Source organism: Pedobacter paludis (assembly GCF_003173575.1).
Taxonomy (GTDB): Bacteria; Bacteroidota; Bacteroidia; order Sphingobacteriales; family Sphingobacteriaceae; genus Pedobacter; species Pedobacter paludis.
This window is the reverse complement of record NZ_QGNY01000002.1, coordinates 288,358-346,028: the sequence shown is the minus strand read 5'-3', so window position 1 is coordinate 346,028 and position 57,671 is coordinate 288,358. Positions and strand designations below refer to the sequence as shown.

At 38.2% G+C, this 57,671-nt stretch carries 52 protein-coding genes (1 of these 52 running past the window's edge); 30 read left to right on the top strand and 22 right to left on the bottom strand.

Annotated features, from left to right (window positions below; all coding sequences use genetic code 11):
• From DF947_RS06035 to DF947_RS06025, 3 genes are all read left to right on the top strand, one after another.
• A protein-coding gene (locus DF947_RS06035; protein ID WP_109928803.1) for an error-prone DNA polymerase crosses the window boundary here: on the top strand, positions 1 to 1,046 show its 3' end. It extends 2,185 nt beyond the left edge of the window; the window shows 1,046 of its 3,231 coding nt (coding positions 2,186-3,231); its start codon lies beyond the left edge, outside the window; it ends in the stop codon at positions 1,044 to 1,046.
• Between the two features lie 104 nt (positions 1,047 to 1,150).
• The gene (locus tag DF947_RS06030; RefSeq protein WP_146202877.1) at positions 1,151 to 2,269 is read left to right on the top strand and encodes a hypothetical protein; all 1,119 of its coding nucleotides are present in this window, start codon (positions 1,151 to 1,153) and stop codon (positions 2,267 to 2,269) included.
• Positions 2,270 to 2,271: 2 nt separating this feature from the next.
• Positions 2,272 to 4,191, top strand: coding sequence for a hypothetical protein (locus DF947_RS06025; protein ID WP_109928801.1), 1,920 nt, complete (start codon positions 2,272 to 2,274; stop codon positions 4,189 to 4,191).
• 202 nt (positions 4,192 to 4,393) lie between these two features.
• Here DF947_RS06025 and DF947_RS06020 read toward each other — a convergent pair whose 3' ends face one another.
• Positions 4,394 to 5,227 (bottom strand): DUF6602 domain-containing protein, encoded by an 834-nt coding sequence (locus tag DF947_RS06020; RefSeq protein ID WP_109928800.1) that lies wholly within the window; start codon positions 5,225 to 5,227, stop codon positions 4,394 to 4,396.
• Between the two features lie 194 nt (positions 5,228 to 5,421).
• On the opposite strand from DF947_RS06020, the gene DF947_RS06015 reads away from it, so the two are divergent.
• From DF947_RS06015 to DF947_RS06005, 3 genes are all read left to right on the top strand, one after another.
• A complete protein-coding gene (locus DF947_RS06015; protein ID WP_109928799.1) occupies positions 5,422 to 6,012 on the top strand; it encodes a hypothetical protein in 591 nt (196 codons plus the stop codon).
• Positions 6,013 to 6,170: 158 nt separating this feature from the next.
• Positions 6,171 to 12,413, top strand: a complete 6,243-nt coding sequence (locus DF947_RS06010) for an ATP-binding protein (RefSeq protein WP_109928798.1) — start codon at positions 6,171 to 6,173, stop codon at positions 12,411 to 12,413.
• A gap of 64 nt (positions 12,414 to 12,477) precedes the next feature.
• Positions 12,478 to 13,122, top strand: a complete 645-nt coding sequence (locus DF947_RS06005) for a hypothetical protein (RefSeq protein WP_146202876.1) — start codon at positions 12,478 to 12,480, stop codon at positions 13,120 to 13,122.
• Positions 13,123 to 13,276: 154 nt separating this feature from the next.
• On the opposite strand, the gene DF947_RS06000 is transcribed toward DF947_RS06005, so the two are convergent.
• The 4 genes from DF947_RS06000 to DF947_RS05985 form a co-directional block, all read right to left on the bottom strand.
• Positions 13,277 to 14,197 carry a DUF4238 domain-containing protein gene (locus DF947_RS06000; protein WP_109928796.1) on the bottom strand — a complete coding sequence of 307 codons (921 nt, stop codon included), beginning with the start codon at positions 14,195 to 14,197 and terminating at the stop codon, positions 13,277 to 13,279.
• A 115-nt stretch (positions 14,198 to 14,312) separates the two neighbouring features.
• Positions 14,313 to 15,080 carry a hypothetical protein gene (locus DF947_RS05995; RefSeq protein WP_109928795.1) on the bottom strand — a complete coding sequence of 256 codons (768 nt, stop codon included), beginning with the start codon at positions 15,078 to 15,080 and terminating at the stop codon, positions 14,313 to 14,315.
• Entirely contained in the window at positions 15,074 to 16,048 is a 975-nt protein-coding gene (locus DF947_RS05990; protein WP_109928794.1) for a MarR family transcriptional regulator, read from the bottom strand. Before DF947_RS05990 ends, DF947_RS05995 begins: the two co-directional genes overlap by 7 nt.
• A gap of 166 nt (positions 16,049 to 16,214) precedes the next feature.
• Complete coding sequence (locus DF947_RS05985) at positions 16,215 to 16,640, bottom strand: hypothetical protein (protein WP_109928793.1); 426 nt, start codon at positions 16,638 to 16,640, stop codon at positions 16,215 to 16,217.
• A gap of 134 nt (positions 16,641 to 16,774) precedes the next feature.
• Here DF947_RS05985 and DF947_RS05980 point away from each other — a divergent pair, with 134 nt between their 5' ends.
• From DF947_RS05980 to DF947_RS05960, 5 genes are all read left to right on the top strand, one after another.
• A complete protein-coding gene (locus DF947_RS05980) occupies positions 16,775 to 17,371 on the top strand; it encodes a UPF0758 domain-containing protein (protein ID WP_109928792.1) in 597 nt (198 codons plus the stop codon).
• A 13-nt stretch (positions 17,372 to 17,384) separates the two neighbouring features.
• Complete coding sequence (locus DF947_RS05975; RefSeq protein ID WP_109928791.1) at positions 17,385 to 17,909, top strand: ADP-ribosyltransferase-containing protein; 525 nt, start codon at positions 17,385 to 17,387, stop codon at positions 17,907 to 17,909.
• Positions 17,910 to 18,652: 743 nt separating this feature from the next.
• A complete protein-coding gene (locus DF947_RS05970; protein WP_109928790.1) occupies positions 18,653 to 18,952 on the top strand; it encodes a hypothetical protein in 300 nt (99 codons plus the stop codon).
• Between the two features lie 157 nt (positions 18,953 to 19,109).
• Entirely contained in the window at positions 19,110 to 19,853 is a 744-nt protein-coding gene (locus DF947_RS05965; RefSeq protein ID WP_109928789.1) for a zinc ribbon domain-containing protein, read from the top strand.
• A 166-nt stretch (positions 19,854 to 20,019) separates the two neighbouring features.
• Positions 20,020 to 21,507 carry a YfgM family protein gene (locus DF947_RS05960; protein WP_109928788.1) on the top strand — a complete coding sequence of 496 codons (1,488 nt, stop codon included), beginning with the start codon at positions 20,020 to 20,022 and terminating at the stop codon, positions 21,505 to 21,507.
• On the opposite strand, the gene DF947_RS05955 is transcribed toward DF947_RS05960, so the two are convergent.
• From DF947_RS05955 to rsfS, 4 genes are all read right to left on the bottom strand, one after another.
• The gene (locus DF947_RS05955; protein WP_109928787.1) at positions 21,504 to 22,580 is read right to left on the bottom strand and encodes a 3-oxoacyl-ACP synthase III family protein; all 1,077 of its coding nucleotides are present in this window, start codon (positions 22,578 to 22,580) and stop codon (positions 21,504 to 21,506) included. The genes DF947_RS05960 and DF947_RS05955 overlap by 4 nt on opposite strands.
• Before the next feature lie 71 nt (positions 22,581 to 22,651).
• Entirely contained in the window at positions 22,652 to 23,296 is a 645-nt protein-coding gene (locus tag DF947_RS05950) for a LutC/YkgG family protein (RefSeq protein WP_109928786.1), read from the bottom strand.
• A gap of 88 nt (positions 23,297 to 23,384) precedes the next feature.
• Positions 23,385 to 25,484 carry an ATP-dependent zinc metalloprotease FtsH gene (gene ftsH / locus DF947_RS05945; RefSeq protein ID WP_109928785.1) on the bottom strand — a complete coding sequence of 700 codons (2,100 nt, stop codon included), beginning with the start codon at positions 25,482 to 25,484 and terminating at the stop codon, positions 23,385 to 23,387.
• Between the two features lie 27 nt (positions 25,485 to 25,511).
• Positions 25,512 to 25,886, bottom strand: a complete 375-nt coding sequence (gene rsfS, locus DF947_RS05940; RefSeq protein ID WP_109928784.1) for a ribosome silencing factor — start codon at positions 25,884 to 25,886, stop codon at positions 25,512 to 25,514.
• A gap of 44 nt (positions 25,887 to 25,930) precedes the next feature.
• On the opposite strand from rsfS, the gene DF947_RS05935 reads away from it, so the two are divergent.
• The 4 genes from DF947_RS05935 to pfkA all read left to right on the top strand — a co-directional run bounded on the left by DF947_RS05935 (position 25,931) and on the right by pfkA (position 29,981).
• Positions 25,931 to 26,716, top strand: a complete 786-nt coding sequence (locus tag DF947_RS05935; protein ID WP_109928783.1) for a biotin--[acetyl-CoA-carboxylase] ligase — start codon at positions 25,931 to 25,933, stop codon at positions 26,714 to 26,716.
• Complete coding sequence (locus DF947_RS05930; protein WP_109928782.1) at positions 26,713 to 27,162, top strand: protein-disulfide reductase DsbD N-terminal domain-containing protein; 450 nt, start codon at positions 26,713 to 26,715, stop codon at positions 27,160 to 27,162. The genes DF947_RS05935 and DF947_RS05930 overlap by 4 nt, the downstream gene beginning before the upstream one ends.
• 148 nt (positions 27,163 to 27,310) lie before the next feature.
• Positions 27,311 to 29,005: a protein-disulfide reductase DsbD family protein gene (locus tag DF947_RS05925; RefSeq protein ID WP_109928781.1), complete on the top strand. Its 1,695-nt coding sequence runs from the start codon at positions 27,311 to 27,313 to the stop codon at positions 29,003 to 29,005.
• Positions 28,998 to 29,981: a 6-phosphofructokinase gene (gene pfkA, locus DF947_RS05920; protein ID WP_109928780.1), complete on the top strand. Its 984-nt coding sequence runs from the start codon at positions 28,998 to 29,000 to the stop codon at positions 29,979 to 29,981. Before DF947_RS05925 ends, pfkA begins: the two co-directional genes overlap by 8 nt.
• A 53-nt stretch (positions 29,982 to 30,034) precedes the next feature.
• On the opposite strand, the gene DF947_RS05915 is transcribed toward pfkA, so the two are convergent.
• Entirely contained in the window at positions 30,035 to 30,361 is a 327-nt protein-coding gene (locus DF947_RS05915; RefSeq protein WP_109928779.1) for a heavy metal-binding domain-containing protein, read from the bottom strand.
• Positions 30,362 to 30,628: 267 nt separating this feature from the next.
• Between DF947_RS05915 and DF947_RS05910 the strand changes: the two genes are divergently transcribed.
• A complete protein-coding gene (locus DF947_RS05910; RefSeq protein WP_109928778.1) occupies positions 30,629 to 33,682 on the top strand; it encodes a VIT domain-containing protein in 3,054 nt (1,017 codons plus the stop codon).
• A gap of 336 nt (positions 33,683 to 34,018) precedes the next feature.
• Here DF947_RS05910 and DF947_RS05905 read toward each other — a convergent pair whose 3' ends face one another.
• Positions 34,019 to 34,540, bottom strand: coding sequence for a 5' nucleotidase, NT5C type (locus DF947_RS05905; RefSeq protein WP_167398000.1), 522 nt, complete (start codon positions 34,538 to 34,540; stop codon positions 34,019 to 34,021).
• Positions 34,541 to 34,684: 144 nt separating this feature from the next.
• On the opposite strand from DF947_RS05905, the gene DF947_RS05900 reads away from it, so the two are divergent.
• From DF947_RS05900 to DF947_RS05870, 7 genes are all read left to right on the top strand, one after another.
• The gene (locus DF947_RS05900; protein ID WP_109928777.1) at positions 34,685 to 35,257 is read left to right on the top strand and encodes a 30S ribosomal protein S16; all 573 of its coding nucleotides are present in this window, start codon (positions 34,685 to 34,687) and stop codon (positions 35,255 to 35,257) included.
• 145 nt (positions 35,258 to 35,402) lie between these two features.
• On the top strand, positions 35,403 to 35,927 hold the full coding sequence (gene rimM / locus DF947_RS05895) for a ribosome maturation factor RimM (protein WP_109928776.1): 525 nt from the start codon (positions 35,403 to 35,405) through the stop codon (positions 35,925 to 35,927).
• A 56-nt stretch (positions 35,928 to 35,983) separates the two neighbouring features.
• Positions 35,984 to 36,418: a hypothetical protein gene (locus DF947_RS05890; protein ID WP_109928775.1), complete on the top strand. Its 435-nt coding sequence runs from the start codon at positions 35,984 to 35,986 to the stop codon at positions 36,416 to 36,418.
• Positions 36,419 to 36,452: 34 nt separating this feature from the next.
• Entirely contained in the window at positions 36,453 to 36,920 is a 468-nt protein-coding gene (locus DF947_RS05885) for a DUF4488 domain-containing protein (RefSeq protein WP_109928774.1), read from the top strand.
• A 76-nt stretch (positions 36,921 to 36,996) separates the two neighbouring features.
• Complete coding sequence (gene trmD, locus DF947_RS05880; RefSeq protein ID WP_109928773.1) at positions 36,997 to 37,671, top strand: tRNA (guanosine(37)-N1)-methyltransferase TrmD; 675 nt, start codon at positions 36,997 to 36,999, stop codon at positions 37,669 to 37,671.
• Positions 37,672 to 37,809: 138 nt separating this feature from the next.
• A complete protein-coding gene (gene rplS / locus DF947_RS05875) occupies positions 37,810 to 38,157 on the top strand; it encodes a 50S ribosomal protein L19 (protein WP_039474107.1) in 348 nt (115 codons plus the stop codon).
• Positions 38,158 to 38,226: 69 nt separating this feature from the next.
• Entirely contained in the window at positions 38,227 to 39,396 is a 1,170-nt protein-coding gene (locus DF947_RS05870; RefSeq protein WP_109928772.1) for a mechanosensitive ion channel family protein, read from the top strand.
• 331 nt (positions 39,397 to 39,727) lie between these two features.
• Here DF947_RS05870 and DF947_RS05865 read toward each other — a convergent pair whose 3' ends face one another.
• The 3 genes from DF947_RS05865 to DF947_RS05855 form a co-directional block, all read right to left on the bottom strand.
• Positions 39,728 to 40,387, bottom strand: coding sequence for a phosphatidylserine decarboxylase family protein (locus DF947_RS05865; protein ID WP_109928771.1), 660 nt, complete (start codon positions 40,385 to 40,387; stop codon positions 39,728 to 39,730).
• Between the two features lie 55 nt (positions 40,388 to 40,442).
• Positions 40,443 to 40,985: a hypoxanthine phosphoribosyltransferase gene (gene hpt / locus DF947_RS05860; RefSeq protein ID WP_109928770.1), complete on the bottom strand. Its 543-nt coding sequence runs from the start codon at positions 40,983 to 40,985 to the stop codon at positions 40,443 to 40,445.
• A 112-nt stretch (positions 40,986 to 41,097) separates the two neighbouring features.
• Positions 41,098 to 43,254, bottom strand: a complete 2,157-nt coding sequence (locus DF947_RS05855; protein ID WP_109928769.1) for a transglycosylase domain-containing protein — start codon at positions 43,252 to 43,254, stop codon at positions 41,098 to 41,100.
• A gap of 131 nt (positions 43,255 to 43,385) precedes the next feature.
• Here DF947_RS05855 and DF947_RS05850 point away from each other — a divergent pair, with 131 nt between their 5' ends.
• Genes DF947_RS05850 through DF947_RS05840 form a run of 3 tightly spaced genes read left to right on the top strand, consistent with a single transcriptional unit; the run spans position 43,386 to position 45,433 of the window.
• A complete protein-coding gene (locus tag DF947_RS05850) occupies positions 43,386 to 44,462 on the top strand; it encodes an Mrp/NBP35 family ATP-binding protein (RefSeq protein ID WP_109928768.1) in 1,077 nt (358 codons plus the stop codon).
• 34 nt (positions 44,463 to 44,496) lie between these two features.
• The gene (locus DF947_RS05845) at positions 44,497 to 44,742 is read left to right on the top strand and encodes a NifU family protein (protein WP_109929200.1); all 246 of its coding nucleotides are present in this window, start codon (positions 44,497 to 44,499) and stop codon (positions 44,740 to 44,742) included.
• A gap of 52 nt (positions 44,743 to 44,794) precedes the next feature.
• On the top strand, positions 44,795 to 45,433 hold the full coding sequence (locus DF947_RS05840; protein ID WP_109928767.1) for a peptidase associated/transthyretin-like domain-containing protein: 639 nt from the start codon (positions 44,795 to 44,797) through the stop codon (positions 45,431 to 45,433).
• Positions 45,434 to 45,582: 149 nt separating this feature from the next.
• On the opposite strand, the gene def is transcribed toward DF947_RS05840, so the two are convergent.
• The 4 genes from def to DF947_RS05820 all read right to left on the bottom strand — a co-directional run bounded on the left by def (position 45,583) and on the right by DF947_RS05820 (position 50,237).
• Complete coding sequence (def, locus tag DF947_RS05835; protein ID WP_109928766.1) at positions 45,583 to 46,143, bottom strand: peptide deformylase; 561 nt, start codon at positions 46,141 to 46,143, stop codon at positions 45,583 to 45,585.
• Positions 46,144 to 46,305: 162 nt separating this feature from the next.
• Positions 46,306 to 47,538, bottom strand: coding sequence for a M16 family metallopeptidase (locus DF947_RS05830; RefSeq protein WP_109928765.1), 1,233 nt, complete (start codon positions 47,536 to 47,538; stop codon positions 46,306 to 46,308).
• 26 nt (positions 47,539 to 47,564) lie between these two features.
• Positions 47,565 to 48,062 carry a hypothetical protein gene (locus tag DF947_RS05825; protein ID WP_109928764.1) on the bottom strand — a complete coding sequence of 166 codons (498 nt, stop codon included), beginning with the start codon at positions 48,060 to 48,062 and terminating at the stop codon, positions 47,565 to 47,567.
• Positions 48,063 to 48,086: 24 nt separating this feature from the next.
• A complete protein-coding gene (locus DF947_RS05820) occupies positions 48,087 to 50,237 on the bottom strand; it encodes a S9 family peptidase (protein WP_109928763.1) in 2,151 nt (716 codons plus the stop codon).
• Positions 50,238 to 50,447: 210 nt separating this feature from the next.
• Here DF947_RS05820 and proB point away from each other — a divergent pair, with 210 nt between their 5' ends.
• Both proB and DF947_RS05810 read left to right on the top strand, forming a co-directional pair.
• A complete protein-coding gene (gene proB, locus DF947_RS05815; protein WP_109929199.1) occupies positions 50,448 to 51,527 on the top strand; it encodes a glutamate 5-kinase in 1,080 nt (359 codons plus the stop codon).
• Between the two features lie 117 nt (positions 51,528 to 51,644).
• Complete coding sequence (locus DF947_RS05810; protein ID WP_109928762.1) at positions 51,645 to 52,892, top strand: glutamate-5-semialdehyde dehydrogenase; 1,248 nt, start codon at positions 51,645 to 51,647, stop codon at positions 52,890 to 52,892.
• Positions 52,893 to 52,976: 84 nt separating this feature from the next.
• On the opposite strand, the gene DF947_RS05805 is transcribed toward DF947_RS05810, so the two are convergent.
• Positions 52,977 to 54,359: an MBL fold metallo-hydrolase RNA specificity domain-containing protein gene (locus tag DF947_RS05805; RefSeq protein ID WP_109929198.1), complete on the bottom strand. Its 1,383-nt coding sequence runs from the start codon at positions 54,357 to 54,359 to the stop codon at positions 52,977 to 52,979.
• A gap of 482 nt (positions 54,360 to 54,841) precedes the next feature.
• On the opposite strand from DF947_RS05805, the gene DF947_RS05800 reads away from it, so the two are divergent.
• Complete coding sequence (locus tag DF947_RS05800) at positions 54,842 to 55,093, top strand: hypothetical protein (RefSeq protein ID WP_109928761.1); 252 nt, start codon at positions 54,842 to 54,844, stop codon at positions 55,091 to 55,093.
• A gap of 50 nt (positions 55,094 to 55,143) precedes the next feature.
• Here DF947_RS05800 and DF947_RS05795 read toward each other — a convergent pair whose 3' ends face one another.
• Entirely contained in the window at positions 55,144 to 55,518 is a 375-nt protein-coding gene (locus DF947_RS05795) for a hypothetical protein (protein WP_109928760.1), read from the bottom strand.
• A 367-nt stretch (positions 55,519 to 55,885) separates the two neighbouring features.
• Between DF947_RS05795 and DF947_RS05790 the strand changes: the two genes are divergently transcribed.
• On the top strand, positions 55,886 to 56,131 hold the full coding sequence (locus tag DF947_RS05790) for a redox-active disulfide protein 2 (protein WP_109928759.1): 246 nt from the start codon (positions 55,886 to 55,888) through the stop codon (positions 56,129 to 56,131).
• On the opposite strand, the gene DF947_RS05785 is transcribed toward DF947_RS05790, so the two are convergent.
• Entirely contained in the window at positions 56,132 to 56,791 is a 660-nt protein-coding gene (locus DF947_RS05785; RefSeq protein ID WP_109928758.1) for a SanA/YdcF family protein, read from the bottom strand.
• Positions 56,792 to 57,535, bottom strand: a complete 744-nt coding sequence (locus DF947_RS05780) for a PA3715 family protein (protein ID WP_205940746.1) — start codon at positions 57,533 to 57,535, stop codon at positions 56,792 to 56,794.
• Positions 57,536 to 57,671: the final 136 nt, after the last annotated feature.

Here is a 57,671-nt window from a genome sequence, read left to right as displayed (position 1 = left end):
CAAGTTTTGCGCTTTTGGTCTATGTATCGTGCTGGCTAAAGCACTATTATCCGGATGCTTTCGCTGCCGCGCTACTGAACAGTATGCCAATGGGATTTTACCAGCCCGCGCAGATTGTTATCGATGCACAGAAACATACCGTTGAGGTGCGCGAGGTAGACGTTAACCATTCGCTATGGGACAATAGGCTAGAAGAAAAATCGGGCAAATATTTTGCGCTGCGTTTGGGATTTCGACAGATCAGCGGAATAAGGGCTGATGATATGGAGATTCTGGTTAACGGAAGAGCTGGTGATTATAAAAGTATTACCGCACTTCGCGATGCTGGGGTTTCTATTGTGGCGCTTGAAAGGCTGGCCGATGCGGATGCGTTCAGGTCAATAGGAATGGATCGGCGCAAGGCGCTTTGGGAGGTTTCCGCTCTGCAGGATATGCCCGTGGAATTATTCAAGGGGCAGGCATCGGAAAGTGTACTGGAAACGCAGGTTGAGTTGCCGTTTATGGAGAAGGGCGAACATGTGGTTCAGGATTATGCAACGGTTGGTTTATCGCTAAAAGCACATCCGGTGAGCTTTGTCCGCTCGCAGCTGGATATGCTCAATATCCGGGCATGCCATCACATCAACAACGATTCTACCGATGGACAGATAGTAAAAGTAGCAGGACTGGTATTGGTGCGCCAGCGTCCCGGGACAGCGGGCGGGGTGTGTTTTATTACCATTGAAGATGAAACGGGGTATTCAAATCTTGTGGTTTTTGAACAGTTGTTTGAAACCTACAGAAAGGAAATACTGCACGCTAGGCTGCTTATGGTCGAAGGCCGTTTGCAGCGTGAGGGACAAGTGGTGCACGTAATCGTGAGCAAATGTTTTGATTTTACAAAAATGCTTGGAAAGCTGGTGCAGCGTGAAGTGGATGAATTGCCAGTATTGACTCTAGCGCATGGTGATGAAAAAACGGCACCCTATCCATCACAAAATAAACGCACTCAGGTTCGCGAAGATGTGCCGAAGGAAGCTTTTCATGCAGGCAGAAACTTTAAATAATAACATTGGAGTTTAAATTACATGCTTTGCATATAATATTAATGACTTTCTTATTTTTGATAAATTTATTGCGCTCCATGATAAAGTCTATAACATATTGGTTGATGAATGTATTTTCATCATCATTGACCCTATCTTCAAAAACCTGGCGGCATCTGAAAGAACAAGATGCTTGGGTCTATCAGTTTCGTTCAGCAAAAAGGAAAGAGCTGCTACGCTTGAAGGTGAATAATATAGGATTTGCATTAATCCTTACAATAGTTATGATGTCCGTTGGAATGGGAGTATGTTTTTTATCTAAAGAATTTATAAAAAAATACTTCTGGTTCTTATGTTTTTTCACCTTTACTGAAGAAGGAGCAAAAGAAATTGTGGCGGACATCCTTGCTTCATCCGCAACAATCATAGGGTTGAGTTTCGTGGTTATAGGATTCTCATTCGAGGTCGTTAAAAATGCGACTAATCAGACACTGCGAAATATCTTCAGGGAAACAAGGCTTTATTATGTTTTTGCTATCTCTATTATCAGTATTTTGTTTTTAGTAATAATGACCCTGCTTAAGCATACCGTCACAATATATACGGTCGGTAATTTCGCGATATTTAGTTGTTTGCTCCTGCTGGCTACAACTATTGCCATTGCATACATGTTTGCGAAGGTGATTACTTTTTTCAATCAAGAAAAAATTGCAAAGATAACCAGGGATTATCTGGTAAAGCTGGCTACGTTTACCATGCTTGATGATGAATTCTTACAGTTGACAGAAAGAATTTATGCCCAGGAGATGGAGTCACTTGGATTTACCAGGTACATAAGCTTTATTCCAGGAAATGAAAATCAGGTTGTATTAAAATCCAGTAACAGGGTGCGAGTTGAAATTGTTGATATCTGCCTTCCGTTGATTGCCTTTGCATCTGGAAAAGTTAGCGGTCGTTCATTACCCGGAACAGTTTTATATCAGCCTTTACAACTCAAATCAAATCTAAACCCAAGGCATGGTCTTTTTTACTTTAATGATAACGTTAAAGTGAAATGGTTGGAGGCAAAAATAATCAGCTTAGGCCTTAAGACTAAAAAATCAGGCCAACTCGAAGAAGAGTATATTCAGCAGAAACAGCAGTTACAGGAAAGTTTAATTGCTGCCTCCGAGAAGGGTGATTTAAAACAGGTTCGCGAACGTCTGGATGATATTAGACAGTTATATTCAATTTTACATTCTTAGTTATGCCGAACAACAAAAAAGGGTTTTCAGAGAAAGTACTAAATGACCTAGATAAAACGTTGGTTTCGGCTTTCTTGGTTGCTTATAAAAATAAGCATGAAGGAGTGTGGGTTGAATTGATGGAGTTTCTGAGTATGGAGATGATGCGGGCATTTGCTGATTCCTCAATTCCTTTAGTCCGCCATTTGTCATCGCTGCCAGCGAGATTTTTCCAATGTAGCCTTAGCCAGGAGTATGGTAGCGAACAGATTATAGATCATTTTGGACGAAACTTTGACTATTTCGGTCAATTCCTGGAGGCAAAAGTAGTTTCAGAGGATGGTGACAATGCAGTGTTAAATAGATTGCTATATGAAACTATTGCCGGTTTTTATTATCAGGTATTAAGGGTGAGCAACGATGCTTTACTAGAACCTAGCTTTGAGCATTTCAATAAGCTAGCTCAACCTGGTTTCGACTTTAGATCCGAGGTCCGTAGGGCAAAGTATAACGGTGCAACCTTCGAAGAGCTAGCCGAAGTCCGAGCAAATTCGGAGCTTATTGGCTTTAGGCCGTTATTGCAGCGTAGGTTAGCCCTGAGTATACATTCATGGTCATTATTTCTTTTTTCAATAGATAAAATGGATGCACTTCGTGCAAGAAAGATATTGACCGGGTTTCAAATCAGGTACGCAAATCCACAGGAAGTACTCATTGATGCAGTATATATCCGGAAATATAGCCATGCTGGTTTTCTTGGAATCAAATGGTGGGATTTTATGGAGAGAAAATCCGGAAAATCTTACACCCCACCAGACCCTTACAATTGGATCACGCTTGGATCCACTTATCACCTGTTGAATTCTACGCTTTCTGACTTCGATTTTTCCGAGGTTCCTGAAAATGATGACTATATTTTTTTGCTGGAAAAAGTAAAAGATAATATAGCTTTCTTCGAAAATAACTGGGAAAGATGGTCTGTGATTTTTGGTTCAGGCATTTCTGGTACTAGCGATGTAGACAAAGGCAGGGTTTTAGAAAACTTCCGGTCAAATAGTAGAATGTTACTGAATATTCTTGCACGCTTGAAAAACAGACAGCAATACTTACAGGATAAGGAGGTGGCAGACCAGTTTCTTAGCAGTGATAAAGTTGAAGCTTTTAAAAAGCTGGCTGGCGATGACTGGAAAAGAAACAATAGGATACTTCCTATATTTGATTATTTCGGAAACGTAGTCAAATATGACCATGATAGAAAACTGCCAGCTATTGGAAGCAGTTATCTTCTGCAGGGGTTCAAGATAATGTTTGTCGAAGACAATTATCAGGAAATACATGGTAGCGCGCACATTGGAGGGGAAGTCGCAAGGGGCATTGACGGTCGGTTTATCCAAGAAATACTTCACAATCATATCGAAACATCATACAATACAATAGCTGAAGGACTCAAAGATAGCATCTTTTCTCTGCAGGAGGAAGGATTTGCGCCGAGCTTGATTATTGTACCGCCAGAATTTGCCTATAGAACGGATTTGCTCGCAATAATCGGAATGGGGAAAAATGACCATGGTGGAGTTGCAGATTTTGGTAATTATAATGGCATTCCGGTAACAACGATGTATACCACTTTGCTGTTAGAGGATGTGTATGTACTCGATTTCGCTACCGCCTTAGAACTTGAAATCATCGAAGAAAATGACCGGATAGAGAAAAGGTTACATTTGGAAATCAGGCCACTTTCCTCATCAGAGATCGATGAGATATTTGAAAAGGATGCGCAAGCCTTGAGAAATAGAGAAGGATATGAAGGGCTGACGGATAATGAGATAAAGGTGAAAATAGCTACCTCAGTATATCTTGACATTTGGATCAATGCGAGGTTTAGCACAAAGCAAATCAGGGCAATTCGCAAATTTAATATACGAGAGCTTGGTGCAGAATAACATATTGAAAGTACGAATACGACTAAATTTAGGATAATAGCGACCGTTAAATTTTCGACCTTTTAAAATGTCATTATTGCATTTTGAACTTTTCATGGCTATAAGATTTTAGCCTAAGATTGGAAGTTCAACATTGGTTGTTTCGCAATAGTGAGGGAAGTTGCGTTATTTTCGTAAACGCATAAATCAACATTGAAGATTGTTACCACAAATAGTCAACTGGGTCTGGATAAAATAGTTTACGCATTTTTAGACTATTTGATAATCCTGTCGCGAGTTCTCTAAGCAAGTTGTAATGATCTTGACAGTCATTAACAGTATGATTCATCAAATGATTTTGCCAGATAGGTTGATATGTTTTTTCTTGTTTTAAATTGTTTGCTTTACAGAAGTCAAGAGGCATGTTGTAGCTTAGAGTTTTATTTTGATGAATCAATACAGCTATATTGTGATAGTCACACTTTTCAACATTATTTTCTTGGTAAGACTTTATAGCGTCTTTTACTAAATCATTGAATGTATAATCATCATTAATTCCAGTCACTGAGTCGCAAATTAAAAACACAAATGGGGCGAAATTCTCTTGGCTAAAGCCCGAGTTATGTTTTAAAAAACTTTCAGATGGTCTGAACAATTTTTTTATTGAGGTCAGCTTTACCAAAGCTTCAATAAAATCTTTTTTTGAAAGAGTTGACTTAACCTCTCCAATTGCTGCGACAGATTCTACGGGTAAAAATTGAAAACGATTTCCAAATTCAATTAATGGAGTTTTTATCTTGTCGAAGATAATTAGGTCACACTGTGTGGATGTTTCATTGTAAGAGTTGATGATGAACCCATCCGTAACTTGATAACCGTATGGTGTAATAAAATCTATCAGCTGATGCAATGAACGTTCCTTGTACATTCCATATTCTCCAGCATGAAGCAGCTTATTCGTATTAGCTAAATTCTCATAAAGTGCTTTTGAACGGGCTAATTCGTTAATGAAATTGTCTACTTTAATTTTGAAGATTTCGAAATATCTATTATGCATAGTATTATTAGATGAGATGTCAATTAATGTAAATCTATCGATTATTTTGAAATCATTTCAAGATAAATTCTTGGTTTTTTGTCGCAACTCACGCTTGCATTGCGTTAAGTGGTCATAGAAAGTGTTGGTAATATTTTGATATCAAAACACTAAAATTAAGTAATTTACATTTTCATAATTTAACGCTTGAGGAGATGAAAATTGCAGTTTTGGGGTGGGGATCACTAATATGGGACAAGAGAAATTTGAGTATCGCTGATGGCAAATGGCATGAAAATGGGCCAGCTTTGCCAATCGAGTTTGCTAGAATCTCAAGTGATGGGAGGTTAACATTAGTGATTAAGCCGAATTGGACAGATGTTGTAACACTTTATGCTATATCATTATTTGATGATATAGATCATGCTGTAGAAAACCTGCGCGCTCGTGAAGGAACGGTAGTAGAAAATATTGGATACTACAATTTTTCAAATGGTGAGAAACGAGTCAGAGAAGCCAATGAATCAATTCTACCTAGGCTTCAATCATGGGCAGTCGAAATAGGTATAGACGCTGTTATATGGACAGACCTCTCCCCTAATTTTAGCATACGGCTTAAAATCCCTTTCAATATGGAAAACATTAAAAAATATCTGAACGGAGTGGAAAGTGGGACATTTAAGATAGCAAAGGGATATATCGACAATGCTCCAAAGCAGGTAGATACAAGATTCCGTCGCGATATAGGAGAATTTCTAGAAGAATCAAATAAATCCCGCTTGCCACAAAGTTTATCAAATCGGTAAAAATGTCTTGATTTAGGTATCCACAAAACGATTGTTTACCTTTATTTCAACAAATTTATTACCATGACGCGACTCACTCAACGATATAGGCACGACAAAGCCATACAAATCCCCTGTGGATTTTTGTTTTTTGTTAATTCTCCTAAACATATAAAATTGTGGCAGAAAATTTAGTAGGATATTCAAGGGCCGGCGATGCTTTTCATTACCGTTGGGCGGCAAGGAGATGTTTGGCGATGGTCTATCCCAATGCTGAGCTCCAATATCTTGTGATTGAAGGGTCATCGGATAATGATTTGCTTGGTGAATATTCGATTGACGTCACCGAGTATTACCTGAGGGAAGATGAACAGATAATCGAATATTATCAGTTAAAGCATACGACGGTTCAGAACGATATTCCCTTCCAGCTCAGCGATCTTCAGACAACGTTCGAGGGCTTTTCCTCAAGATTTATCGAGCATTACCGAAGGGATAAGGATAGTGTGAAAAATATAAGGTTTACTATTCTGACCAACCGGAGTTTCGATCCTGTTTTCAAGAAAAACCTTACTGATCCAAGTTTGGAGTTGCCGGTAAAGGGAAAGTTCCGATCCACTCTCCAAAAGTATACCAAGCTTTCCGTAGATGAGTTAAAGCTGTTCTGTAGCCTGATCAATGTGGAGGATAGCCAGGGCGATTACAGTGTCCAAGGAGAAAAGTTAAGGATCGAAATTGCCCAGCTGGTTGCGGGGGCAGTTGATACCACGGAGATTTCTAGCCTTATCGCATTGGTGAGTGATAAGGTACTGCCCAACGCAGATGGCAAAATCATCAAAGAAGAAGTGCTATTGAGGTTTGGGATGAGTTCCGAAAGAGATCTGTACCTTGCCGAGGCACTATGGGAACATGCTGGAAAGACGATATACAGAGAACATCACGACGAGCTGGCGCGGAAAATAATTGGTTCGAAAGCTTCTGTGATCGTTCACGCGGCCGGTGGTGTCGGGAAATCGGTTTTCACCAGACAGTATATAGATAAGTTGCCTGAAGGATCGGTTGGTGTCGCTTTTGATTGCTTTGGTGCCGGAAGATATCGGAACAGAAGTGAGACCAGACATAGTCATAAAGTGGCATTTATGCAGATAGCCAATGAACTTTCCACAAAGGGCCTTTGTGCGCCCCTTTTAATAAGGGGTAATGATACAGAGCGGGAGATTACGGAAAGGTTTCTTTCCCGGCTTGGACAGGCTGTGAAGTCCATAAAAACAGCTTATCCGGATGCGGGTTTAACCATCCTGATAGATGCGGCCGATAATGCCGAAATGGCTGCATTGGAATTTAATCAAGCCTGCTTTGCCCATGAGCTGCTCAGGGAAAAAATCCCAGATGGGTGTAAGCTTGTTATGCTCTGCAGGACCGAGAGGATCCAGCTTTTGCAACCAAAGAATGACATTGTCCAGTTGCCCTTGGAACCTTTTTCGGAAAAGGAGACATTGTCGAATCTTCTGATGTATTTTCCAGATGCAACTCCGGAAGATGCAAAAGAGTTCCATAGACTAACATTTTCCAACCCTAGGGTACAATCCAATGCCATAGGAAATGGCGAGGGTGGCATAAATACAATCTTGGAGAAACTTGGCCCTGGGGGAACTACTGTAGATGATCTTATTTCCCACCAACTTGAGCTGGCCGTTTCGCATGTCAAGGATATGCTATCGCCCGATTATCAATCCCAGATTGAGGCAATCTGTATTGGCCTTGCGAACCTTCCCCCCAACATCCCTTTGGACATACTCGGCAAGGTCGCTGAGGTTACTATAGAAGTGCTTAAAAGCTTCATTGCCGATATAGGCCGGTCTTTATGGCTATCGGATAGCTCGGTCCAGTTTCGTGATGAGCCAACGGAGACATGGTTTAGGATAAGGTTCTCGGCCGATAAAACAAAATTGGAACGCTATATTGTTCTTCTCGAACCCTTGGCAAGCCACTCATCATATACCTCGGAAGTATTGCCACAGCTTTATTTATCTGTTGGCGAATATGATAAGTTGATACGTATAGCCCTCTCGGATGATCTTTTGCCAGAGGACAATCCAATCGATGCCAGAAACATCAGGGTTTATAGGTTGCAGTTCGCCTTTAAGGCGGCGATCAAACTCTCCAATTTTGGCGATGCAGTAAAACTTGCTATGAGAGCTGGAGAAGAAGTCGCAGGAGATCAACGTCAGCTAGGGTTGTTAAAGCAGAACATCGACCTTTTGGCGACGCTTCAGAGCAGAGAAAAAACTCAGGAAATGGCTTTTAGAAGAACGATATCGGGATTCTGGACAGGCTCAGAAAACATCTATGCAGCTTCCCTCCTTTCTACAATCGAAGATTTTAAGGGAGAGGCCCGTGGGTTCTTAAGAGCATCTAGGAATTGGCTTAGCATATATTTTGAGGAGCACCGTGAGACAACGGACAGGTATGAAGAGCCTCCCTTAAGGGATTTGGATATCTTAGAAATAACAACTGCCTTGCTTAATCTTGAAGGGACAAAAGGCTGTTGTGGCTTTTTGTTTTCGCTCAGGCCAAAGGATGCGGTTGCCAGAACGGTAGCGGATCTTACAAGGAGACTCATTGACAGCGGAAAGTTTACAGAAATAGAGGAATTGCTTGCCGAGTTCAAATCTATTCCCCATTACATAGTTGCCATAACTAAAGAGCTGCACGCCATCGGCCGATTCCCAGAAAAGGCTGCCATCGAGGTCTGCCTTGATTTATTGTGCAACCATCGTACGAGGTTAAAGATTAAGCAGAGCCTGTTTGATGATAAAACGCGAAGCGACATCCTTTGTTTTTTAGAGGCCTGTGTTTATGCGGGTCTGGAAGCCAAAAAAATCCAGAGAGTGTTGAGGCATTACCTTCCCTTGAAAGCATCAAGGTTGGTCTATAGTAACCATCATTCCAATGAGCGGGGTGAATTTATGCGAATGCTTTCGTTGCGTCTGTATTCGTTGAATGAAGCCACGTATAATATTGAAGACTATTTTCCCGAAGAACTGCGGAATGGCAAAAAGGAATACGAAAGAGATAGGGATAGACAGGAATTTGCGAAAATCGTACAAGTGTTGCTTCCTTGGTATAACCTGCGACTGAAAGTAATTTCAGCTAAGGGGGTATTACCTGATCTATGGGAGAATTTTATCAGCGAATCTACCGATGCCATGAAGGGCCGGTATAATCCATATGATAGCCTTCCCGATGATCTGTCCGAGGTACAGCTTTCAGCTTTTACAATGTTAATCGATACAGCTCCAGAATATATTGCCAGTTATTACAATGCGCATATTAAAGGAAATAAACGGTTAAATATTAAGCAATGGTTGTTCTGTTGCAGGGCATCATATAGAAATGCGAATTTTGATAATATCAAGAGCGAATTGGAGGAAACGGCATATGGGTTGATCAACGATTCGAAAGAGGATGATGTTGACCAGCTTTCCAGTCGATATGTGTTGCTGGCAAGGGCGGTAGCTATATATTCCCTTGATGATGCCAGCGTCTATTTCAACGATGCGGTCAATATAGTGAGCAAATTTGGCGATGAGCTGATTCAGAGATGGGAGGCAATTGCGGAAATTGCCAGAAAAAGCGCTAGTATATCCCAGCCAATGGATGAGCTCGCCTATAGGTTTATCCGGGTCGCAGAATTGGTCGGCGAACAGCTGCGCGAAAAGCATTGGGATAGGGCGGAAGCATTGCAGATCTGCGCAAGAATGAGTCCGGGAATTGGGATTTCAGCCCTTAGCAGATGGGCTGATCGCGAAGTCGGCAGGTTTGAATGGTTACATTTTGCCTTGTTTGTCGAATTGACGCGATTGAAAAAGATAGCCCCCCTTACCGCCTGGTCACTGTCTCCATTTTGCCAATTGGACCAGCTTAAGTATTTTCTGAAAAAATGTTTGGAGTTGAGTGAAATACAACTAGCTGATAAGCAGTTGATTTTTAGCGATGCGCTGGAGAGAATTCGAAGGGATAACAGCAATCAGGACTATTGGGCAGAGATGAAATCCTTGGCGTCAGCCAATGGCCTGGATTCAAGTAAGCTTGATTCGTTTATCTGCTCGATAGATGCTGAAGTTGAAAAGCAAAAAACGGCAAAGCATGAAAAAGATGTTGAATTTGATCCAAAGCTTCCTTGGCCGGAAATATTTGGTGATGTGATAATCAGTTCTACAGAGCAATTAGAGTTGTGCCATGACAGGTTCACCAAGGCTGCCACGGAACTAAATGTCCATTGCCCAAGATATACCTTTTGGAAGGCAGCAATAGGTACACTAAAAGAACCTGATCTGATAAAGTTTATAGATGCACTACTTGGATCGGATATCGTTGATAACTATGATTTCTCAGAAACTTTCAGCCGTTTTCCAGCGGAATGGACAAGAAAGGTCGGTTTTAGAAATAAATATCGATCAATAATCAATCGTGCGGGAGCAAAATATTTTAGGGAGTTGTGCGACGTCTATGTATATGATGGATTTATCAAATCTCTTCCGAAACATGACGATAACCACAAGTTTATAACTGAGGGTGTATTCAGCGGACTTGCTGGTGGTCAGGAAATCGAAGATGCAGAAATACTGTTCGGTTTTGTCAAACTTTGTGTGCCGCTCGTCAAAGAAGAAGAAGCGCCTGAAATCCTGAGCTATTCGCTGTCAAGATTCGAGCTTCATATGGATTCGGATTTTGGGGATGGAGAATGGCGCGAGGAACTTAGGGTTACAAATGATGTAGATCACAGCATCGCGGGATTCCTATGGTCGGCGTTAGGCGCTCCGAAATCGCAGATAAGGTGGAAAGCGGTTCATAGTGTAACGAAGTTAGCGGACTTTAATGCTGAAACGGTAATAAATCATTTATTTGGTTGGTTAAATCGAGGCGATAGTGGTGCGTTCAATTGTCAGGAATATCCGTTCTACAGATTGCATGCAGTGCAGTATCTTATGGTTTCGCTGGCGAAAGTAGCATTGGCACATCCTAGCCTGCTCCAGAAACATGGCGGGGTGATCGCCGGCTATGCTTTAAATGGCGATCACGCGATTATTCAGCGCGCTGCCTCGGACGCCGCCTTGCATATCGAAAAAGCGATGCCAGGAAGTTTTCCTTCCGATACTATCGAAAAGATTGGAAAAGTGGGATGGTCAGCATTTCCTATCAAAAAGGCCAAATATAATCATCGGGTGAATAGCGTATGGCATGAAAAAAATGAAGTTGAGACAGGGATAGACTTTCATTTTGGATGGGATTTCGACAGATATTGGTTCGAACCTTTGGGTGGAATATTCGCCGTTCCCAGTACACAGATACAGGATCTTGCGGCCAATGTTGTCGTTAAGGAATGGGGAATTACCTCGAGTGGATACAACGAAGATCCTAGGGTCGGGCTATGGAACAGGAATTCTAGGGAGGATAGCACACATCATGATCATGGAAGCTATCCAAGAACAGACAATTTGGATTTCTACCAGTCTTATCATTCGATGATGACAGTTGCCGCCCGGCTTATAGCGCATATGCCTACATATTCTCGAAATGACTGGGGAGATGATAAATGGGAAGATTGGATAGGCCAGCACTATGTGACATTCCCCGATAGTGAGTTGCTGGCGGGGAAAAAAGATTATTTGCCCCATAACCGGCCAAGTTGGATCAAAAGTAGTCCCTTTGACGAGAAGTGGACGAAACAACTGGGAGAAATCGATTTGTTGGAAAATACCAGATGTGAAAGACAGGGAGAAATCTGGCTGAATCTGTTCGGCTGGTGGAATGAGCAAAAAGATTCAGCAAAGGAAACCTATTCTGTCTCATCGGCATTGGTGTCCCCCAAAACTTCGAACGCTCTTTTGAATGCACTTTCCACATGCAAAGACAGCCATGATTTCAAGCTCCCCAAATATGGTGAGGATAGAATGGAGATTGATTTTGCGCCGTTCAAACTCGATGGGTGGATAGCAACGCGGGATGTAGATCTGGGCATTGATAGATTTGACCCCAATGCAGAGGATTTCCCGTTTTCAATCATTGCCCCTGGGGCCAAAATAATAAACAAGTTGGGCATGACGGTTTCTGAAGACGGTAAGCGATTTTTCTCCGATGACAATAAAGTTGCCGCGGTAGTAGAGAGATGGCGTAGCCAAAAACCAGAAAGGGATGAAGAACCGGATCAATCTGGGCAAAGGATCCGCTTCGAATTGGAGTTTCTGAAATCAGTATGCAAAGCGTTTAAAAGAGAGATCATTATCAAGGTTTATGCAGAACGGAGAATCAGCAGGAAATATGATTATGATGACTATAAAAAAGGTAGATTAGAATTATTTAAGATTTTTATTTTTTCGCAAGATGGAAGACTCAGAGATACAAAAGGATATTGTTAAGCTTGGAAAGCTGATTGTGAGAGAACTCAAAATGGAACCTGGTGTCGATACGCTGGGCAGGTGGATGGCACATTATATTTCCGAAAAAATAGCTGCTGCCGGTACCGCAACAGGAACTAAAAAGAAAGCTCTTGAACAGGAATGTTTTGACATCGTTTTGAAATTATGGTCTCACCGCTGGGAGTTGCCATCAAACAGAAGGCCATTCAAAGAATTTGATCAGCTATTCGAGACGATAAAAAAACTTGATCCGGATAATAAGGAATCTTTTTATGTGCCATTTCTTCCCGATAACTTTCGAGACCAGGACTTAAAACCAAAATCAAAAAAGGATGAGTGGTTATCGAGAGCGCTGCAAATTGATAAAAGCGCGAGAATCTGTATGGAATTCGCCTTGCAAAAAGCAGCTGAAAAATCTAAGGGAGCAGAAGCCGAAGCCTATTTAAAATATTCATCAAAACTTGCTCCCGAACATGATAGGGAGATTATTCGATTTCTCCTTGGCAGTAATACAGTAAATTTTTTTGATGAGTATGAGGATGATGATCTCGAGTTAGCAGCCACGGCAACCAATAAAGAGGTTGATAAGGAGAAAAAATTTGAAGATGAAAAAATAAAAAGCAGGATAAAGTATCTGGAAGAGTTTTCTAAGGATGCAAAAAAAGTTATTAAAAGCTTAAAGCAGCAGTTGATTGAGAATCAGAGTTAGAAAGTGAAAAAGTAAAGCTTTCTTAGCATTAAAAACATACTCAAGCTAAATGATATCGTCAAAAATATGTCCTGTAAAACGCAAATATCGAATAGTGTGATGGGATATGATGGTGATCCAGATAGATAAAAATAACGGTAAGAGTTGAATAACGCTATTCAAAATAAGCCGAAATGTCATTTTTATGCTCAGCGAAAACATACGTGTGAGCTTCTCGTGCTACTATTTTATTCAGGTAATCAACTTCATTATCATCTATATGCCTGGCAATGATCCAATTCTCCGCTCTTGCGGTAAAGGAAATCCTTAAAGCCAATGTTGGACTTAAGGGATAGTACAATTCGATCTCATTTGTACTTCCAGTTTCGTCAACCATGTCGGCCAGAAGATTCAGAACGGGTTGGTCGCAGGTTAAAAATCTTATGTCGGTCGAATTTTCCAGAAACGTAAAATTCAGGTCTTTAGAAAAAGAATATATCCTGCATAGAGTTGTTGCCATGACGTGACTGATGACGTTCCAGAATTTATGCTCAGTGCTAGTGAAGCCTTCCAGCACTTGCTTCTTCATCTTTTTAGTCCTAACATATTGAAAGAAGAGGTACAGCATAGTCTCATACAGCGCTTGTTCATCTTCCAGAAAACGATAGTTTTTTGAATCGATAACAGAAAGCAGTAAATTTCCAGAAGCTTCCATTTTGCTATGTACGTCTTCCATGAGGTTCTTCTCCAGTATATCGATTTCCTTTTGCAGTATCGCTTTTGCCTCACTGTTTATCGGGCTATTCTTCAGCTGTTCGTTTAGCTTATAATGACTGGTATACAGGCGAAAAAAATCGAGATTAAGTTCTTTGACCGATGGGTGGCTCATGTGGACTACGAGCTTATATAAAAGCTTTTCTTCTTCCTTATCGAATTCTTCTAATTGATAAAAGTACCTTTCCTGGGCAACGCCCATGAGATTGGATCGGATCAGTTTCTTTTGATCTTTTAGAAATGCCCAAATTTGGTCATCATCGGCCCATGACTTTAGATAATGGCGCCATACATAATGCTGCCTCTTTTTAAGTTCTGACATGAAATAGGTTTAGTTACGGTATGGTGGAGTGTTTTTAAGTAAAATCTCTGGATCTGAAACTTGCCGGCAGTTATGGATGCTTTTTTTCTTTGTGATCAGGTAATATTTCATCCCTCTATATCCCAAATACGCCGGCCAGTTGTCCGGTAATGTCCCTTAAGGTGATGTCCCCAAGTTTTGCCTCCTTTGCAAGACCGGCAACGTTAAAATCTTCCTCTTCCAGAATGGCGATATAATTTGCGATGTCCTCTTTGATGAGGTCCGCACATTCCACCTGATCGGTACTGGCGAGGGTGGCGGCCAGCTTGAGGACATCTTTTTTGTGCTTGTCGATGTCATTGGAACGGATTTCATATCCGTCCCTTTTCCGTTGCAGATTGTTCAGGTAGGCCTTAATCTTCAACACGATCAGTGCCAGTTCATTGGCCACCATAAGACCGTCTGCGATATCACAGTTGCGCAACGTAAATTCATAGTATTCGTCATGCAGGAGCATTGCCGATAAACTGGAAAGCTGCTCATCGGTAGGTATTGGCGTGAGGTGAAAGTCTTCCGGCAAGGTTATACCATCGGGCTTCCTGGAGAAAAGTTCGATGATGGCAGGGAAATCATCGGCTTGGGGCTGGCTGAAGCGGAAAAAATTCTTTTCCGTTTCTTCTATATTGCGGTTAATGTACTCCCCGTCCCTAATCAGTTGCCAGAAGGCCTCCAGAAACTTCTTGTCTATGGCCTCTATTATTATGAGCATGTCAACGTCCTTGGTCGCCCTAAAATCTATCCCCCTGGATTCAAGCCTTACCTCGCAGGCCGTTCCGCCTATAATAATGTAGTTATCGCTATAGTCGGCAAAATATGTCTTTAATCGTTCTAATCCTTTTACCATTGTATGTTATCGATCATTTGTTCTAATGCAATTTTTATTCTTTCATCCTCTTCATTTCTCATGCTGAGGTATAAGGAAAGGGGATCTACGATGTGGGATTTTGAAAATGCGGATGGGCCGTATGCCCATATCTCTACCCGGGATCTGCCGTATTGCCCTAGTTGCAGTGCCTTGCTTTCATCCAGTTGGTCAACCTGATTGCGGGTAATGGCATAGGCCGGCTGGCTTCCTTCAGAAAGCTCAGAGTATTTGGCCAGAGCACTGTCATAGCTAGGTACGGCCAAGGGTTCTCCGTTCAAAGGATAATCCGTGTAGAAAACTTTTTTCACCGGCGAGACCATAAGCTCCTGCACGCTTTCCCAGATTTGTCTTTTTGCCCGTAGAACAAAATGCATCTGTTTTTCTTTGGTACCTTGAATTGTGATAATGTTGTGCTGCTCTAGTTCCTTGGCAATTCTGGATACTGACATAGCGCTGGTGATAAAAAGTTTCGCAACTTCGCCAAGGGGCATGCCCTCTATGGGGCCCACTAGCAGGTGATAGAGTACGGCGCATTGCGCGGGATAGCCGAGTGTAGCCCCTTTAGGTTCAGCCTTGTTGGGGCTGCGCAGATCGCTTAGGTTCACCAAAAGTTCCGGCACATAGAGCTGCTTTCCAGGTTGGCAGAATGCAATCCTGTTTTCTACAAGTCGTTTGCGAAAATACGGCTCAAGATTCTCCAGAACAAAAACTACAGTTCCCCGTAAAATTTCCTTTAATTGTAATTGCTGTTTTTCGAGTTGGGAGGGAGTAAAATCACTCCCTTTTGGCCTAGCGAAAAGCAGTTTTATCTTGTCAAGTTCGGTCTTTTGTATCTCATAACCGCCTTTTAGGTACAGAGGTAACCTTCTCTGCTCTGCCTCTTCTAGCGGTGAGAGTCTTATCGATAGCCCGAAGCTTTCCTGTAAATATCGCTGTATGTTTAACATGATAGCACAATAATAACAAAAAAAAGCATTCTAACAAAATAATTGTTAGAGTGCACGATAATGTTATCGTTGGGCGATTTCTAAGTAGCTGAACTCTCGAACATCTCTTATGTTACCTGTTTGTGTGATTTGAACATACAAATAAATAAAAACCGAAAACCAATATTTATTCTTTTGTGACCTTAGCTAAGCCAGTCAGAAAAAGAGGGGGGACAAAATAAATTTTAACCTTATTGTCGGGAAGCTGATACCAACCATATTCATAGCACATAAAGATTTCAATGCCTTCGTCCAATCTATATATCCCAGTCATGAACTTGAACTCAAAGCCTTCGTCGCTCAGTTGCCAGTTTTTTATGGGTGTAAGGGTTTCGTTATAAAGTCGTTTTAAGATTTGGTAATTACGCATAATAATGCGATTAACCTGGCCGAAATGTTCCGGTTCCTCCCAAATGGCGACCTTTTTCTTTTTCCTCCCCGCAGCATTGCGACATTGATCGGAACAATAGACCTTATCTTTTCTTCCTTCAAATATTCTTGTACATTCCGAATATGCGCATTTGCGCCCGAGTTCATTTTCGAGAATTGGCATAACCAAAAAATAATCTAATTGAATTTCAGCTAATTAACCGATTTAAAAGCGCTTCAATCGGATTGGCTAATATACAACCGACTAATTGATTTTCAATAAGGAGATTTGGGTAATGATTTAAATATAAATAGGTTATGAAGGATAACATCATTGCATCAGAGGCTTTTTCTTCGGGAAGAAAGAGCTTTTTCCTGGATTTCAAGCTTGCCAGGAATAAGAGTAACTATATGCGGATTACCAATCTAGTGAAATACGAAGACGGTAGTACCAAAAAAGCGAGGATATACATTTGGCAGGAGGATTTTGAGCTCTGGATTTCAGCCTTTGCATCCCTGTTTCATTCAGCGGCACACGCTAGCGATAAAGAGGTGACAGTTTTGGATCTGTTTAACCAAGGGAAGCAAAAGAAGGAAAGTGGCATAAAATCGTGGGATCCTGAAAAACGCCCGAGGGAAAAGTTTTTGGAAAGCGGGCCTGGTGAAATGACCCTAGCAGAATTAGTTGCGATGTTGATCGGGTCTGGAACAGCAGATGCCAATGCAATAGAGCTTGGAGAAAAAATTCTGGCTTCTGTAGATAATGACCTCTCAAAACTTTCAGAGCTCAGCCATACGGAACTGGCAAAATTCAAAGGAATGGGATTGGCAAAATCCAGTGCAATACTCTCTGCCCTCGAACTTGGAAAAAGAGCATTTAGTATTAAGGGTTTATTGCGACGAAAATCGGCATAAAACGAGCGGAAAGATGGGGTGGAAATATGAGCCGCCAATAGTTGATCCATATGGAGTTTTCTATCATGGAACAGATGCCCATTTTGAAAGTTTCGAGGATTCTTTCAAAGGCAGTAACACTGGTTGGGGTAACACAGTACATGGTTTTTTCTTTGCCGATAAAAAAGAAAATGCACAGCTTTTCGGAGATACAATCATCACCGCACACTTGGATATTCGGATGCCAATTGACCTGCGGCTACATGGCATCTTTAATAATGAATCTCAGGCTGCGTTAATTTGGGAAATACTCAGTGGACAAAAGCTGGAGAATGCTACAGCGCTTAGTACACTTTATGATGAAATTGGTTTAGGTGAAGTTGGTGAAATGCGTGATTGTCTTAATAGCGAGCGCGGGCATGAAATGATGATTGCTAATGGGTATGATGGCGTGATTTCTAGTTTAGGCGACGACGAAGTTGAGTATGTCGTTTTCAGGGCATCGCAGATTGAAATGATTGCTATCGACAGGAGTTTGTCAAAAGGCCGCTTCAGGTGAGTGACAATCCGAGATATGTTATAGGGAAAGGCAACATAAACTGTAGCAACCTGGATGCTATAAATATGGATATAATAATGTTCTGTGAAAACTAAACTGGATATTTCGGCGAAAGTGGGAAGAACCAGTTTTAGTGAAATGTCCACCAAACTGTCAGCAATCCTTATAAAAATTATCCGATGTTCCTGCAAGTTGAGATATTCAACTCTTTAAAGTTAGTAGGTGTTTGTCCAGTCCAACCAAGCAAAAAACATGACAACTTTTAAATGTTGTCAAATCCCATTCAATTTAAAGCGCAATTTTGAATTGCACAAAGGTTTGTTCTTTGATATAGGCGAAGGATGTAAGGGGGCGCCAACGAGTTCTCGGAGAGAGGAGTAAATGGTGGTCCGAATCTCAGTCTATTAATTTTGATACCTTCGAGAGGCTTGTGTCAGATGTAGGTATACATCTTATCCCTGTGAAGCCCGATTCCAGTATTAAAATTAATGCGGATTTTTCTGATGCGGAATTTAAACTTACAATCTGATGGTTTAAATATTCACCAACTCAAAAGGTCAAGGGGCCAAGTATTCGCAAGATGCTTGATGGCGTGTTGATGTAATAATATATTGTCAAAAAATGCGCGATCTCAAATTCTATATTTCGGGGGATAACGGCAACTTGAAATACATTCTTCCTTCAATAGGCTTAACCGGTGTGTATAATTAACCAGCTAAATAAATTTTAATCAACGATTTCTGATGAATAACATTTGTAGGGAAAGACTTTTGAAGCTTGTTCAGGAGCTAGGAACTCTTATTAAATCCGAAGAAGGTACGATGCAATTTGCTTTTGTCATAAGTGGAGATTTGTCGAAATTATTGGATCATGGCCAACTGGATGGAAATAACAGCGATATTAAGAAGATATTAGAGCTGGTTACCAATATCGATAATATAATAAATCCCGAACCATCCGTCTATCAATCTAAAAAAGAATTGATTATGGCTAGAGCTAAAGCAGATATAAAAAAAGATACTATTACTAATAAGAAAAAATAATCCTTATCTTTGCAAGCTTTAATATAGGAAAGTCAGGCTGTGCCTTGCGGGATTTACCACTAAGAAAGTCCCAAATTTAGTCCCAATATTTAAAGAGAACGACGTAAGTCGTTGATTATTAGAGTTGAAATAACAAACCCATAAATTACTTGTTTTAATGGAACAAACCGTAGAACAAAAGCTAAAAGCTTTATACGAATTACAAAATATCCACACAAAAATTGATAAAATCCGTCAAGTAAGAGGCGAATTACCAATGGAAGTTGCCGATCTTGAAGATGATGTTTTAGGATTAGAAACTAGAATTTCTAAAATCAAGACAGATCTTGATGATCTTGAGGATTCAATCGTAACCCGTAAAAATACGATTAAAGATGCCCAAGCGGCCATCAAAAGATACGATACTCAATTAAAAGAAGTTAAAAACAACCGTGAATACGATGCTTTAACTAAAGAAATTGAGATTCAGGGATTAGACATTCAGGTTTCTGAAAAGAAAATTAAAGAACACGGTTTCGAAATTACCTCTAAAACTGAAATCTTCGAAGCAGCACAAGCTGAATTGGAAGGCAGAAAGAAAGATTTAGAAGTTAAAAGAGCAGAACTAGGTGTTATTACTGCAGAAACTGAAAAAGAAGAACAAGATTTACAAAAGAAAGCAGATAAGGCAGAGCCTCAAATTGAAGAGCGTTTACTGGTTGCTTACAAGCGTTTGCGCAAAAATGCGGTTAACGGATTAGCTGTTGTAACAATCGATCGTGATTCTTGCTCTGGTTGTTTCAATCAAATTCCACCTCAACGTCAGTTGGATATCCGTCAACGTAAAAAAATTATTGTTTGTGAACACTGCGGACGTATTTTGGTTGATGAGGCCTTAACTCACGAAGTAGCAGAAGCTTAATTGTAAGTTTTCAAATTATTTAAAAAAACGTCTCGACAAAATCGGGACGTTTTTTGTTTTAAACAAAACAAGAATGTATTTTTTGCGTTAATTGTAGATATTTGTTTAAATGTAAATTTAGTTTGCCATTTAATCTAGGCAATCTATTAGAAATACAGTTTCTCTAATGATCAAAAGCTTGCGCATAATTTCTGTTGTTGTTCTTTTATCGCTCCCTCTTTCCCTGTTTGCCAATTTTGATTTCAATGCCAATTGCCTAAATGCTTATAAAAGCATCTTCGAGCTTAAACTTGGCAATGCGAAAGCCTATATTGCTACAGAAAAAAAGCTAAGGCCAAACAATTCGATTATTCCTCTGCTCGAGAATTATGTAGACTATTTTACTTTAATCACATCAGATAGTAAAGCTGATTTCGATCGACTCAAGGGAAACAAATCTGCAAGGCTGGATAAAATAAGCGATGACGATGAGAAATCGCCATATTATCTTTATGCCCAAGCAGAAATCAACCTCCAGTGGGCATTAATCCGTGGCCGATATGGAGAATATTTTAATGCCGCTATGGAGATTCGCAAAGCGAATAATCAACTTCAAGAAAACAATAAGAAATTTCCAAACTTTCAATTAAACCTTAAAGGCTTAGGCTTAATTAATGCCGTTTTGGGAAACCTTCCGGATGGAGCATTAAAAAGCACACTGTCTACATTTGGAATAAAGGGCAATTTACAAAGTGGCCTAAATATGTTCGAAAGACTGGCAGATAATCTTCCAAAATCTTCGTATGAGCCATTTTACGAGGAAGTGGTTTTTTACTATGCCTACGTTTTAACAGATGTGGCACACAGCCCTTCGGCCTACGCCAAAACCATAAAATATACGGAACGCATTGCCGATACAAGTTTATTAAAAAGTTATCTGCAAAGCTATGTTTGTATCAAAAATGGCCATAATGACGAAGCCATAAATATTTTGGCCAAAAAGCCCGAAGGAGGTGTTTACCAGCCGTTCCCGTATTTGGATTACTTGGAAGGCATTGCCCATTTGAATAAATTAGATTTAAACGCATCAACTTATTTTAATCGTTTTTTACAGACAAACAAGGGCGTAAATTATATTAAGGATACCAATCTTCATTTAGGATGGATTGCGCTTTTAAAAGGCGATAAATCGGCCTATTCATCTTATGTATCAAAGGCAATTAATAGCGGTTACACTTATAACGAAAAAGATAAACAAGCCCAAAACGAAGCTACTGCTCCAGCGCCTCCAACTGACCTATTAAAGGCCAGGCTTTTATTTGATGGTGGCTACCTTTCTAGAGCGCTACAGGCATTGGATGGGGACAAAGCCAGCGATTACCCTTCAGATAAGGATAAAACCGAATACAATTATCGATTGGGCAGAATTTACGACGATTTAGGAAAAGATGATTTGGCACTAAGTTCTTATCAGGCTACCATAAATCAGGGCAAAAACCTAAAGTACTATTTCGCTGCGAATGCGGCACTACAAATGGGTAAGGTTTACGAAAAGAGAAAAAATAATGCTAAAGCAAAAGAGGCTTTCAATATTGCAATCGCCATGAAAAATCATGAATATGAAAGCAGTATAGAAAGCCAGGCTAAAGCAGGATTAAGAAGACTGGCTAATTAAAACCTGTGCACAAAAGCATTAATGTGCATTCCTGCTCCAACTGAAGCAAAAACCGCAACATCGCCAGGCTTAACGCTATAACCTTCTACCTGTCCTTTTAAAACTAAATCTAATAAGGTTGGAATGGTTGCTACAGAACTGTTTCCCAGCCAGGAAATGGTCATTGGAACTAAGTTTTCTGGAACAGTGTCTTTTCCGTATAATTTGAATAGGCGTTTCATAATGGCGGTATCCATTTTTCCATTTGCCTGATGCACAAAAACAATTTTAACATCATCAACGGTTAAACCCGCTTTATCTATTGCTTTTTTAATTACTTGGGGAACCTGAACAACGGCAAACTCATAGAGCTTACGGCCATTCATCTTTAAATAATAATTTCCGCTGGTTTCTTCTGGGTGAGAGCCCTTGCCCATAACAAGTAAATTGCCATAATTCACAGCATGGGTTTCAGTTTTATGTGCTAAAATTCCTTTCTTTTCCTCGCTTTCTTCCGCTTCGAAAATTACCGCTCCAGCGCCATCAGAAAAAATCATGCTATCACGATCATGCGGGTCAATAATGCGACTTAAAGTTTCGGCACCAATAACCAAAACACGCTTAGCATCGCCACTTTTAATATAATAATCGGCCTGAATTGCACCTTGGACCCAGCCTGGGCAACCAAAAATAACATCGTAAGCCACGCAGTCTGGATTTAAAATGCCAAGCTGTTGCTTAACTTTCGAAGCTAAGGAAGGTAAAATATCTATTCGATTGCTATTTAATAGAATATCGCCAAAATTGTGGCAAAAGATAATGTAATCTAAAGTTTCTTTATCTATACCTGCATTCTCTATAGCTTTTTCAGCGGCCTTTGCACCAATGTGATTACTCAATTGATCAGGGCAGGCATATCGTCTTTCAACAATCTCGGTAATTTCCGAGAACTTGTGAATAATTTCAGCATTCTCCTTTTCCAGGAGATTTCCGTTCTCAAAAAAAGTAGAATTAAGGAATTCATTACCAGAAATAATGTTTTCAGGAATGTAACTCCCGGTTCCGGCAATTACCGTATTTATCGCTTTGCTCATAATTATAATACCGCATACTAAAACGGTATGTAGTATAAAACTATGGTTAATAAATTAGAAAAGGAAATTATTTAAGAAAAATCGTCAATCAGGAAAACAAAAAGTTCTTTAGGACCATGCGCACCAAGTACCAAAGTTTTCTCAATATCGGCTGTACGGCTTGGTCCTGTAATGTTACTAATCATTGTTGGTATCTGCGCTCCGTATTTGTTTTTTAGTAATTGAAAAGCATCTTTCAAATCTAAAACCAGCTGACTTGTGCGGGCTATAACGATGTGATGGTGAGGGAAAATGCTTAATCTTCTACCCGCCGGACTTTGATTTGTAACCATTACGCTTCCGTTCCTGGCAATTAATGCCTCGCATAAAGTTATACCAACTTCGGCCTGTTCAAAATCTTTATCAGTTTGGTAAAAAGGGAATTCGTATTTGGATAAAAAATCCTGAAGTTCTGGTTCCCAGCAATAAATTTTTCTCCATTTAAATTGATCTGCCAGTTGAAGCATGTTTTCGATAAAGTCTATCCCATCCTCACAGAAGATAAAATTACCCGAAACTGCCGTTAATTGTTCCGCAAATAAAATCTCTAGTGGATCTTCATTTTTTTTATACAATGGGCTTTCTTCTAAATTTGGATAAGGATTTTCCCGCTTTTCTAAAAGCGCTTTCCTTATCTTTTTTAGTATCTGTTCTTTCGCGGTCGTATTATCCTTCATTGTCAAAAAAAATGAAACCTTGAATTTTTTAGGTTCAAGGTTTCAAACTTATATATAATTGTCTTTATATGCAATTTAATGCATGGAGTTATTCTTTTTCTGAAGCAGGAAGACCTGAAACTTCTTTTTCGATATCGGTATTTCCTACACCATCATGAATTAAGCCTTCAGCAGCAGGAGTTTGATCTCCAGTACCATTAACAAATTCATCGTAGGTAGTACGTGTATCAAATGGGCGTTTACCCAAAATTTCCTCTAAATCGGCTTGGAACAAGATTTCTTTCTCTAATAATTTCTGAGCAAGTTTTTCTAAACCTTCTTGTTTTTCGATTAACAATTCTTTGGTTTTAATGTACACTTCACCAATCAATTTACGAACCTCAATATCAATTAATTCTGAAGTTTTTTCAGAGTAAGGCTTGTTAAAGTTGTATTCGTTTTGTGGATCGTGAAAAGAAACATTACCAACAGCTTCGTTCATTCCATAAATACTTACCATTGCGTAAGCCAATTTAGTAATACGCTCTAAATCATTTTGTGCGCCAGTAGAGATTCTTCCAAAGGTAATGTCTTCCGCTACCCGGCCACCCATTGTCATACACATCCCATCAGTTAATTGCTCGGTTGTATATAAGAACTGTTCTTTCGGTAAGTATTGAGCATAACCCAAAGCGGCAACACCACGAGGAACAATAGAAACCTTAACTAAAGGGTCTGCATGTTCAAGGAACCAGCCTGCAATGGCGTGACCAGCTTCATGATAAGCTACGATTCGCTTTTCTTCTGGTGAAATGATTTTGTTTTTCTTTTCTAAACCACCAATTACACGGTCAATCGCATCTTGAAAATCTTGCATATCTACCGATTCTTTGTTTTTGCGAGCAGCAATTAAAGCCGCTTCATTACAAACATTGGCAATTTCTGCACCCGCAAAACCAGGCGTTTGAGCTGATAATTTTTTGGCATCAACTTCAGCAGATGTTTTAATCGGTTTTAAGTGAACATTAAAAATATGCTCACGGCCAACTAAATCTGGCTTATCAATAGAAATCTGTCTATCGAAACGACCCGGGCGTAATAATGCCGAATCCAATACATCAGGACGATTGGTTGCAGCAAGAATAATAATTCCAGAGTCCGTTCCGAAGCCATCCATTTCTACCAACAACTGGTTCAGTGTATTTTCACGCTCATCGTTGCCGCCCATTACGCTATTTTTTCCACGAGCACGGCCAATGGCGTCAACCTCATCAATAAAGATGATGCAAGGTGCTTTATCTTTAGCTTGTTTAAACAAATCACGTACGCGAGAAGCACCGACACCAACAAACATCTCTACGAAATCAGATCCTGAAAGAGAGAAAAATGGAACTTGAGCCTCACCAGCAACCGCTTTTGCCAATAATGTTTTACCAGTACCAGGAGAACCTACCAGCAACGCACCTTTAGGAATTTTACCGCCAAGGTTGGTATATTTTTTAGGGTTTTTAAGGAAATCTACAATTTCCATAACCTCTTGTTTTGCTTCTTCTAAACCGGCAACATCATTAAAGGTGATGTTTACTTGACTTTCTTTATCAAATAAAGTTGCTTTAGATTTTCCTATACTGAAAATCTGACCGCCACCGCCAGCACCGCCGCCCATTCTGCGCATCATAAAAATCCAGAAACCGATCAGCAATAATAATGGTAGACCAATATTGATAAGCAAACCCAGGAACGGATTGCTTCTACTTTCCTTCTCTGCCAAAATACGAGGCTGATCTGGGGGCAGGTTTTTTTGTGATTCTGCCAATTGTTTATCTAATCCATCCATTGTTCCGGCATTAAAATAAACTGTTGGTCCAGAAGATACGGCGAAAGAGCTTGTGCTTTTATACTTTTGATATTCTGGTTTTTTTAAACTGCTTTCTTTTATATAAACCTCAACCTTTACCAGGTCTTCGGCTTTATAGGCAACTATTTTCTCAACATCGCCTGTTAAAAGCATCTTACTTTCAAACTCAGGATATTCTACTTTTTTGCCTCCATCGCTAGAGAATAAAAATTGAGCTGCTATAATGGCAACTATGATGGCAGCATAAACCCAAAAAATGTTAAACTTTGATCCCTTTTGTGGTTTTTTAGGGATGTTAGGCAATCTTTTTCCGGGCTTTTTGTTTTCGTTTGTATTTTGATTATCGTTCATTTGTCTTGTTCAAAATGGTTCTAGAGGTTATGCGCTTTGAAAGTTTGTGCTTTCGGCATCGCCCCAAAGTTCTTCTATGCCATAAAAATGGCGCTTTTCGGTTTTAAATATGTGCACAACCACATCAAAATAATCTAAGATAATCCAATCGGCACTCTCAAAACCTTCCTTATGTCTTGGATCTGCCTGAGTAGCTTTATATACTTCTTTTTCTACACTATCGGCAATAGCCTTTACCTGAGTACCTGAGGTGGCACTGCAAATAATAAAATAATCTGCTACCGATGTATGAATGTTTCTAAGATCCAACCGCACTATATCTTCTCCTTTTTTTTCTTGTATGCCTTGTACGGCTAACTCTGAAAGGTATGTAGAAAGGGCTACTATTTTCTTTTTTACCATTAAAATGATTTAATTTTGGAAATACAATAATATAAATTCAACACTTGCAAAATAACACTTTTTCGACACTATTTGTTGGTCAAAATTTAATCAAATTAAAAGAGGTTGATTCTACTAATAACTTTTTAAAGAATTTGGTGTCAAAATCCGAGCCATTACCCGAAGGGACTGTAATTATGGCAGATAATCAGTTCGCAGGTAGAGGACAGCAAGAAAGCGTTTGGCAAACCGAAGCAGGTAAAAATATTAGCACAAGCATTTATTTAAGGCCCAGCTTTTTGCCGTTAAACAAACAGTTTTATTTAAATATTGCCGTTAGTTTGGCTGTTAGCGATGCACTATCTTGTTTTTTGCCCGAAGCAGTACAGGTTAAATGGCCTAACGATATTTATACAAACGGCAAAAAACTCGGCGGAATTTTAATTGAAAACACACTGACAGGTTCTTTTATAAAATCATCGGTTATTGGCATTGGCTTAAATATTAATCAACAAGGATTTAGAGCAGATTTATCCACGAAAGCCACTTCGGTAATTCAAATTTTACAAAAAGAAACTCCTTTGGAGGCCGTTATGGAAAAAATTGTAGTGTTTATGGAGAAATACTACTTAATTTTGAAATCAGGTAATTATGCTATTTTACAAAACGATTACCTAAAGCGGCTATATAAGTTTGATACATTGGCTGATTATCAGCAAAATGGTCAGATTTTTGAAGGTAAGATAACTGGTGTCGAAGAAAGCGGTCGTTTGGTTATGGAAACGGCAGGCGGATTAAGAAGCTTTAACTTTAAAGAAATAGAATTTATACACACACAAAATAACGCATGAAAAAAATCACTTTAGTATTGTCAATGGTTTTATTTACCATTGCAGGGGCATTTGCTCAAATTGAAAAGCCGGTAACCTGGTCTTATGCCGCCAAAAAGGTTAGTAAAACCGAAGCCATACTGTATATTAAAGCTACAATTGAAGATAAGTGGCACATTTATTCTCAAAATATTAAAGATGGCGGGCCAGTTAAAACAACATTTACCTTTTCTCCTTCAAAAGATTTTGGTTTGGTTGGAAAAACGACAGAGCCAAAAGCTGTTGTTAAATATGAAAGCACATTTAAAATGAATGTGAGTTATTTTGAAAACTCGGTAGTTTTCCAACAAAAAATTAAATTAAACAAAGCGACCACCACTGTAAAAGGCAAGGTAGAGTTTATGGTTTGTAACGATAAGCAGTGTCTTCCGCCAGAAGAAGTAGAGTTTAGCGTTCCGGTTAAATAAATTATTAAGAATATATTATGAAACAGTCCCGAATTTTCGGGACTGTTTCTGTTTAAAGTAAAATCTGTCGGGGGTAGAGCTTTAAAGATTAATCCTTTATAAAATTATTCTTAATTTCACGCCTTCAACACACAAACAAAACTCACAAATGAAAAAGGTTCTATTATTAATCTTAATTGCTTCAATGTTTATTGCATTGCCAGCAGTTAAAAGTTACGCTTTTGTAACTCAAGATACTACAGCCACGGCTCCGGATGATATTCAGTTTACAGAGGTAGGCTCTGCACAGGATAGCGCAGCAAACGGCGTAGTAAAAGATTCCGTTAAAAAGGATACCGTTAAGGCCTCCCCTACAGTTAAAACAAACAAAACCGCTGACACGGAAAAGTTAACTTTATGGCAAACGTTTATTAAGGGTCTAATTTTTGGATTTGCAGCTATTTTAATGCCCTGCATTTTCCCAATGTTGCCTTTAACGGTTAGCTTCTTTACCAAAAAGGCAGGAAGCAGAAGTAAAGCAATTGGTCATGCTTTTATATATGGCATTTCTATAATCATAATTTATGTTGCCCTAGGTATGCTCGTAACCATTGCGTTTGGTTCTGATGCATTAAATGCACTTTCAACAAATGGAATATTTAACGCATTTTTCTTTTTAATGTTAATTGTTTTTGGAGCATCTTTTTTAGGGGCTTTTGAAATTACCTTACCTAGCGCTTTTGTAAATAAGATTGATGCAAAATCTGACAAAGGTGGTTTAGTTGGAATCTTTTTCATGGCGTTTAGCCTTGCATTGGTGTCGTTTTCTTGCACCGGGCCACTTATCGGAACATTGTTGGTAGATGCTGCTTCAAAAGGAGATCGTTTAGGTCCAGCCGTTGGTATGTTCGGATTTTCATTTGCATTGGCAATTCCTTTTGCACTTTTTGCATTATTTCCATCATTACTTAAATCATTGCCAAAATCTGGTGGTTGGTTAAACAGCGTAAAGGTTGTTCTTGGATTTATAGAGTTGGCATTTGCATTTAAGTTTTTATCAAATGTAGATTTAGCTTATCACTGGAATTTATTAGACAGAGAAGTTTTTCTAGCCATATGGATTGCAATCTTTGCTTTAATGGGAATGTATTTGCTTGGAAAACTCAAATTTTCTCATGATAGTGACTTGCCTTTCTTATCCGTACCACGAACATTTCTAGCCATATTGGTGTTTGCTTGGGTTATATATCTAATTCCAGGAATGTGGGGTGCTCCTTTAAAATCAATTAGTGCTTTCTTGCCACCAACGGCAACACAAGATTTCGATCTTAATAACCTAACTGCTCCTCAATCTTCGTCAGGTGCAAAAACATCTATTAAAGAGAAAAAATATGCCGAAATTTTTCATCGCCTAACACCTAAGGGATTTGATCCTTATTATGATTTCGAGCAGGCAAAACAAGCATCCAAAGAATTAAAGAAACCTGTTTTGGTTGATTTTACAGGCTGGAATTGTGTGAACTGCAGAAAGATGGAGAATAACGTATGGTCTAACCCTGAGGTTGCTAAAAGATTAAAGGAAGATTTCGTAATGGCTGAGCTAGTGGTGGATGATAAAACAGAATTACCAGAATCTGAGCAATTTGTTTCTACCTTTAGCAAGAAAAAAATAACGACCATTGGAAAAAAATGGAGCGATTTTCAAGCATCAACCTATAATAGCAATTCTCAGCCTCAATATGTAATTATCGATGCTGAGGGAAATGTTTTGGTTCCGCCACAAGGAGCCGATTATAATGCTGAAAATTATATCAAATTTTTAGATAGTGGAAAGGAAGCTTTCAAGAAACAAACAAATGAATAAGATAAAGAATATAGGTGTTTTAACCTCTGGTGGCGATTCACCAGGCATGAATGCCGCAATCAGGGCCGTAGTAAGAGCCTCAATTTATTATGATATTGAAGTAACAGGTTTTCTTCGTGGATATGAAGGCCTGATCAATAACGATTTCATCCCGATGGATCGTAAGTCGGTAGCCAACATTATACAGCGTGGCGGAACCATTTTAAAAACTGCTCGCAGCGAAGCTTTTAGAACTGTTGAGGGCAGAAAAACCGCATATCAAAACCTAAAAGATAAAAATATCGATGCCTTGGTGGTTATCGGTGGCGACGGAACTTTTACCGGGGCAAATATATTCTCTAAAGAATTCGATTTTCCAATCGTTGGCTTACCTGGAACGATAGATAATGACCTTGCCGGAACTGATTTTACCATTGGATACGATTCGGCAATTAATACTGTAATTGATGCAGTAGATAGAATTAGAGATACGGCAGAATCTCATGATAGATTATTTATCGTAGAGGTTATGGGGCGGGATTCAGGCCTTATTGCTTTAAGAAGTGGCATTGGAGTTGGGGCAGAAGCCATTCTTATTCCAGAGGCAAACATGGGTGTAGAAGATGTTTTGCACAAGCTAGAACATAGCCGAAAAGATAAATCATCTAAAATTATTATTGTTGCCGAAGGTGATGATGCAGGAGGCGCTTTTAAAGTAGGCGAGATTTTACAAACCAAATACCCGCATTACGATACTAAAGTTTCGGTTTTGGGGCACATACAGCGAGGCGGAAAACCAACCTGCATGGATCGTGTTTTGGCCAGCCGACTGGGTGTTTCTGCGGTTGAAGGATTAATCAATGGAGAAAGTGGTGTAATGGCAGGTCAAGTTAACCGCGAAATGGTTTTTACCCCCTTCGATCACGCAATTAAGCACATCAATGCAGAACAAGTAAGTTCAACCTGGTTAAAACTAATTGATATCCTTTCGTTTTAAACAAAAAATAATCGGATGAATAAGTTTTTACTTATTCATCCGATTAATATTATCTATAAATCTTCTATAATTACTGCGGTTCCATTAGCGCTAACCATGAGCATGCTTCCGCCGCTGCCAACGGTTTCATAATCCAAGTCTACCCCTACAATTGCATTGGCGCCCAAAGCTGCCGCATATTGTTGCATTTCATTTACAGCGGTATCTTTTCCCTCTCTCAAAACGCGTTCGTAAGAGCTCGATCTTCCACCAACAATATCTGTAATTCCGGCAAATAAATCCTTAAAAATATTTGCACCAATAATAGTTTCGCCCGTCACGAGGCCAATATATTTTACTATTTTTTTGCCTTCTAAAGTAGGCGTTGTGGTTACTAACATAGTTTTAGTTTTTTATAATTAGAACGGTTTTCTTATAAAATGTTACATGTTTTGGCTTCAGCTTTGACAACTTTTCCTAGCGCTTTTGAAATAAAGTTTTTTAAACTTTAAAAAAGGACATTTCTTTCGAGCAGCGTAGTTTATATCATTAAAATCCGCCGATATTTTCAATCCCCAAACAGTTTACCAGCCCAATACTTTATTCAATGAAAAAATAAATTTATGCAATCTTAATCGCTTTTGCATCAGTACATAAAAACCAATGTTATGAAATTTCGCAAAACGCTAACCATCCTTCCCCTATTGTTAAGTGCAATTTTTGTAAAAGCCCAAATGCCTGTACTTAAAGTTCAGCAGGCAAATTCAGACGAACAGAAAAAGGCTGTGAAGCTAAATAAACTGAGCATCGATGTACAAATTACGGGCAACATCGCGACCACCGTAATGACCATGACTTTTTACAACAGCAGCAATAGAATATTGGAGGGCGAACTTACCTTTCCAATGCCAGAGGGCGTGAGCATTAGCCGATATGCTTTAGATATCAATGGGAAAATGCGTGAAGCTGTTCCGGTAGAGAAAGCAAAGGCTACGGAGGTTTTTGAAGATATAGAACACCGTCGCGTTGATCCTGGATTGTTGGAGAAAGTGGAGGGCAATAACTTTAGAACAAGAATTTATCCATTGCCAGCAAACGGAAGCAGAACCATTATTGTTGGCTACGAAGAAGAACTCGGCTTTAACAATGGAAATGCATTGCGCTATCATTTGCCTTTAGATTATAATCAAGCCATAGAGAAATTTTCTTTAAAAGCCACTGTTTTCGAGAGTATTATAAAACCCGAACTTGGCGAACAGCCAGATGGTAGTTTCGATTTAAAAGCCAATGGAAATACTTATGTAGCAGAAATCAATAAAACAAACTACCAGCCTAAAAATGGTTTAACCATCAGCCTGCCAAAACGGAACGATTTACCAGAAGTTCAAATGCAAAAAGCTTCTAATGGATATTATTTTTTGGTTAATGTTTTTCCTAAAACCCAAAGCCGTGCAAGGCAATGGTCTAATCAGATTGGCATAATTTGGGATAGCTCTTTGAGCGGTTTGCAACGCGATACGAAAAAAGAATTGGCTCTTTTAGATTTGATTATCAAACAGAAACAAAACCTAACCATTCAGTTGGGCCTGTTGAACAATGGCTTTAAAAATGCCGGTACTTTTGTAATTTCAAACGGAAACTGGGATTTATTAAAAGAAAAACTGAATAAAATTATTTACGATGGCGGAACGGACTTCAGTGCTGTAAATGCCAAAAACTTTCAGGCAGATGAGTATATATTTTTGAGCGACGGACTTTCTACTTTTGGTCAGAATACAATAGCGCTCAACAAACCTGTCCATTGTATAAATACTTCGCTCAAGGCAGATTATAGCACTTTAAAATACATCAGCCAAAAAACCGGGGGGCAGTTTATTAACCTGAATGCGACCTCTACAAATGATGCATTTAAACAGCTATCGCAGGAAAACTTGCAGTTTTTAGGGATCAAAAACGGAATTGGCATTCGCCAAACCTATCCATCAACAAATGTAAATGTTAATGGCCATTTATCATTGGCAGGTATTTTAAATGGCTTTAATACCGATTTCGTGTTGCAGTTTGGATATGGAAATACGGTTATTATCGAACAGCCAATCCGTTTGAATGCTACAGAACATACATTAACCAGCATTGATGTTAGCAGGGTTTGGGCACAAAAGAAAATTGCAGAAATGGACATTCAGTATGAGGCAAATAAAGACGATATAAGTGTGTTAAGTAAGCAGTTTGGCCTTGTTGCCCGCAACACGAGCTTAATTGTACTTGAAAGTGTTGATGATTATTTGCGTTATGATATTACTCCGCCGGCAGAGTTGCGCCCCGAATATGACGCCATTTTAAAACATCGTAGAACAGAGTTGTTAGAACAGAAAAAAGATTTGCTTAATGCTGCCGTTGATATGACAAAAGATTTAAAAGCATGGTGGAATACGGATTTTTCTTACAAACAACCAATAAAAGGAAAGGAACAATACCCAACACCAGAAAATGTGATTGTTCAGGGTGCTCCTGGTGCAAGTGAATCGAGATATGAACGGTCTGTGCAAGCTTCGCAACGGAGTGTAGATGCGGTAAGAATGCCCCCACCTCCTGTCGAAAACCTTAAGGAATCAGAAAATAAAAATGCTTTGAATGATGTTGTAGTCGTTGGATATGCAAATCAAGACAAAAGAATGTCTACGGGTTCTGTTGCAAATATACGAGGAATAGCTTCAGAGCCTGTTGCCAATGTTGATCAACTTCTTCAAGGAAAAGTAGCTGGAGTTAATATTCAACAAGGAACCATTAGACCAACTGAAATACAGCCTACGATCATTATCCCAGAGTTTAAAAGTGATAAAGAATATATGAAAAACATGGTTGGAAAACCCGATAGTGCTTATGCTGCTTACCTTAAAATGCGTCCAAATTATATTAGTACACCAATGTTTTACTTTGATATTGCCAATTGGTTTTACCAGCAAAAAGATAGTGTAAGGGCGTTAACCATTTTAAGCAATATTGCCGATTTGGATTTGGAAAATGCTGATTTATATAAAACCCTTGCCTACAAATTAAAGCAAACAGGCAACTATAAAGAAGAGGTTTTTGTGTCCCAAAAGATATTGCAATGGCGTCCAATGGATGCTCAAAGTTACCGTGACTATGCATTGGCGCTGGCCGACGCTGGCCAATATCAAAAAGCCCTAAATAATTTATACAAGGTTTTAACTCAAAGCTATAACGCTCAAATTGCCGATAGAGATGAGGGAATCGAAGAAATTATCATTTCGGAGATTAACAACTTAATTGCCAAGCACGGCGATAAGTTAGATGTTAAAGGGATTGATAAACGCTTAATTTACCGTTTGCCAGTTGATGTTCGAGTAGTTTTAAACTGGAATAAAAACGATACCGATATAGATTTATGGCTAACCGACCCAACGGGCGAAAAGGGTTTTTACAGCAATCCAAGAACAGCTATTGGCGGTAGAATTAGTAACGATTTTACATCAGGATACGGCCCTGAACAGTTTATGATTAAAAAAGCGGTTAAAGGAAAGTATAAAATCGAAGTGAATTATTATGGCGATAGTCAAATAAACATCAGCGGCCCAACAACCGTAACTGCCGAAATTTATACACGTTATGCCACAGGAAAAGAGCAAAGAAGAGTAATTGTTTTACCAATGGCTGCGGATAATAAAAACGGAAATCTGGTTGGCGAGTTTAATTTTTAATTAAGATGATTATGACGATTTGAGTTTTGTATAAATGGTTCGTGGAGACACGAACCATGGCTTGCCATTTAGCTTTGACAACTCTTATAGCAATGTGAAAAGAGTTGTCAAAGCTTGAAAATTAAACTCGCAATACATCCCTTGCCTCGGTTCGTGTCTCCACGAACAGAAAGAATCGCATAGTTAAAGGTTCGTGCTTATACAGCTATGGCTAACCCTCAATACATTAAATTTTCGTCATTTCGACCGTAGTGGAGAAATCTTTTAAATTAATATTAAAGTATCTCTATTTTGCCATGCCTGTCGAAATGACGATATATTCACTTTCCAATTGGCTTAAAGCAGCAATCCAGCAATCTCTTCCCAGCTGTTAACCCTTTCGTATTCTGTAATTAGAAGATTGTGTGGTGAAGTATATAAAAGTGGCCGGCCTTTAAAGTTTACAAAGTTTTTTATTCTGTCGTCTATAAGCACATCAACCTCAACAATTTTATTTCCGCAGAACATAATATGTTGCCAATCGATAAAAGGAAAGTGTTCGGCTAACCAATCGTATTTATCTTCTAAAGAATTTCTGAATTCCATAGCTGCAGAAACAATGTAAACATCATATTTTTCCTGCAAAGCTTTAATTACGCGCTGGCTATCTGGAATTACAGCCAAATCGCGAAAGAAGCCTTTTTCATTAATATATTCGAACCATTTCTGGTTAACATCCTGTGGTACTTGTTTAAAAACTTCGTTGCCCGGCTCAATCACCAAATCGAGCGGAACACCAAAATCACGGTTATAAAGGTTAATGAATTTTGGGATTACATCGGCAATCACCTCATCCATATCTATAGCAATTCTTTTCATTTTGTATCTGCAAATATTAAGGCGCAAATATCCTCAAAACAAAGAAATTAAACTATGTTTTTAATTTACAGTATTTTAGTTATCTTTGCAGCCCCGCAGCACGAAGCTCCGGGAACTATGTTGAATACATAAATACAAAAGAAAATGGCAACTAAGATCAGATTGCAAAGATTCGGTAAAAAAGGAAAACCTTTTTTCCACGTTGTGGTAGCAGATTCTCGCTCTCCACGTGATGGTAAATTTATTGAGCGTTTAGGTTCATACAACCCAAACACCAATCCTGCAACCATCGAAATTAACTTCGAAAAAACTTTGGCTTGGGTAAACAGTGGTGCACAACCAACTGATACAGCTCGTGCTATCCTATCTTACAAAGGTGTTTTATACAAAAAACACTTGGAAGGTGGTGTTAAAAAAGGTGCTTTAACTCAAGAACAAGCTGATCAGAAATTCACGGCTTGGTTAGAAGGCAAAGCAGGTAAAATCTCTGGTAAAACAGAAGGTTTAGCTACTTCTAAAGCAGATGCTCGTAAAGCAGCATTAGTGGCAGAGGCTAAGAAAAAAGAAGATAGAGCAGCAGCTATCGCAGCTAAAAATGCACCAGTTGCAGAAGAGGTTGTTGAAGAAGAAGCTACTGAAGAAGCACCAGCTGTTGAGGCTGAAGCAACTGAAGAAGCTCCTGCAGCAGAAGCTACTAAAGAAGAAGGCGCAGAATAATTTAATTTATTGTGTAGCACAGAAAATAGCGTTCCGAATTATTCGGGACGCTATTTCTATTTAATACCGTCATTGCCGAGGCATGAAGCAATCTTAGCTTAGGGATTGCTTCGTGCCTCGCAATGACGACAATATAATTGGGTTTATGAAACACGAAGAAGCATTTTACATAGGTTACGTTACCAAAACAAGAGGTTTAAAGGGCGAAGTTCAGATATTTTTCGAATTTGATGAATATGAAAAACTAAGTTTTGATGTGATATTTGCAGATATGAACGGAAAACTTGTACCCTATTTTGTAGCTTCTGCCAAGTTTCAGGTTAATAAAACAGGATACTTCAATTTTGATGATGTTGATCATATCGATAAGGCGCAGCCGTTATTGAAGAAAAAATTATATTTACCCTTAACACAAATGCCTGAACGAGGTGAAGACGAATTCTTTTATACCGATTTAAAGGGTTTTATGGCTGTAGACGAGGCCTTGGGTGAGTTAGGCGAAATTTTAGAAGTGAACGAATACCCACAGCAATTTGTTGCAACTGTTTTATATAAAGAAACAGAAATTCTATTTCCTTTAAACGAGGACTTTATTGTCGAAATTGATGATGATGGAAAAATTTTAACCTTGGATTTGCCAGAAGGACTGTTGGATATATACCTGTCTTAAATTTGCACTGAAAGAATAAAAATGTTAATTTAGATTTCATCCTAACCAAAATTAACATGCTCAAAAAATTATTCTTCAACACAGCCATACTATTTGCTGTATTATCAATCGTTTCTTGCAAAACCGCACAACAAGCCAATTTAAAAGAAATAAAACCCTTTATAGGAATTTGGAATGTGGTTAACCATCCGGGAAGCAGTATTGTCTTTAAATCAGATGGTAGTTTTTATAATCTTGCAAAAGAGAACGGCACCAAAATCGTTACCCACAGCGGATCTTACAAAATTTTATCCAACAATACTTACGTTCTTGATATTACTTATGCCAGAGCCGATGCTACCTATCAACTTGCTGGCAAACAATATGTAAACTATTTTGCGTTAAGCGAAAACAATCAAAAACTCAAAATGAGCGGTGTTGTTTATGCAAAAAATGGTGGATCAAAATTAGAATGGGCTGATGAATTGGTTAAAGTAAATTCAATCGATTAAATTATTTTTTGGCTTTATTTATCACTGTTTTTATATGGGGAATCGATTTTTCAGAAATATTGCTTTTCTGATTTTTATACTATTTTTTTATCAGGCAAATGCTCAGGATTCAGTTTCAAAAGCTCCTCTTGTTGGCGTTTGGGAATTAACTAACGTTGCCGTTGAGCAAGATGGGGAAGCCGTTAGGCCTCAAAACACCACGCTCAAAGTTTTCGATAGCAATGGCACACTTAGTCAGGTAATCGTGACCGATAAAGGCTCATTTATCCTTCAGAGAGGCAAGTATGAAATTGTAGATAAAACCCATTTTAAAGATATTATTTTAGAAGATAGTAGAAAGAACTCAAACAATTTGGGTAAAAACTATTTGATCGAATACAATTTTACTAATGAAGGAAACAATAAGCTTTTATCCCTAGAAGGTGCTTTGGAAGATGAAAAAGGAGTTAAAACGATGCATTGGAAAGAACTTTGGAGGAAGGTTGACATATTGCCTAATTAAAGGATATTGGGTTGTTCCTTAAAGCATAATAAGAATAACAATTTTCTACTCCAACCTCAATTCTTACCTTTGCCCCATGCGTTTTGATATTATTACCGTTTTACCTGCTTTGCTGGAAAGCCCATTTGCACATTCTATTTTGCAGAGGGCGCAGAAAAAAGGCATTGCCGAAATCGTTGTCCACAATTTAAGAGATTATTCTACCAATAAACAAAAAAGCGTAGATGATTACCAGTATGGAGGCGGGAGCGGTATGGTAATGAGTATTGAGCCATTTGCGGCCTGCATTGAAAAACTTCAGGCAGAACGGGAGTATGATGAAATCATTTTTATGAGTCCGGATGGTGTAACCTTAAATCAAAGTACCGCAAATGAACTTTCGATTAAAAAGAACATCATTATTTTGTGTGGTCATTATAAAGGAATAGATCAGCGCATCCGCGATGTTTTTGTAACGAGAGAGATTTCCGTTGGCGATTATGTTTTGAGTGGCGGAGAACTGCCTGCTGCAATTGTGGTTGATGCTGTGGTTCGGTTAATCCCTGGGGTTCTGAATGATGAAACTTCAGCACTTTCTGATAGTTTTCAGGGCGATTTATTGGATGCGCCTATTTACACTCGGCCTGCAGATTGGCGGGGACATAAAGTTCCGGATGTTTTGTTAAGTGGACACGAGGCTAAAGTGAACGAATGGAGGCACGAACAGGCTTTGGAACGCACTCAGAAACGCCGTCCAGACCTTTTGGAATAGAAGCATTTAGCATAATCGAATGTGGAATTCTAAAAGATTGTGGAAAAAATTAAATTAGACTTTTTTATATCAAAATATTTCCCTAATATTGCAATCCGATTTTCAAGGTAAAGAAAGTCGGTTTAATAGCTTAAAATCATGGATTTAGTAAAATTTGTTGAAGAGCAGGCCATCGCGAAAAAAGATTTTCCTGCGTTCAAGTCTGGCGATACAGTGAGCGTACACTATAAAATTCGCGAAGGTAATAAAGAACGTGTTCAAATTTACCAAGGTGTTGTAATACAACGTAACAGTGCAGGTGCTAACGAAACCTTCACCGTTCGTAAAATGAGCAACGGCGTTGGTGTTGAGCGTATTTTTCCTTTTAATTCTCCAAACATCGAGAAAGTAGAAGTAAATAGCTATGGTAAAGTTCGTAGAGCTAAATTATTCTACTTACGTGCTTTAACTGGTAAAGCTGCTCGTATCAAATCTTTAAGAAAATAATATTCTTTATTATAAGATATAACCTTCACGACTAAATCGTGGAGGTTTTTTTGTTTACATCTTTGCCATATGTTAAATTCTGAATTTTTCGACCAGGTTTTCTGGGGAAACACAGTTAAGGCTTATTTCCTTTTCGGGGGAATACTTTTAGTGGGGCTAATTTTTAGAAGGCTTGTTTCCAAGCTTCTGAGCAAACTTTTATTTACACTTTTTAAAAGTTTTTCCCAGCAATCGCACGATGATACCTTTGTTGGCTTATTGCTAAAGCCGATTGAGGTTTTTATGCTTTTTACCACGCTGTATCTGTCGATAAATCAGTTAACCCACCCCTTAGAGGTTGCTGTATTTCATTACCATAAAATTGTAGGAAAGGTTAAAGAATCCATTCCAGTAACCATTGGCGAATGTATAGATCGTATTTTTCTTTTCTTGATAATCCTTTCCATTTTTTGGATCATTTTACGCATAATCGATTTTATATCGCATGTTTTATTGTTTAAAGCATCGCTAACCGAAAGTAAATCTGACGATCAATTGGTGCCCTTTTTAAAAGAGCTTTTTAAAACGATAGTTGTTTTTATTGGTTTTTTTACACTCTTGGGCTTCGTTTTTGAAGTTAACGTTTTAACATTGATTACAGGTTTAGGCATTGGTGGTATTGCTATTGCGCTCGCGGCCAAAGAAAGCCTCGAAAACTTGTTGGGGTCTTTTACTATTTTCCTGGATAAGCCATTTGTTGTAGGCGACTTGGTAAAGGTTGATGGTGTAGAGGGAACGGTTGAAAAAGTTGGCTTTAGAAGCACATTAATCCGTACAACGGAAAAAACGATGGCTACCATTCCAAATAAGGGAATGATTGATGGTGTTTTGGAAAACATGAGTTTACGAAACTTTAGAAGAGTAAAATTCTCTTTTGGAATTACCTACGAAACCAATGCAGAAACCATTAAAAAAATTGTAGATGAAATTAGAACTTACATTAGAGCCCATGAAGATACAAGCGATGATGGCAATGCGTATTTTGAAGGTTTTGGCGATTCTTCTTTAAATATCGAGGTTATTTATTTTGTTTCGATTACGGCCTACAACGATTACCTATCGATAAAACAGGAAATCAATTTCAAAATTATGGAGATTGTAATGCGAAACAAATCTGATTTTGCTTATCCTACACAAAGATTGATTAGCGATAAAACAACAGCTAGCGATAAAGAAGTAGGGAATGATACAACGGATTAGAAGAACCGATTTTTTGATTTAGAGATTTTCAAAATCAAAGTTCAGAAGTGCATTGATAACCTGAATTTTCCATATTAGTTTGTTTTTTTATGATATTCAGGAGAGCTACGGCGTTTATTTCATGATCTTTCCTGCAAAAAAAAAGAAGCTGAAATAAATCAGCATGACGATGGGGCAAGGCTAGATGTCTATTAATGATTGTTTTCATAAAAAACAATCGAACTCAGATTAATAAGAAATTCTTTTACTCGAAATACCGACCCTCTTCTTAGATGTTCTATGGTGTCTCAGGTGGTGAAAATTAATATAAATTTGCTTCTTGGTTGTAAATCTAGCTTAACTCCGCCAAAGTAGTTATCCCGCCTTTTACAACCTGATTAAGTTCTACATTAACCTTTGTTCCAACCGGAAGAAAAACATCAACTCTAGAGCCGAATTTAATAAAGCCGAACTGTTCTGCTTGCACAACTTGATCGCCCTCTTTTACATACCAAACAATTCTACGGGCTAAGGCGCCAGCAATTTGACGGAACAATACAGGAGTACCATTTTTATGTTCTACAACCGTTGTGGTACGTTCATTTTCTGTCGATGACTTTGGATTCCAGGCCGCAAGATATTTTCCTGGGTGATATTTGAAAAACTTTACAATTCCTGAGATTGGATTGCGGTTAATGTGAACGTTAACAGGCGACATAAAAATAGAAACCTGTAAGCGTTTATCTTTAAAATATTCGCCTTCTTCAGTTTCTTCTATTACTACCACTTTGCCATCTGCCGGGCAAATAACCAGATTTTCTCCCGCAGAGAAATTCCGGGTTGGATTACGGAAAAACTGTAAAACAATTAAAAATAAAGCCGCAGAAAAAATATAAATGAACCAACGTAACCAGGTTACATCATAATATTTGTAATCAACAAAAGCGTTGATGATGAAAATAAACAATATGGTTAAGGCTATAGTGGTGTAGCCCTCTTTATGTATGGTCATTGTGTTAGAAATTATTGGGCAAAGGTGCGAAAAATAAATTAATCCAATCTAATAATTATGCTTCAGTTGCTCGGTAAATATCAGTCAGGTTTCGGCCCAGTCCGTTGTAGTCTAATCCGTAACCCACAACAAATTCGTTCGGTATTTCAAAACCAATATATTCCAGCTCTTCGATTTCGTATTTTAAAGCAGTTGGTTTAAGTAAAAGCGAACTTACCTTAACTGATGCAGGATTTTTCTCTTTAATCGTTTTTAATATATGTGTTAAGGTTAAGCCCGTATCAACAATATCTTCAACAATGATAAGATCTCTACCCTCAATAATATCCGGTAGGCCAATCAGTTCTTTAATTTTTCCGGAGCTTGATGTTCCTTCATATGATGCTACACGCATAAAAGCGATTTCGCAAGGCACATCAATTTCTTTAATTAAATCGGCCATAAATAAGAAACTACCATTTAGCACTCCAATAAATAAAGGACACTTCCCTTCATAATCAACATTCATTTGAATGCCCATCAATCTAATTCTTTTATTGATGGTGTCGTTTTCTAAAAAAATCTCGAATTCTTTATCCTCTACTTTTATTTTGTGCATTTAAAAGACAATTTATATAAATGGTCGATATGTTGTTATCGCTTTTGTTTAAGGGTTTAATCTATTTTGGTGATTGGTTAAAATCACTGCCACCAAGAAAATTATTGATCGATTATAAGTTTTTCTCCAGTTCTTTTTCTTTCTGCCTCTGTTCTCTCCGCTCCTGTCTCAACTGCTTCTTGGTTTTAACTGTATCGCTCGGTTTAACCGTCTGTCTATTTCCGGTATCTTTTTTAGATCCCCCGCCGAAAATCCTATCGAACAAACTTTTGTTTTTGTCTTGCATAATTACAGGAGGCATACCTTCTTCGTCGTCATCAAAAGCTGTTGTATCTATAACGGCTGTATCTGGCGCTAAATATTGGCGTAAACCTTCTCTTAGGCGAACATTATAAAAACCGTAGCCAGAAGTATCCGCAGGCGTTAAGCCTCTTCTTGCCATAATATTTCCCATAAAGCGGAAATAATTAAACATGTAAGGTTTCAAGCTTCCATCTGCCAAAAACTTATACATAGATGCTTTTGGTTTCGGAACAATGCTGGCCAAGAATAATCCATCGCCGATGGTTAAATCTGCAGGTTGTTTTCCAAAATAATATCTAGAGGCCTCACCAATTCCATAAATGTTTTGCCCCAGCTCCATAATGTTGAAGTAAACTTCTAACATTCTTTGTTTGCTTACTAGGTGATTATGCTCAATTAACCAAACAATTAAAATCTCTTCGGCCTTTCGGGCAAGTGTTTTTTGGCGGCTTAAATAAACATTTTTAACCAATTGCATGCTGATGGTACTGCCACCACGTTTAAATTTTTTCTCCTTAAAGTTTACCGCAATAGATTTACGGATTGATTCTTCAACAAAACCATTGTGTGTAAAAAACGAAGGATCTTCTGCCGTTAAAACCGCATTCATAAAGTTTTTGGAAATAGAAGACAAAGGCGTGAAGTTTGGATTTGATGGGCCAATCGTAATGTCTCGCATGGGTTTGCCATACTCGTAAGGCGTATAAACAAATGGACTGTTAATTTTCTGCAAATTGGTTTTGCCCCACTGTATAATTTTAAAATCAACAGGCGTAAGTGTAGAGTTAAAGCGGACGCTATCGGGAATTTTTGTATCTAAATAAAAATTTAAACTATACTTTACTTTTCCCTGAACCTTTAAACCTTCCAACGATTCGAATAATCCCTGCGGAAAGGCATCTAAAACAGCCTGTGCATCTTGCTCGTCGGCATTAAGTTTAAGCTCATAAATTTTATTTTTGCCCAGGGTGTATTTTACGTAAGGGTGGATTTCTGCATTCTTTAAGTAAGCAGTTGAAGTACTGTCCAAAGCAATAAAATTGGGGCCAACCAAAACATCGGCATCAAGCTTTGCACTTTGAACGATAATATCATTACTAGCAATTCTGGCTTGGTTGATCAACATATTTTTTACTGACCAAGAACCAGAAATTTTATAGTCATCTCCACTATAACCCGCATCTTTAAGCTCTGTTTGTAAAGTATCGAAACTCAATTTTGCATGAAGTTTATTATTCAGGTAAGGCAATTCTAGTTTTTTCCCATCTGCATAGGCGCTGAAATTAAGTTTTTTTCTGCCCGGTTTAACCAAACCATCAATATGCCAGGTAGACTCTCCATTATTAACATTGATGGTTGATTTTAAATCGCCACCATCAATTGTTGCTGTAGTTGCGAAATTCAATTTGGCGGTGTCATGGTCGTTAAATTTAAAAACCATGTTTTTCACATCCATATCATCAGGGATTTTATACAAAACCTGATTTAAAATGTTGCTTGCAATTTCTGGTAAATTCGCTTTTCCTTTATTTTCTGTACTGTCTTTTTTCTTTCTTTTTAAAATAAAATCGATGTTGGTTGTAGAATCTTTAAGTACGATACTTACATAGCCATCGTTCAATTTTACTTCTGATAATTTAACGTTGCCAAATAACAGCGGAAATAATTTTACGCCAACACTGAGTTCACCAATGTTAGAAAGTGTATCCCGCTCTTTAGGAACCACAGAGATTGCGGTCATTTTTACGGTGCTTAAACCGGTAAATCCAGCTGAACCGATTTTAACTTCAAGGCCATAATCTTTGTCGGCCTTAGCAATGGCTTTGGCCACCATTTTTTTCAAAAGCGCTTCTCTTTTGCTATATGCAACAGCCCCTAAAGCCATACAAACAATTAAAAATACACCTAAAATCCAGGCGCCAATTTTCAAATATTTTTTAGGGATCTTAATTTTAGGTATACGCATACAGTCGTTAAAATGGTTAATTGCTTAAACGTAACAATTAAATGTTTATTTCGTGTTAAAATTACAGTTAAAAACCCTAAATAAAAGTATTTATGGCTACGTTTTGTTAATTTTGAATTTAAATTAATACGATGCAGATTAGCCCGCAACAAGTTTTCGATGCCCTTAAAAATGTAGAAGATCCGGATCTTAAGAAAGATTTGGTAACCTTAAACATGATTAAGGATTTACAGATAATTGATAATCAGGTAAGTTTTACGCTTGAGCTTACCACACCAGCATGCCCAATGAAGGAAATGCTAAAAAATGCGTGTACCAATGCAGTTAAGCATTTTGTATCGGCCGAAGCTGAAGTATTAATTAATGTAACTTCTAGAGTAACCCAGCCAACCAATTCATCCTCATTAGATAACATCAAAAATATTATTTTGGTTTCATCAGGAAAAGGGGGGGTTGGTAAATCTACCGTGGCAAGTAATCTGGCTGTTGTACTGGCGAAAGATGGTGCTAAAGTTGGGTTAATTGATGCCGATATTTATGGTCCATCCGTACCAACCATGTTCGATTTGGTGGATGCAAAACCCGGTGCCGAAGAAACAGCTGATGGTAAAACGAAAATCCTTCCGATTGAAAAATATGGTATAAAATTGTTGTCTTTAGGCTTTTTTGCAGATCCCGGTCAGCCGGTGCCTTGGCGTGGACCAATGGCATCAAACGCGGTTAAGCAATTATTTAACGATACCAACTGGGGCGAACTCGATTATTTAATTGTCGATCTTCCTCCTGGCACTGGTGATATTCACATTACCATCACACAAAGCTTCCCAATCTCTGGGGCGGTTGTGGTTACAACGCCTCAACAGGTTGCTTTGGCAGATACGCACAAAGGATTGGCTATGTTTAGGATGCCGGGCATCAATATTCCGGTGTTGGGTGTAATCGAAAACATGTCGTATTTTACACCGGCAGAGTTACCAGACAACAAATATTATATTTTCGGAAACGGTGGTGGAAGAAAATTAGCAGAGCGATTTGAAGTTCCATTCTTGGGAGAAATTCCGATTATCCAAAGCATTTCGGAAGCCGGAGATAGCGGAAGACCAGTAGCACTAAATCAAAATCCTCTTTTGGATGTTGTATTTGGAGATATTGCGAGTAAAATTGCTCAGCAGATTTCCATTAATAATGCACAGATGGCAAATTGCTAAAAAATTACTATTTTTATACTTTAAAAAACTGATAATGAATTTAACAGAGCGAGTTGAACAGGCATTGGAAACCATAAGACCATACCTAATGGCAGATGGAGGGAATGTTTCTGTTGAAGAAATTACCACAGAAGGCATCGTTAGATTAAAGCTTTTGGGGAACTGCGGTTCTTGCCCAATGAGTTTTATGACCATGAAATCTGGGATCGAACAAGCCATTATGAAAGCTGTACCCGAAATTACTTCGGTAGTTGCTGTAAACATGGCAGAGCAAGACTAGCTTTAACAATATTTAACAAGGAAGTTTTATTAATAAAATTACTTTTGTCTTAATGAGATATTGCGTTACCCTAATTTTGCTGATTTTTTCTGTAACCGTTTTTGCACAACAAAAGCCGGTTCAGGATAAACTTATCCAATTTTCAGGGATTATAACCGATATGGACAGTACAAACGTAATTCCATACGTTACCATTACCAACCTTTCTGCAAAAAGCAAACGTGTGGGCGCCGATTACAGAGGTTACTTTACCTTTATCGTAAACCCGGGAGATACCATCTTATTTACGGCAATTGGCTACAAAAAATTCTCGACCATAATTCCTAGCAGTACTCCGGATGATAAGTACACCATAATGGTTAAGCTAAAAGCTGAAGTAATTAATCTACCAACTGTAAGGGTTTTTCCGTGGGCCACCACAGAAGAATTTACGCGTGAGTTTTTATCGATGAAACTGGCCGATGATGATATGGCAATAGCCAAGAAAAATCTCTCTCGCTCTTCTATCGACGGTTTAATCCAAACCTTACCGCGTGACGGACAGGAAATTGGAAGTCAGAATTATCGGTATAACTTTGATAGAATGATTAACAAAAACATGGTTCAAACGAATCCATTATTAAACCCTTTTGCTTGGGGTAAATTAATGCAACAGATCTTCGATGGCGATAAAAGCCGGAATGAGAATTAGTAGCTAAATCGTCATTGCGAGGCACGAAGCAATCTTAAAGCGTTGGGTGTTTAGCGATCGTTGTAGGATTGCTTCGTGCCTCGCAATGACGTGAAGACATAAAAAAAGGAAAACGTTTCCATTTTCCCTCTTACATCTTACATCAAGACTTATCTCTTTTTGCTCTTATTCGGAAACCTCATTTTGTAATCTGTTTTGATGTTTCCTTTTGAAATTGCATCCAGCTTACCTTTAAGCATCGTTTTACGTAATACACTTACTTTATCGGTAAAAAGCTTTCCTTCAATATGATCGTATTCGTGCTGAATTACGCGAGCTGGCATTCCATCAACATCATCCGTATGTTCAACCCAGTTTTCATCAAAATATTTTACTTTGATGTTCGGCTTGCGCATAATGTTTTCGCGAATGTCGGGAATACTTAAGCAACCTTCGTTAAAGCTCCATGCCTCACCTGTTTCTTCTATAATCTGTGCATTAATAAATACCCTCTTATAACCTGGTTTTCCATCATCGTCTTCTCCAGTATCAACAATAAATAAACGGATTGGTAGACCAATTTGAGGGGCAGCAAGACCAACGCCGTTTGCATAATACATGGTATCGAACATGTCGCTAATGAGCTGTTTCAATTCTGGGTATTCTTTGTCTATATCGGTTCCAATTTTTTTTAATACCGGATCTCCGTAAGCTACTATAGGTAATTTCATTGTGTAATCTATTTTTATTTAGGCCGTCATTGCGAGGCACGAAGCAATATTAAAGCGCTAGGGTATAGCGATTGTTGTAGGATTGCTTCGTGCCTCGCAATGACGAGTAGTCGAATTGCGAAATCGCAATTGCGACATGCATTATGTTTACAAAAATAAGAATTATTCCAATATCGGGCTGAAAGTAAAAATATTCAGTTTTTCAATATCTAAAACTTCGTTTGCAATTTCGGCAACCTCTTGTGTGGTAACCTGATTAATTTTTTCAAAAACCTTTTCCAACGAATCAATTTTATTATGATCTATTAAGCTTTTAGCCATCGAAATAATTAAGCCAATTCGGTTCTCCTCGCCTAGCGCAATTTGGCCTATAAACTTATTTTTGGCCTTTAGCAATTGCAATTCGTTAAGTGGATGGTCTCTTAATTTTTTGATTTCTTTGAAAATCAGCGATAGGGCTTTTTGTTGTTTTTCTTTATCCGTTCCAAAGTAAATGGAAAAAATTCCGGTATCGCTTAGAGGAGAAAAATTCGATTCGATGGTATAAGCGATTCCATACTTCTCTCTAATTTGAAGGTTTAAAACAGAGCTCATTCCGTTGCCGCCAAAATAGTTATTCAGCAACATTAAACCCGCTTTGTTTTTGCTGTGGGTGGAATAGGTTTGTGTACCTAAAATGCAATGTGCCTGCATAATCGGCTTATAAACCGTGGTGCTGCTTTGAGGTAAAATGGCTGGTTTTATTCTGTTTTGTGCCGGAGAATTTTCCGTAACATCAGCAAAATACTTTGTTCCTTTTTTGGTTACACTGTTAAACGTGTAGTTTCCTAAAACGGCAATTACAATTTCGTTGGTTCTGTAATTTGCCTTTCGAAAATTGATGATATCCTCTCGAGTAAAATTCTGAACGCTTTCTGTGGTACCTAAAATGTTATTTCCTAGAGCATTTCCCGCAAAGAGCATGTCTTCGAAGTCATCATTTATGGCTTCTTCGGGCTGATCTAAATAAGACGCAATCTCATCCAAAATAACGCTCTTTTCCTTATCCATTTCATCTTCAGGAAAGGTAGAATGAAAAATGATATCGTTAAAAAGATCTAAGGTCCTGTCTAAATATGGGTTTAGAAATGAGGCATGAACACAGGTGTATTCTTTGGTTGTGTAAGCATTCAAATCTGCGCCAACACTTTCCAATCGATTTAAAATCTGATTGGTACTTCGTTTTTCGGTACGCTTAAAAATAAGGTGCTCTATAAAGTGTGCCAAGCCGGCTTTATTTTCCGGTTCATCTCTAGAGCCTGTGTTTACAATAATGCAGGCATGAGATATAGCGGAAGCTGAAGGCACATGTAATAAGCGGATGCCGTTTGGCAGGGTATGAACATTGTATTCCATTGAAGGGCAAAGATAAGGCTAATTGCTTACAATGCCTCTGTTTCTGGGTATTGCAATTGTAAATCGGAAATCACTTTATCTTTTGTTGGTCTACTGCGAATTAGGAAAAACAGACTAATGCCCGCAAAAATTAAAAAGAAAGCATTCGTTGTAATTAGAAAACCAACAATGTTTAAAAGTGCACCACCTTCTAAAAGTGCCGAACTTACTAGGAATGCGCTTTGATATTGCGTGATTTTAGAATCTAAACCGTCGGATGAACTAATTTTAGCGATGAACTGGTTTTTCAAAAAGATGCTTATGCCTAATGTTATTAGTCCAATAATTGGAAAAATAGGATTAAACGGAGCTGTATTTTCAAATTTTGCATCAAAGATCATTCTATCTTTATTAAGCAAAATGGTAACCATGGCAAATAAGAACACACCTGAGCAAAGTGCCAGGTGAATAATCTGGAGCGTTTTTAGTTTTGAATTCATGTGGATTTTAATATAAGCTTTAACAACTCCAATCGCCTTGCGCATGGGAGTTGTCAAAGCTAAATTATATTATTTATTGATTCCCTCCAAGGCAAAGAAAAATGCATAACCCAATGCCTCTTCTTTTAAATAATCGAAACGGCCCGATGCACCCCCATGACCAAACTCCATATTGGTTTTTAGAAATAATACATTTTTATCTGTTTTGTTAGCCCTAAGTTTTGCAACCCACTTTGCCGGCTCGAAATACTGAACCTGGCTATCGTGCAAACCGGTTGTCACGAGCATATTTGGATAAGCTTTTTTCTCTACGTTTTCATAAGGCGAGTAACTTTTCATATAATCGTAAGCATCTTTTTTCTTAGGATTTCCCCATTCATCAAACTCATTTGTGGTGAGTGGGATACTTTCATCCAACATGGTATTTACCACATCAACAAAAGGTACATCTGCAATTACACCATTCCATAAATCTGGCGCCAGGTTAACAACTGCCCCCATTAGTAAACCGCCTGCACTACCACCATTCGCATACAAATGGCCTTTACTGGTATATTTTTGATCGATAAGATATTCTCCACAGGCAATAAAATCAGTAAAAGTATTCTTCTTTTTCATCAATTTACCATCTTCGTACCATTGGCGCCCAAGCTCTTGTCCGCCACGAATATTTGCAATGGCAAATATAAATCCACGGTTAAGCAGGCTTAATCTCGGCGTAGAAAAATATACATCAGAATTGGCACCGTAAGAACCGTATCCGTAAAGAAGCAAAGGCGATTTTCCATTCTTTTCAAAGCCCTTTTTGTAGACTAAGGCTATGGGTACTTTAGTTCCATCTTTAGCCGTTGCAAAAACGCGTTCTGTAACATATTCTTTCGGATCATAACCGCCAAGAACCTCTTGTTGCTTCATTAAATGCTGATCACGTTTCTCTAAATTATAATCGTAAATAGAACTCGGCGTAGTTAAAGAGGTATAGGAATACCGCAAAGTTTTACTGTCGTATTCGGGATTGGAGCCTACACCGGCATCGTAAGCAGGCTCATCAAATTTGATGTAATAATCTTTCCCATCTTTTTTTAGTACACGCAATTCCGTTAAGCCGTTTTTACGTTCAGATAAAACAACATAATCCTTAAATTCTTCTACATCTTCCAAAAGCACATCTGTGCGATTTGAAATTACCTCTTTCCAATTTTCTTTTTCGGTTTTATCCAAAGGGCATTCCATCAAACGAAAGTTTTTTGCATTCCAATTGGTGCGGATTAAAAATTTTCCATCAATTGGATAAACATCATAAAGTACATCTTTAGATCGAGGCGAAAATACTTTGAAATTTGCTTCAGGATGGTCTGCATCAAGGATTCTCATTTCAGAAGTTAATGTACCTTCCGATCCGATTAAAATGAATTTGCCGTTTTTGGATTTCGCTACCCCGATATAATTCGTATTGTCTTTCTCATCATAAACAACCACATCGGTTTTGGCATCAGCACCCAAAGTATGTTTTTTAATTTTTTCGCTTAATAAAGTAATGGGATTATTGGCGGTATAGAAAAGTGTTTTATTGTCGTTTGCCCAAACGGCTCGCCCGCTGGTGTTGGTTACTGCATCTTTATACACTTCGCCTGTTTCTAAGTTTTTAATGTTAATGGTATATTGTCTACGAGAAACCTGATCAACACCAAAAGCTAAAAGTTTATTATCAGGACTAATACTAAAACCTGTGGCACTGTAATACGCATGTCCGTTTGCTAAGTCGTCAACATCTAAAAGAATTTCTTCTTTTGCAGTTAAACTGCCCTTTTTGCGACAATATTTAAAGTATTGTTTACCATCTTCCGTTCGGGAATAATAAAAATATCCGTTCTTAAAAACAGGAACCGACTCGTCTTTTTCTTTAATCCTACCTTTCATTTCTGCAAACAGATCTGCCTGAAACTTATCCATTCCCTTCATCATCGTATTTAGATAGTTGTTTTCTGCTTTTAGATAATCCACAACTTTGGTGCTATCCGGTCCTTTTTTAAAGTAATCGATCATCCAATAGTAGTTGTCTACTACGGTATCGCCATGTAAAATTCTTTTATGCGGAATAATTTCTGCCACAGGGGCTTTAGCATCGGGCCATTTATACATTTCCATTTCTTTTTTCTTTGGGTTATTGCATGCCGTTATTGCACTTAGCAAAAATAGGCTAGGTAAAATAAGTTTCATAATAGCGGTTTGGTTGAGGTTGATGCAATTTAACATTTTTTATTGGAGATGTAGGTTTGGAGATGAATGGTATATCTTCATTGCCGTTCAGCTTCAGTTCAACGGAACCTTAATTGCCATTTTGTTAAAAATGCGCCACTCCATGGATATTCATTCGATTTAAAAAAAATAGATGTTAAATTGCCACATCAAATTGTTTTTAGCATAATAATGAAGTTAGGGTACAAAAAAATTGTTGTCAAGGTAGGTTCCAATGTAATTACACAAACCAATGGATTGCCCGATGAGGCAAGAATTAACCATCTTGTTAATCAATTGGCAGAGATAAAAAAACTGGGCATCGAGGTCATTTTGGTTTCATCTGGAGCAGTTGCTTCGGGCAGAAGTTTAATTAAGGTTTCCGAAAAACAGGATGCAGTTACTACTCGTCAGTTATTGGCTTCAATTGGGCAGGTAAAATTGATTAACACCTACTCTAATTTCTTTGCAGCACACGATATAAAATGTGCTCAGGTATTGGTTACCAAAGAAGATTTTCGCGATCGGGCACATTATTTAAACATGAAAAACTGCCTGCAGATTTTGCTGCAGCACGATGTAATTCCGGTGGTAAATGAAAACGATGTGGTTTCTGTAACCGAGCTGATGTTTACAGATAATGATGAACTTGCTGGACTGATTGCTTCGATGTTAAATGCTGATGCATTGATTATCCTATCTAACGTAAATGGAATTTACAACGGCGACCCGAAAGTAGAAGGTTCGGAAGTTATTCAAGAAATTAAGGGTTCGGTTTCCAATCTCGCTTCGTTTATACAAACGGGCAAATCGCAGTTTGGTCGTGGCGGAATGGTAACCAAATCTACCATGGCACAAAAGGTTGCAAAACTGGGTATTACGGTTCACATTGCTAACGGAACAGCCGATGATGTGCTTACAGCTTTACTTAATGATCAATTGATCCATACTCGCTTTGTTCCTGAAAAAACTAAATCGGGTAAAAAGAAATGGATTGCACATTCAGAAACGTCGGCAACTGGGATTGTTCAGCTAAACGACGGTGCCAAAAGCGTTTTAACTTCTGGCAAAGCAACAAGTTTACTTCCCGTTGGAATTATTGCCATCCAATCTGATTTTTTAAAAGGCGATATCATTAAAATTGTAGATGAAAAGAATAATCTAATTGGCTTAGGCATTGCAGAATATGGCTCTGATAAGGCCAAAGAAAGAATAGGACAGAAAAAACAGAAACCTTTAGTGCATTACGATTATTTTTACTCAGCAATTTAATGTTTAACCGCAAAGAACACAAAGAGTAGGCGCAGAGAAAGCAAAGTTAATATAAGCGCTAAATTTTGCTTTGCTCTGCGAAAAACTTAGTGCACTTTGCGGTTAATTAAAATAAAAATGAACTACAATCAATACTTCGAAAAAGCAAAACAAGCTAGTCGCACCATGACAAGCATTTCTAAAGAAACAACCAATGCTGTTTTAACAGATCTGGCTGATGCTTTGATTTTTCACGTTGAAGAAATTCTGGTCGAGAACGCGAAAGATTTAGCTAAAATGCCTGCCGAAGACCCGAAATACGATCGATTAAAACTGACCAAAGAGCGCATTGCCGATATTGCAAACGATGTTAAAAACGTAGTTAATTTAATTAGCCCATTAGGTGAAATTCTTTCGGATAAAACTTTAGAAAATAAACTTCAAATTCAAAAAATTCGTGTTCCGCTTGGTGTTGTTGGTGTAATTTATGAGGCACGTCCAAACGTTACGGCAGATGTATTTTCGCTTTGCTTTAAAACAGGAAATGTTGCCGTTTTAAAGGGCGGGAGCGATGCAGAATTTTCGAATCTAGCCATTGCAAAAATTATTCACCAAGTTTTAAATAAGCATCACATTAATGAAGATGTTTTAACTTTATTGCCTGCAGAAAGACCTGCAACCGAAGCTTTGCTAAATGCAAGGGGATTTGTAGATGTACTGATTCCTCGTGGAAGCCAATCGTTAATTAATTACGTTCGAGAGAATAGCAAAATCCCTGTTATTGAAACCGGGGCTGGAATTGTACACACTTATTTTGATGAATCGGGAGATTTAGAGAAAGGCAAAGCCATTATTTTTAATGCAAAAACCAGAAGAGTAAGTGTTTGTAACTCTTTGGATTGCGTATTAATTAACGAAAATAGATTGGATGATTTAGCCGAACTGCTCTCGCCTTTGGCAGATGGGCATGTTGAGCTTTTTGCGGATGAGAAAAGCTATAATCTTTTAAAGGCTTCATATCCAACGGAACTTTTAAATCTGGCAAGAGAAGAACATTTCGGAACAGAATTTTTATCATTAAAACTGGCCGTTAAAGTAGTTGAACATTTAGATGAGGCCCTAAATCACATCGCCAGTTACAGTTCCAAACATAGTGAAGCCATTATTTCTGAAAATCCCGAAAACATTGCCAGATTTTTAAATGAAGTAGATGCAGCTGCGGTTTATGCCAATGTATCAACAGGATTTACCGATGGTGCTCAATTTGGTTTGGGTGCAGAAATTGGTATCAGCACACAAAAACTCCATGCCCGTGGGCCAATGGGATTGGAGGAATTAACCAGTTATAAATGGGTAGTTAGAGGTGATGGACAAGTAAGGAAATAGTTTCATTCGATGTCATTCTGAACGCAATTATGAAATTAGAGTGGTTTGCCCAATAAACTAATGACAAATGAACCATTAAACCAATTAAATCTCAAACACCTCACCCCTTTCTGGAGCAACTACATCAAAACCTTCTTCATGTAAAGCTTCGGCTAAACTCTTCAAACTCTTGTCTTCACCATGCACAAGAAAAACCTTTTTAGGTCGGCCAGTTTGCTTTACTGTTCTTACTAAATCATCATGATCTCCATGGCCGCTTAGCAAATCGGTTTGGCGAATGGTTGCATAAACCATCATCTCGCGATCCTTAATTCTTACAATTGGAGCGCCGCTTAATAATTTATAACCCAGTGTACCCTTTGCACAATAGCCAATAAACAATAGCGTGCAATAGTAATTCTGAATATTGTAATACAAGTGGTCTTGAATTCTACCACCTTCTAACATTCCGGCAGAAGAAATAATAATGCAGGGATCGAAATAATTGGAAACATCCTTACTCTCTTTCATGGTTTGAACATAAGCCAAATGCTCAAATTCAAATTCATCGCCCATGGTTTTGTAAAAATCTTTAGCCTCCTGATTTACCAGATTATGGTGTTTTCTATAAACATCTGTTGCTTGTATCGCCATTGGGCTATCAACAAAAATCTGTACGGGAGGTAAAAGTTTTTTGGTAAAAATCTGATTTAATGCAAAAACCAGAGACTGTGTTCTCCCAATACTAAAGGCAGGAATAATCAATCGGCCAGGGCTTTTAATACAAGCTTCAGTAATTTCTTTAACCAAGCGCTCTTCTAGGGTTTGGTCTTTGGTATGGTAACGACCTCCATAGGTAGATTCGCAGACAAAATAATCTACCTCGGGGATTGGTTCTGGCTTAACCAAAACCGGATAATTCTCTCTGCCAATATCGCCAGAGAATGCAATTTTCTTTTCTTCGCCGTTATCATTAACGGTTAAAACAGCCGCTGCGGCACCCAATAAATGGCCAACAGGAATAAACGTTAAGCTGATATCGCCATTAATGCGGAAAGGCTTGTTGAAAGCAATGGTTACAAAACGATCTATCGTATCCATTACATGTTTATGCAGGTACAAAGGTTTTGGCCCACTAAAATTACCCCGTTTGGTACGAGGCTTGCGGCCTTGTTTTCGTAAAAAAAGCTCTACAGAATCGAATAATAATATGGCCGTTAAATCTGCAGTTGGCGATGTGCAAAGCACCTGTCCATCAAAACCCAAGCGAACAAGCGTTGGTAAATTGCCGGAGTGATCGATATGTGCATGTGTTAAAATAACCAGATTTATACTCGCCGGATCAAATGGAAATTGTTGGTTTTCTTCTTGATAAGTATCCTTTTCGTAATCTAATCCGCAATCAATCAAGATTTTATAATGTCCAACTTCTAGCAGGTGCATACTTCCTGTTACCTGTTGCGCAGCGCCCCAAAACGTTAACTTCATCTTTCTTTCTGTAGGGTAAATTGTTTTGTGTAAAGTAGTATAAATGATGGAATTTTTAAACAACAAGAAGTAATTTTTTAATTAGCAAAAGGCATCGTATTTAAGCGGTTTAAAAGTTTATATTTTGATTTTGCTTTTTTTTTGGAAAGCAGTTGCAGTGGTTTTTAGGTTTAATCAGTCCCGCCTTTTGTTTCAAATCCGCACCTCGTTCCTCGGTTTGCGTGTTTTCCACTTCAGTCGGGTTTAGGCGGGCAGTACAATACTGATATTTTCGAAAATCCCAGTAGCCAAGATCTTAAAACGTTGTGATTAAACCAGACAGTAGCGAGCACGTAGTGTTAACCTTTTTTGGGTTAACAACGAAGTAAAGCGAATGGCGGGACTATAAACCGCCATGAAAACCGAAGCATTCATTTCCAAATCATTAAACATGAAATGATATTCATATTTTAAAGCCCTATCTTTGCAGAAAAACATTAAGCATGCAAGAGCCATTTGATATAGAAATAGGACCGATAAATTATTCGGTTTTTCCTGAGGGAAATGATTCGTATACCATTTTTAAAGACGGTAGAGAGTATATTCAAATTCAGAAAGATACCTCCTCTATTTGGTTAAAGATGGATTACAAAACCGAACTTCCAATTTTTGAGGAAGACGAAGAAGTAAATGCAATTGGACAGGCGATAGAAAATTATGTGCCAGAAGAAGATGACGAAGAAGAAGAATTATAGCGCATAAAAAAAGTCCCGATTTTAAATCGAGACTTTTTGCTTTAAATGAATTACCTCGTGCAGTTTGCCGTCCAGGTTTCGCCACCTTTAGAAACCAGCATTTTCAGTGTACTTGCATCAATGCTAATTCCGGTTAATCCAGAACCAATACTCACATAACTGTTATCGCCTGTTTTTTCGAATTTAACTCCGGTAATATCAGGGATATTGTTTCCGAAGTAAAAATTATACGTTTCGCCAACTTTGCTTACAGTAACCTTACCGTCTGAACTGTTAATTGTGGTTTCGCCGTTTCGGTAAGAAACTGTTCCGTTATACGTACCCACAAAGAAATCTTTATCTGCTGGGTCTGTATCTTTTTTACAAGATACCATTACGGTTAATGCTATTAAAAGCATGCTAAAAATTTGGATTGTCTTTTTCATCTCTTTCACTTTTTTATTTTTCAAATAGGTTATAATGTAACAGCCTATTGACAATGACTATGCCAAAAGAACTTTGCCTGGGGCTAATTTGATGCGAAAACCGACTATAAAATATTTTTATTAATGATTCTAAAGCATTGAAAAGCAATGCTTTGAATTTAATTTGATATATTTTTTGAAATTTTAATATCTGTTAGATTTGGATAAGGACTTTAATTTTAAAACTGTTTAGTTTAGCAGAAGGATTAGATAGCTTAATTATTGAACCCATATAAAAACAGCTAAATAATGAAGTAGCGCAGACCTCAAAAAAAGAAGATAATTCTATTTTTTTTTCTATTTTGCAGATGGGGAAATCAAATTTTAAATGGCTGAGAAAAAAATAGAAGAAATGAGCAACGAGGAGTTGCTAAAAAATGAGAAAACGATAAGTGCTGTAACTTACACGCTTGCAGGTATGTTATTGTTGTTATTTGGTTTAGGCATTTTTTTAACCTTTAAAAAAGGTTTTACGGCCTTAACGGTTGTTCCAATTGCGTTATTGCCCATTGTGATTATTAATTTCAGCAACATCAAAAAAATAAAGGCAGAAAGAAAATTAAGAAACTTATAGTTACTCTTTTGTATAATTTGATGCTCTACTTATATTAACTGACTCGCCTAAATACTGGGGTTTCCTATTCCGCCAAACATCAAAAACCGATTTTGTAATGGCTAAATATTCTCGGAAAGAAACGTATTTGTAGCCCTGATAAGTGCCTTTATCTGCCGAAAAACCGTAACATTTTATGCCAAGTTTGTTGCCGATGTAAACACATCTATTTAGATGATATTTCTGGGAAACTAGAATCGCAGTATCAACTTTAAAAATTTCCTTTGCCCTGAACATGGTCGAATAGCTATCAAAGCCAGCGTAATCGATGTATATCTTTGTGGTATCTACACCATTTTCGTAACAGTATAGTTTCATCACCTTTAGTTCATCATGTTCATCTCTGCCATTATCGCCTGATAATAATAACTTCTCGACTTTGTTATTTTTATAAAGTAAAATGCCTGCATCAAGTCTGTCTTTTAAGTATTTACTAGGTTTATTGCCATTTATCCCTGCGCCGAAAATAATGGCCACTTTTACTTTCGGAGCATCTTTTACCGAAGAAAATATCAAGCTCTTTGTTTTGGATTTTACAACGTAATTTGTGGCTAAAACAGTGACAATACCAATTAAAATTAATAGGCAAATTGCCTTTAAGAGTCGTTTTGGATTTTTCATTTATTTATATGCTATGCCATTGTATTTCAATTTTTTCGTCGTGCGTTTTGTCGATTTTTTTTCAATACAGTCTTCTTTTACTGGAATATTTTTTGTGTACACAGTAGTTTCTTTAATGCTTAGGTTTTTAAAACCATTTGTTTTATTGGCATCCATATCGATAACAGCTTCCATACTTTCAAATTCACCGGCACAATTCATATCCCATTCTCCATGAGCATCTGATAGGGTATAGTTTTTTAAAACCCTTTTTAAAGATTTTTTTTCTACAATAAATAGAGATAAATCTGTTTGGCTAAACGGATTTGGCCGACTGCTTCCTGTATAACTAACCCTAATGCCAAAGGCACGGGTTTCGTTATTTAGATTGTACAATCCTGTATCTATAATTATGCTTGATAAAACCACTGCATCTGATGTCCAAGCATTTTCCTCATAATATTTATAAAGAATTTTACCTGTAGAATTATCAGCAAGGATAACGTAAGCATCTAAATCGAACGAACTATTTCCATATTCATCTTTCTCGATTTTTCTATATTTGGGAATTACCATTACAGTTTGCGATTTAGAATATGGCAATACCTTTTCGGCATATAATTCTTCATTAATATCCTTTTCTTTTAAGCCAAGCTGATTCAATACTTTCATCATTAACACCTTGTTTTCTAGCTTTCTGTTTTGAGCAGGAAAAGCATTATTAACTAAAAAAAGCAACCCAAGAATAAAGAGAATTTTGCGCATAAGTGGATTCAATTACATTTTAAAGTAAAAAAAAGAGATGCTAAAAGGATTAGAATATTCATAATGGAAACAATAAAGGCCATGTTTCTTAAATCTGCAAGTCCTTTTTTTCGAAACTTATTAAATTCAAAAAAAA

Excerpts from the sequence above, each read along its gene's own strand:
- DF947_RS06030 (WP_146202877.1), top strand. The coding sequence starts at position 1,151 with ATGAATGTATTTTCATCATCATTGACCCTATCTTCAAAAACCTGGCGG.
- DF947_RS06025 (WP_109928801.1), top strand. The coding sequence starts at position 2,272 with ATGCCGAACAACAAAAAAGGGTTTTCAGAGAAAGTACTAAATGACCTA.
- DF947_RS06020 (WP_109928800.1), bottom strand. The coding sequence starts at position 5,227 with ATGCATAATAGATATTTCGAAATCTTCAAAATTAAAGTAGACAATTTC.
- DF947_RS06015 (WP_109928799.1), top strand. The coding sequence starts at position 5,422 with ATGAAAATTGCAGTTTTGGGGTGGGGATCACTAATATGGGACAAGAGA.
- DF947_RS06005 (WP_146202876.1), top strand. The coding sequence starts at position 12,478 with ATGGCACATTATATTTCCGAAAAAATAGCTGCTGCCGGTACCGCAACA.
- DF947_RS06000 (WP_109928796.1), bottom strand. The coding sequence starts at position 14,197 with ATGTCAGAACTTAAAAAGAGGCAGCATTATGTATGGCGCCATTATCTA.
- DF947_RS05995 (WP_109928795.1), bottom strand. The coding sequence starts at position 15,080 with ATGGTAAAAGGATTAGAACGATTAAAGACATATTTTGCCGACTATAGC.
- DF947_RS05990 (WP_109928794.1), bottom strand. The coding sequence starts at position 16,048 with ATGTTAAACATACAGCGATATTTACAGGAAAGCTTCGGGCTATCGATA.
- DF947_RS05985 (WP_109928793.1), bottom strand. The coding sequence starts at position 16,640 with ATGCCAATTCTCGAAAATGAACTCGGGCGCAAATGCGCATATTCGGAA.
- DF947_RS05980 (WP_109928792.1), top strand. The coding sequence starts at position 16,775 with ATGAAGGATAACATCATTGCATCAGAGGCTTTTTCTTCGGGAAGAAAG.
- DF947_RS05975 (WP_109928791.1), top strand. The coding sequence starts at position 17,385 with ATGGGGTGGAAATATGAGCCGCCAATAGTTGATCCATATGGAGTTTTC.
- DF947_RS05970 (WP_109928790.1), top strand. The coding sequence starts at position 18,653 with ATGAATAACATTTGTAGGGAAAGACTTTTGAAGCTTGTTCAGGAGCTA.
- DF947_RS05965 (WP_109928789.1), top strand. The coding sequence starts at position 19,110 with ATGGAACAAACCGTAGAACAAAAGCTAAAAGCTTTATACGAATTACAA.
- DF947_RS05960 (WP_109928788.1), top strand. The coding sequence starts at position 20,020 with ATGATCAAAAGCTTGCGCATAATTTCTGTTGTTGTTCTTTTATCGCTC.
- DF947_RS05955 (WP_109928787.1), bottom strand. The coding sequence starts at position 22,580 with ATGAGCAAAGCGATAAATACGGTAATTGCCGGAACCGGGAGTTACATT.
- DF947_RS05950 (WP_109928786.1), bottom strand. The coding sequence starts at position 23,296 with ATGAAGGATAATACGACCGCGAAAGAACAGATACTAAAAAAGATAAGG.
- ftsH (WP_109928785.1), bottom strand. The coding sequence starts at position 25,484 with ATGAACGATAATCAAAATACAAACGAAAACAAAAAGCCCGGAAAAAGA.
- rsfS (WP_109928784.1), bottom strand. The coding sequence starts at position 25,886 with ATGGTAAAAAAGAAAATAGTAGCCCTTTCTACATACCTTTCAGAGTTA.
- DF947_RS05930 (WP_109928782.1), top strand. The coding sequence starts at position 26,713 with ATGAAAAAAATCACTTTAGTATTGTCAATGGTTTTATTTACCATTGCA.
- DF947_RS05925 (WP_109928781.1), top strand. The coding sequence starts at position 27,311 with ATGAAAAAGGTTCTATTATTAATCTTAATTGCTTCAATGTTTATTGCA.
- pfkA (WP_109928780.1), top strand. The coding sequence starts at position 28,998 with ATGAATAAGATAAAGAATATAGGTGTTTTAACCTCTGGTGGCGATTCA.
- DF947_RS05915 (WP_109928779.1), bottom strand. The coding sequence starts at position 30,361 with ATGTTAGTAACCACAACGCCTACTTTAGAAGGCAAAAAAATAGTAAAA.
- DF947_RS05910 (WP_109928778.1), top strand. The coding sequence starts at position 30,629 with ATGAAATTTCGCAAAACGCTAACCATCCTTCCCCTATTGTTAAGTGCA.
- DF947_RS05905 (WP_167398000.1), bottom strand. The coding sequence starts at position 34,540 with ATGAAAAGAATTGCTATAGATATGGATGAGGTGATTGCCGATGTAATC.
- DF947_RS05900 (WP_109928777.1), top strand. The coding sequence starts at position 34,685 with ATGGCAACTAAGATCAGATTGCAAAGATTCGGTAAAAAAGGAAAACCT.
- rimM (WP_109928776.1), top strand. The coding sequence starts at position 35,403 with ATGAAACACGAAGAAGCATTTTACATAGGTTACGTTACCAAAACAAGA.
- DF947_RS05890 (WP_109928775.1), top strand. The coding sequence starts at position 35,984 with ATGCTCAAAAAATTATTCTTCAACACAGCCATACTATTTGCTGTATTA.
- DF947_RS05885 (WP_109928774.1), top strand. The coding sequence starts at position 36,453 with ATGGGGAATCGATTTTTCAGAAATATTGCTTTTCTGATTTTTATACTA.
- trmD (WP_109928773.1), top strand. The coding sequence starts at position 36,997 with ATGCGTTTTGATATTATTACCGTTTTACCTGCTTTGCTGGAAAGCCCA.
- rplS (WP_039474107.1), top strand. The coding sequence starts at position 37,810 with ATGGATTTAGTAAAATTTGTTGAAGAGCAGGCCATCGCGAAAAAAGAT.
- DF947_RS05870 (WP_109928772.1), top strand. The coding sequence starts at position 38,227 with ATGTTAAATTCTGAATTTTTCGACCAGGTTTTCTGGGGAAACACAGTT.
- DF947_RS05865 (WP_109928771.1), bottom strand. The coding sequence starts at position 40,387 with ATGACCATACATAAAGAGGGCTACACCACTATAGCCTTAACCATATTG.
- hpt (WP_109928770.1), bottom strand. The coding sequence starts at position 40,985 with ATGCACAAAATAAAAGTAGAGGATAAAGAATTCGAGATTTTTTTAGAA.
- DF947_RS05855 (WP_109928769.1), bottom strand. The coding sequence starts at position 43,254 with ATGCGTATACCTAAAATTAAGATCCCTAAAAAATATTTGAAAATTGGC.
- DF947_RS05850 (WP_109928768.1), top strand. The coding sequence starts at position 43,386 with ATGCAGATTAGCCCGCAACAAGTTTTCGATGCCCTTAAAAATGTAGAA.
- DF947_RS05845 (WP_109929200.1), top strand. The coding sequence starts at position 44,497 with ATGAATTTAACAGAGCGAGTTGAACAGGCATTGGAAACCATAAGACCA.
- DF947_RS05840 (WP_109928767.1), top strand. The coding sequence starts at position 44,795 with ATGAGATATTGCGTTACCCTAATTTTGCTGATTTTTTCTGTAACCGTT.
- def (WP_109928766.1), bottom strand. The coding sequence starts at position 46,143 with ATGAAATTACCTATAGTAGCTTACGGAGATCCGGTATTAAAAAAAATT.
- DF947_RS05830 (WP_109928765.1), bottom strand. The coding sequence starts at position 47,538 with ATGGAATACAATGTTCATACCCTGCCAAACGGCATCCGCTTATTACAT.
- DF947_RS05825 (WP_109928764.1), bottom strand. The coding sequence starts at position 48,062 with ATGCGCAAGGCGATTGGAGTTGTTAAAGCTTATATTAAAATCCACATG.
- DF947_RS05820 (WP_109928763.1), bottom strand. The coding sequence starts at position 50,237 with ATGAAACTTATTTTACCTAGCCTATTTTTGCTAAGTGCAATAACGGCA.
- proB (WP_109929199.1), top strand. The coding sequence starts at position 50,448 with ATGAAGTTAGGGTACAAAAAAATTGTTGTCAAGGTAGGTTCCAATGTA.
- DF947_RS05810 (WP_109928762.1), top strand. The coding sequence starts at position 51,645 with ATGAACTACAATCAATACTTCGAAAAAGCAAAACAAGCTAGTCGCACC.
- DF947_RS05805 (WP_109929198.1), bottom strand. The coding sequence starts at position 54,359 with ATGAAGTTAACGTTTTGGGGCGCTGCGCAACAGGTAACAGGAAGTATG.
- DF947_RS05800 (WP_109928761.1), top strand. The coding sequence starts at position 54,842 with ATGCAAGAGCCATTTGATATAGAAATAGGACCGATAAATTATTCGGTT.
- DF947_RS05795 (WP_109928760.1), bottom strand. The coding sequence starts at position 55,518 with ATGAAAAAGACAATCCAAATTTTTAGCATGCTTTTAATAGCATTAACC.
- DF947_RS05790 (WP_109928759.1), top strand. The coding sequence starts at position 55,886 with ATGGCTGAGAAAAAAATAGAAGAAATGAGCAACGAGGAGTTGCTAAAA.
- DF947_RS05785 (WP_109928758.1), bottom strand. The coding sequence starts at position 56,791 with ATGAAAAATCCAAAACGACTCTTAAAGGCAATTTGCCTATTAATTTTA.
- DF947_RS05780 (WP_205940746.1), bottom strand. The coding sequence starts at position 57,535 with ATGCGCAAAATTCTCTTTATTCTTGGGTTGCTTTTTTTAGTTAATAAT.